This window comes from Natronotalea proteinilytica, from assembly GCF_055379935.1.
Window position 1 is genome coordinate 634,385 of record NZ_AP043947.1, and the last position, 57,671, is coordinate 692,055.

General features: G+C 57.8%; 41 protein-coding genes (2 of these 41 running past the window's edge). 21 read left to right on the forward strand and 20 right to left on the reverse strand.

The genetic code is table 11. The annotated features are described in order from the left end of the window. On the reverse strand, nucleotides 1-417 hold the 5' end (the start) of the coding sequence (locus ACZ5AL_RS02795) for a sigma-54-dependent transcriptional regulator (protein WP_464512034.1). It extends 948 nt beyond the left edge of the window; only the first 417 of its 1,365 coding nucleotides appear in the window; the start codon lies at nucleotides 415-417; its stop codon lies off the left edge, out of view. A 126-nt stretch (nucleotides 418-543) separates the two neighbouring features. On the opposite strand from ACZ5AL_RS02795, the gene ACZ5AL_RS02800 reads away from it, so the two are divergent. Beyond that, nucleotides 544-2,376, forward strand: a complete 1,833-nt coding sequence (locus ACZ5AL_RS02800; RefSeq protein WP_464512035.1) for a sensor histidine kinase — start codon at nucleotides 544-546, stop codon at nucleotides 2,374-2,376. A gap of 10 nt (nucleotides 2,377-2,386) precedes the next feature. Here ACZ5AL_RS02800 and ACZ5AL_RS02805 read toward each other — a convergent pair whose 3' ends face one another. Then, nucleotides 2,387-3,715, reverse strand: coding sequence for a response regulator (locus ACZ5AL_RS02805; protein ID WP_464512036.1), 1,329 nt, complete (start codon nucleotides 3,713-3,715; stop codon nucleotides 2,387-2,389). Nucleotides 3,716-4,162: 447 nt separating this feature from the next. On the opposite strand from ACZ5AL_RS02805, the gene ACZ5AL_RS02810 reads away from it, so the two are divergent. Further along, nucleotides 4,163-6,406 carry an amino acid permease gene (locus tag ACZ5AL_RS02810; RefSeq protein ID WP_464512038.1) on the forward strand — a complete coding sequence of 748 codons (2,244 nt, stop codon included), beginning with the start codon at nucleotides 4,163-4,165 and terminating at the stop codon, nucleotides 6,404-6,406. Between the two features lie 125 nt (nucleotides 6,407-6,531). After that, nucleotides 6,532-7,212, forward strand: coding sequence for a potassium channel family protein (locus ACZ5AL_RS02815; RefSeq protein ID WP_464512039.1), 681 nt, complete (start codon nucleotides 6,532-6,534; stop codon nucleotides 7,210-7,212). 418 nt (nucleotides 7,213-7,630) lie between these two features. On the opposite strand, the gene ACZ5AL_RS02820 is transcribed toward ACZ5AL_RS02815, so the two are convergent. Beyond that, complete coding sequence (locus ACZ5AL_RS02820; RefSeq protein ID WP_464512040.1) at nucleotides 7,631-9,418, reverse strand: S49 family peptidase; 1,788 nt, start codon at nucleotides 9,416-9,418, stop codon at nucleotides 7,631-7,633. A 223-nt stretch (nucleotides 9,419-9,641) separates the two neighbouring features. Here ACZ5AL_RS02820 and ACZ5AL_RS02825 point away from each other — a divergent pair, with 223 nt between their 5' ends. Beyond that, on the forward strand, nucleotides 9,642-10,574 hold the full coding sequence (locus ACZ5AL_RS02825; RefSeq protein WP_464512041.1) for an ATP-grasp domain-containing protein: 933 nt from the start codon (nucleotides 9,642-9,644) through the stop codon (nucleotides 10,572-10,574). An 18-nt stretch (nucleotides 10,575-10,592) separates the two neighbouring features. Then, on the forward strand, nucleotides 10,593-11,126 hold the full coding sequence (locus ACZ5AL_RS02830) for a hypothetical protein (RefSeq protein ID WP_464512042.1): 534 nt from the start codon (nucleotides 10,593-10,595) through the stop codon (nucleotides 11,124-11,126). Nucleotides 11,127-11,472: 346 nt separating this feature from the next. On the opposite strand, the gene ACZ5AL_RS02835 is transcribed toward ACZ5AL_RS02830, so the two are convergent. Further along, on the reverse strand, nucleotides 11,473-12,579 hold the full coding sequence (locus ACZ5AL_RS02835) for a PorV/PorQ family protein (RefSeq protein WP_464512043.1): 1,107 nt from the start codon (nucleotides 12,577-12,579) through the stop codon (nucleotides 11,473-11,475). A 209-nt stretch (nucleotides 12,580-12,788) separates the two neighbouring features. Between ACZ5AL_RS02835 and ACZ5AL_RS02840 the strand changes: the two genes are divergently transcribed. From ACZ5AL_RS02840 to dut, 6 genes are all read left to right on the forward strand, one after another. After that, nucleotides 12,789-15,242, forward strand: a complete 2,454-nt coding sequence (locus ACZ5AL_RS02840; RefSeq protein ID WP_464512044.1) for a zinc-dependent metalloprotease — start codon at nucleotides 12,789-12,791, stop codon at nucleotides 15,240-15,242. Nucleotides 15,243-15,788: 546 nt separating this feature from the next. Next, nucleotides 15,789-16,199 (forward strand): hypothetical protein, encoded by a 411-nt coding sequence (locus ACZ5AL_RS02845; protein WP_464512045.1) that lies wholly within the window; start codon nucleotides 15,789-15,791, stop codon nucleotides 16,197-16,199. 121 nt (nucleotides 16,200-16,320) lie between these two features. Beyond that, nucleotides 16,321-17,367, forward strand: coding sequence for an extracellular solute-binding protein (locus tag ACZ5AL_RS02850; protein ID WP_464512047.1), 1,047 nt, complete (start codon nucleotides 16,321-16,323; stop codon nucleotides 17,365-17,367). Between the two features lie 34 nt (nucleotides 17,368-17,401). Then, nucleotides 17,402-19,021: an ABC transporter permease gene (locus tag ACZ5AL_RS02855; RefSeq protein ID WP_464512048.1), complete on the forward strand. Its 1,620-nt coding sequence runs from the start codon at nucleotides 17,402-17,404 to the stop codon at nucleotides 19,019-19,021. 58 nt (nucleotides 19,022-19,079) lie between these two features. After that, nucleotides 19,080-20,165 carry an ABC transporter ATP-binding protein gene (locus tag ACZ5AL_RS02860; protein WP_464512049.1) on the forward strand — a complete coding sequence of 362 codons (1,086 nt, stop codon included), beginning with the start codon at nucleotides 19,080-19,082 and terminating at the stop codon, nucleotides 20,163-20,165. A gap of 29 nt (nucleotides 20,166-20,194) precedes the next feature. Further along, a complete protein-coding gene (dut, locus tag ACZ5AL_RS02865; protein ID WP_464512050.1) occupies nucleotides 20,195-20,650 on the forward strand; it encodes a dUTP diphosphatase in 456 nt (151 codons plus the stop codon). Between the two features lie 129 nt (nucleotides 20,651-20,779). Here dut and ACZ5AL_RS02870 read toward each other — a convergent pair whose 3' ends face one another. Continuing rightward, nucleotides 20,780-21,235, reverse strand: coding sequence for a hypothetical protein (locus ACZ5AL_RS02870; protein WP_464512051.1), 456 nt, complete (start codon nucleotides 21,233-21,235; stop codon nucleotides 20,780-20,782). A 639-nt stretch (nucleotides 21,236-21,874) separates the two neighbouring features. Continuing rightward, complete coding sequence (locus tag ACZ5AL_RS02875; protein WP_464512052.1) at nucleotides 21,875-24,538, reverse strand: S9 family peptidase; 2,664 nt, start codon at nucleotides 24,536-24,538, stop codon at nucleotides 21,875-21,877. Between the two features lie 102 nt (nucleotides 24,539-24,640). Between ACZ5AL_RS02875 and ACZ5AL_RS02880 the strand changes: the two genes are divergently transcribed. Further along, complete coding sequence (locus ACZ5AL_RS02880) at nucleotides 24,641-25,408, forward strand: alpha/beta fold hydrolase (protein WP_464512053.1); 768 nt, start codon at nucleotides 24,641-24,643, stop codon at nucleotides 25,406-25,408. Nucleotides 25,409-25,459: 51 nt separating this feature from the next. Continuing rightward, the gene (dusB, locus tag ACZ5AL_RS02885) at nucleotides 25,460-26,551 is read left to right on the forward strand and encodes a tRNA dihydrouridine synthase DusB (RefSeq protein ID WP_464512055.1); all 1,092 of its coding nucleotides are present in this window, start codon (nucleotides 25,460-25,462) and stop codon (nucleotides 26,549-26,551) included. 26 nt (nucleotides 26,552-26,577) lie between these two features. Here dusB and ACZ5AL_RS02890 read toward each other — a convergent pair whose 3' ends face one another. From ACZ5AL_RS02890 to ACZ5AL_RS02905, 4 genes are all read right to left on the reverse strand, one after another. Beyond that, the gene (locus ACZ5AL_RS02890; RefSeq protein WP_464512056.1) at nucleotides 26,578-27,081 is read right to left on the reverse strand and encodes a DUF2335 domain-containing protein; all 504 of its coding nucleotides are present in this window, start codon (nucleotides 27,079-27,081) and stop codon (nucleotides 26,578-26,580) included. A gap of 19 nt (nucleotides 27,082-27,100) precedes the next feature. After that, the gene (locus ACZ5AL_RS02895; RefSeq protein WP_464512057.1) at nucleotides 27,101-27,373 is read right to left on the reverse strand and encodes a hypothetical protein; all 273 of its coding nucleotides are present in this window, start codon (nucleotides 27,371-27,373) and stop codon (nucleotides 27,101-27,103) included. Between the two features lie 129 nt (nucleotides 27,374-27,502). Beyond that, a complete protein-coding gene (locus ACZ5AL_RS02900) occupies nucleotides 27,503-30,325 on the reverse strand; it encodes a TonB-dependent receptor (RefSeq protein WP_464512058.1) in 2,823 nt (940 codons plus the stop codon). Nucleotides 30,326-30,671: 346 nt separating this feature from the next. Further along, complete coding sequence (locus ACZ5AL_RS02905) at nucleotides 30,672-33,392, reverse strand: bifunctional acetate--CoA ligase family protein/GNAT family N-acetyltransferase (RefSeq protein ID WP_464512059.1); 2,721 nt, start codon at nucleotides 33,390-33,392, stop codon at nucleotides 30,672-30,674. A gap of 332 nt (nucleotides 33,393-33,724) precedes the next feature. Here ACZ5AL_RS02905 and ACZ5AL_RS02910 point away from each other — a divergent pair, with 332 nt between their 5' ends. Continuing rightward, nucleotides 33,725-34,897: a hypothetical protein gene (locus tag ACZ5AL_RS02910; RefSeq protein ID WP_464512061.1), complete on the forward strand. Its 1,173-nt coding sequence runs from the start codon at nucleotides 33,725-33,727 to the stop codon at nucleotides 34,895-34,897. A 493-nt stretch (nucleotides 34,898-35,390) separates the two neighbouring features. Here ACZ5AL_RS02910 and glmM read toward each other — a convergent pair whose 3' ends face one another. Beyond that, the gene (gene glmM, locus ACZ5AL_RS02915) at nucleotides 35,391-36,797 is read right to left on the reverse strand and encodes a phosphoglucosamine mutase (RefSeq protein ID WP_464512062.1); all 1,407 of its coding nucleotides are present in this window, start codon (nucleotides 36,795-36,797) and stop codon (nucleotides 35,391-35,393) included. A 276-nt stretch (nucleotides 36,798-37,073) separates the two neighbouring features. On the opposite strand from glmM, the gene ACZ5AL_RS02920 reads away from it, so the two are divergent. From ACZ5AL_RS02920 to rlmN, 5 genes are all read left to right on the forward strand, one after another. Continuing rightward, entirely contained in the window at nucleotides 37,074-38,087 is a 1,014-nt protein-coding gene (locus ACZ5AL_RS02920; protein ID WP_464512063.1) for a COX15/CtaA family protein, read from the forward strand. A 44-nt stretch (nucleotides 38,088-38,131) separates the two neighbouring features. Next, entirely contained in the window at nucleotides 38,132-39,091 is a 960-nt protein-coding gene (gene cyoE / locus ACZ5AL_RS02925; RefSeq protein ID WP_464512065.1) for a heme o synthase, read from the forward strand. 21 nt (nucleotides 39,092-39,112) lie between these two features. Next, complete coding sequence (locus ACZ5AL_RS02930) at nucleotides 39,113-40,069, forward strand: ABC transporter ATP-binding protein (protein WP_464512066.1); 957 nt, start codon at nucleotides 39,113-39,115, stop codon at nucleotides 40,067-40,069. Between the two features lie 28 nt (nucleotides 40,070-40,097). Next, complete coding sequence (locus ACZ5AL_RS02935; protein ID WP_464512068.1) at nucleotides 40,098-40,889, forward strand: ABC transporter permease; 792 nt, start codon at nucleotides 40,098-40,100, stop codon at nucleotides 40,887-40,889. A gap of 387 nt (nucleotides 40,890-41,276) precedes the next feature. Continuing rightward, complete coding sequence (gene rlmN / locus ACZ5AL_RS02940; protein WP_464512069.1) at nucleotides 41,277-42,344, forward strand: dual-specificity RNA methyltransferase RlmN; 1,068 nt, start codon at nucleotides 41,277-41,279, stop codon at nucleotides 42,342-42,344. Between the two features lie 533 nt (nucleotides 42,345-42,877). Here the strand turns inward: rlmN and ACZ5AL_RS02945 are convergent. Further along, on the reverse strand, nucleotides 42,878-45,754 hold the full coding sequence (locus ACZ5AL_RS02945; RefSeq protein WP_464512070.1) for a UPF0182 family membrane protein: 2,877 nt from the start codon (nucleotides 45,752-45,754) through the stop codon (nucleotides 42,878-42,880). A 512-nt stretch (nucleotides 45,755-46,266) separates the two neighbouring features. Then, complete coding sequence (locus ACZ5AL_RS02950; RefSeq protein WP_464512072.1) at nucleotides 46,267-46,650, reverse strand: 2Fe-2S iron-sulfur cluster-binding protein; 384 nt, start codon at nucleotides 46,648-46,650, stop codon at nucleotides 46,267-46,269. 193 nt (nucleotides 46,651-46,843) lie between these two features. Between ACZ5AL_RS02950 and idi the strand changes: the two genes are divergently transcribed. Beyond that, nucleotides 46,844-47,452, forward strand: a complete 609-nt coding sequence (gene idi, locus ACZ5AL_RS02955) for an isopentenyl-diphosphate Delta-isomerase (RefSeq protein WP_464512074.1) — start codon at nucleotides 46,844-46,846, stop codon at nucleotides 47,450-47,452. A gap of 165 nt (nucleotides 47,453-47,617) precedes the next feature. After that, entirely contained in the window at nucleotides 47,618-47,905 is a 288-nt protein-coding gene (locus ACZ5AL_RS02960; RefSeq protein ID WP_464512075.1) for an FmdB family zinc ribbon protein, read from the forward strand. Between the two features lie 349 nt (nucleotides 47,906-48,254). On the opposite strand, the gene ACZ5AL_RS02965 is transcribed toward ACZ5AL_RS02960, so the two are convergent. The 7 genes from ACZ5AL_RS02965 to ACZ5AL_RS02995 all read right to left on the reverse strand — a co-directional run. After that, on the reverse strand, nucleotides 48,255-49,298 hold the full coding sequence (locus ACZ5AL_RS02965; protein ID WP_464512076.1) for a beta-ketoacyl-ACP synthase III: 1,044 nt from the start codon (nucleotides 49,296-49,298) through the stop codon (nucleotides 48,255-48,257). A 132-nt stretch (nucleotides 49,299-49,430) separates the two neighbouring features. After that, on the reverse strand, nucleotides 49,431-50,192 hold the full coding sequence (gene tpiA / locus ACZ5AL_RS02970) for a triose-phosphate isomerase (protein WP_464512078.1): 762 nt from the start codon (nucleotides 50,190-50,192) through the stop codon (nucleotides 49,431-49,433). A gap of 46 nt (nucleotides 50,193-50,238) precedes the next feature. Then, entirely contained in the window at nucleotides 50,239-50,796 is a 558-nt protein-coding gene (locus tag ACZ5AL_RS02975) for a class I SAM-dependent methyltransferase (RefSeq protein WP_464512079.1), read from the reverse strand. 57 nt (nucleotides 50,797-50,853) lie between these two features. Further along, nucleotides 50,854-52,257, reverse strand: coding sequence for a peroxiredoxin family protein (locus ACZ5AL_RS02980; RefSeq protein WP_464512080.1), 1,404 nt, complete (start codon nucleotides 52,255-52,257; stop codon nucleotides 50,854-50,856). An 84-nt stretch (nucleotides 52,258-52,341) separates the two neighbouring features. Beyond that, the gene (gene gatB, locus ACZ5AL_RS02985) at nucleotides 52,342-53,856 is read right to left on the reverse strand and encodes an Asp-tRNA(Asn)/Glu-tRNA(Gln) amidotransferase subunit GatB (protein WP_464512082.1); all 1,515 of its coding nucleotides are present in this window, start codon (nucleotides 53,854-53,856) and stop codon (nucleotides 52,342-52,344) included. 155 nt (nucleotides 53,857-54,011) lie between these two features. Continuing rightward, the gene (gene bcp, locus ACZ5AL_RS02990) at nucleotides 54,012-54,497 is read right to left on the reverse strand and encodes a thioredoxin-dependent thiol peroxidase (RefSeq protein ID WP_464512083.1); all 486 of its coding nucleotides are present in this window, start codon (nucleotides 54,495-54,497) and stop codon (nucleotides 54,012-54,014) included. A 111-nt stretch (nucleotides 54,498-54,608) separates the two neighbouring features. Continuing rightward, a protein-coding gene (locus ACZ5AL_RS02995; RefSeq protein ID WP_464512084.1) for a sensor histidine kinase crosses the window boundary here: on the reverse strand, nucleotides 54,609-57,671 show its 3' portion. 1,047 nt of this gene lie beyond the right edge of the window; only the last 3,063 of its 4,110 coding nucleotides appear in the window; its start codon lies beyond the right edge, outside the window — the gene reads right to left on this strand; its stop codon occupies nucleotides 54,609-54,611.

Genomic DNA, 57,671 nt, shown 5'->3' on the forward strand with positions numbered 1-57,671 from the left:
GAGCAGCGCTACCCGATGATGCAACGCCTGCAAATCCACCACTTTCCGCAGGGCCAGACGCACCTGCTCGGGGGTAAACGGCTTCGGCAGATAATCGGATGCTCCACGCCGCATTGCTTCTACGGCGGTGCCAATCGACGCATGCGCCGTGATCACAATGATTTTCAAGTCGGGATGTGCTTCGAGCAGATCCGGGATCAGCTCCATCCCCGATTCCTCGCCCAACCGCAGGTCGAGAAACGCAACGTGGTAGGCGCCTTCACGAATTGCTTGGCGGGCTGCATCGGCGTCGGCAACGGGGGTTACCGTGTGGCTGTCGCGCTCCAGGCAACGCTGCAAGGCCTTGCGGATGCGCGCCTCGTCATCCACAGCCAGGATGCGGAGCGCGGAATCGATTGCGGTCGGATTGGTGGACATAGGCAGGGGGCAGGCGGTGTACGGAAGTTGTGTGCGTTGACCGAGTAGGGGCAAGGCGCAACGTAGAACCGATTATGTCGTACACCGCATTCATCGCCGTGTTACCAAATTTTGGATCATCGTCGCATGCGTTGGACGCTCCGCCGCAAAATTCTATCGGGATACGGCCTGGTGCTGATGCTGCTTATGGTGGTGCTGGGCTGGGCACTGCTTAATCTTACGCAGTTAGGGCAGGCGTCTGATGACATCCTAAGCGAAAACTACCGCAGTATTCTGGCTGCCAACACCATGCTTGGTGCGCTGGAGCGCCAAGACAGTGGCGTGTTGATCTACTTGCTGGGCGATGAGGCAGAAGGCATTGCGCAGTTTCAGACCAACCGGGCTCCCTTCGAACGCTGGCTGGCTCGTGCCGAAGACAACATCACGATTGAAGGCGAAGCCGACATCCTTAACCAGATCGGACAGGCGTACGAGGCGTACGTCGCCGCCTTTACGGCCACTATGCGTGCAGAAAACCCACCGCCTACTGCGCGTGAGGAACTTCAGGCTGCTTTTGTGGAGGTGCGTGCCGCCTGCGAATCGTTACGCACCCTTAACCAGGACACCATGGAAGCGGCCAGCGAGCGCACACAGACGGTGGCGCAGCAGGCCATCTGGTCGGTGGGTGGTATCGGGCTGGCCGCGCTGGGGATTGGACTGGTGTTTAGTCTGCTTCTCTCCAAACGCATCGTGCGTCCTGTTCAGGCCCTGCAGCAAGCCTCTCAATCGCTGGCAGAGGGGGACTACGAAGCGCGCGTATCCGAAAAGCGCGGTGATGAACTGGGCGCGCTGGCCAAACAGTTCAACGCGATGGCCGACCATCTGCAGGCGTTCCAGGATATGAACGTAGAGCGCTTGATTGCTGAGACGCGCAAAAACGAAGCCATTCTGCAGCACATGGCCGACGGGCTCGTTATTGTGGATGCGGAGGCACGTATCACGCATATCAATCCGGTGGCCGAGAAGGCGCTGGGGTGCCGGGACCGAAACGCTCACGGAAAGCCGCTTGCCAACCTCATAGATGCCCCCTCGCTTTGTGAAGCGCTTACCCCTCCGTATCCGCCCCCCAACGACAAAACCGGAGCCGAAGCCAACGATGAGCATGTACTCACTCGTACTGTTGATGATAAAACACGGTACTATGAGTACGTGATTACGCCCATTGAAGGCCCCGACACACAGGCGATGGTGCTATTGCGCGACGTTACCCATTTCAAGGAGGTGGATCGACTCAAAAGCGAGTTTGTCGCAACGGCCTCGCACGAACTCAAGACTCCGCTAACCTCCATCGCGATGAGTATCAACCTGTTGCTTGAAAGCACGGAAAGCGCGTTTAGCGAAGACGATCTGGAGCTGTTGGAGGCCGCCCGCGATGATACCGAGCGGCTGCGCACGCTAACTCAGGACCTGCTCAACCTGTCCACGTTGGAGGCCGGCGGCGCGCTGCAGGTCGATCGGCAGCCGGTGCCTGTTCGGCGGCTCATCGACAAGACCGTTCAGGTGATGCATCCTCAGGCCCGCGAGGCCTCTATTGAACTGGTCGATGCCGTGCCCGATGCGCTACCTGCTGTACAAGCTGACCCGACTAAAATTGCATGGGTGCTCACCAACCTGGTCTCAAACGCCCTGCGCTACACCGAAGAAGGCGGTACGGTTCGACTGCGTGCAGAGCAGATCGGCGACAAAGTGCACCTGTCGGTGGCCGACAACGGCGCCGGGATCCCGTATGAATACCAGGCACGTATCTTCGAGAAGTTTACGCAGGTTCCTAACGACCCCCAGACCGGTGGGAGCGGATTAGGGCTGGCTATTGGACGTGAGGTGGTGCGTGCCCATGGGGGCAGCATCTGGGTGGATTCGACGCCCGACGTGGGGAGCACGTTCACCTTCACCCTGCCCTGTGCCACTTCTGAGCAATAAATCCGCACGGTCAGATCAAATCGACCAACGCATCGATCAACGATGGCTCCTCGTAGCGCGGAGGATACACGGCCACCACGGTGCCATCGAAATACGTCTCAACCGGGTCCAGTGTAGCCCCAAACAGAAAGCGTGCCAGGTGCGGACGGCGCACAGCGTCTACGCATAGCGTATCGAACATTTGTACAGCCTCTGCCAATGCCGCATCAGGGTCCTCTGCCACCTCTATCACAGTGTGCACCTGCTCGGTTGGAATACCGGCCTCACGCAAAACGCGGGCTACGAGACGCTCCCCGGCGGCGTGGGCCTTGGGAGGCGAAATATCATCTTCTGTGGCACGCACATGCACCACGGTAAGATCAGCTACACCAGCATGTCGCACAAGCGACCAGCCCCGCCGCACCGCAGACGCTGCATCGGGTGTTTCTCGCACCACGACGCCCACATGCTCTGGTGAATATGTGGCACCCCGTTTTACCAGACTCACCTCGCTCTGGGTGTGCCGCGCAATGCGTTGTACATCAGTCGGCGAGAAGCCTGCATACTGGGTCTGCTCCCTGTCGCTCGCCCGTGGCCATTCAATCACGAGATGCTCGGCCTGCTGTTCTTCGAGAAATGACTGCATGGCCTCGTGTGCTGTGCGCGTCCACAGCGTTTTGATCGCGAGGTCCAGTCCCATTCTATCCGCAGAATCCTGGGCCCGCTTCATAATCTGGTCACGCTGGGTACGCGGCATGCTTTCAGATGCAGCGGCCTGCTTGAGTGCTGTTTGCATGGGCACCTCAATGGTGCATACCCCTATGATGGGAGCGCGATCGTACTCCATAGCCAGCGCGGTGGCGATCTGTAGCAGCGCGTCAACTGCGTCAGGCTGCGTGAGTGCGACCACAATCGGCCACACCTGATCGTCACGGCGCGGTGGACGCCCGCCCAGTGGCTGCATGTCGTGCTTCTGCGAGCAGGCCTGCGCCACAGCATGTCGTATCTGTTCCGGACGAAATGGCTTTTCAAGAAATGCAACAGCGCCCCGTCGCACCGCTTCGGCGGCGGTTTCAGCAGAAGCATGGGCCGAAAACGCAATGATGGGCACCTCGGGATGCGCCTCCTGCATCACCTCGATCAGGTCGATGCCATCCACGTCAGGAAGGCGGAGATCCAGCAGGACGGCATCGAACGCATGATCGTCAAGATAGCGCAGGGCATCCGTTCCATCTTCTGCAAGCAGTGGAATCGCGTCGGTGCGCGCCAGTGCCTGCTTGAGCGTACGGCGAATATTCGGCTCGTCGTCGACGATCAGCACGGAGTGCCCAGAAAGGGGCCCCTTTTTATCATCCTCCATAGCACAGGGTATGGTGCGTTATTAAAAATCGGCCTCTGACAAGAGGTAGGCCCCCTACATAATCGGAAAAATCATACCACGCACTCTTCCACTTGTAGCATAGTACCTTTTATGCCACCTGACCGCCAGCAAAACCCACATCCAGATCTCAAACCAGGTCAGGCCCTCTCTTCTCCATCTTGCATTTTACAATACGTGACGCATCGCAATCGTGCATTATGCATGATGCCGGTATTGGTCATCTATCCAACCATCACGGATGAGTGGCGCTGAATGGCGCATATCGGCGATGCAGGCCCATGTCTTCGTTTACGTTGATAGGACGCCTCGTACTGGAATTGAAGTTGCATATTCAGACGGGTGGCAAGCACGATCGAGCCCGACTTCATTAGCCGGGTCCGCTTGCTCGTTCTGTTTCTATCAAATTGGATGATCCCCCTTTAAAGCATGGCCAACGAATCGCAAGAACTGGCACGCGACCTCGGCTTTCTGGAAGCCTACACCATTGGGGTAGGCACCATGATCGGGGCTGGTATCTTTGTCTTGCCCGGCATTGTTGCGGGATCGGCAGGGCCTGCAAGCATGATCTCGTTTGCTATTGCAGGAGTCGTGTCTTTGCTAACCGCGCTCTCGCTCTCTGAACTGGCTACGGGGATGCCAAAAGCAGGCGGTAGCTACTACTACGTGAACCGTGCCATGGGCACATTCTTCGGCTCTATCGTGGGCTGGGCGATGTGGTCAGGGCTTATGTTTGCCACCGCATTCTACATGCTGGGCTTTGGGCAGTACCTCACATTTTTCTATGGCGAAGGTGGACGACTCTTTGTATCAGGAACCGCCCTCGTTATGGCAGCGCTCCTGGTCGCCCTGAACTACCGGGGAACGAAAGAAACAGGCAACTTCCAAAACGTCATCGTGATCGTGCTCATCGGGTTTATCCTGGTGTTTGTGACGTTCGGCGTATTTAACGTGCAGTGGGATGTGCTGCGCCCCTTCAATCCGCAGGGCTGGGGCGCGGTAGCGAGCACGGCGGCCACGGTGTACGTCACGTATATCGGATTCGAAGTAATTGCCACGAGCGCTGAAGAGATCAAAAACCCGGGGCGCAATTTGCCCCTGGCGATGATCGCTTCGGTGCTTACGCCTATGCTGTTCTACGTGCTGGTGATGCTTGTAAGCACCGGCGTCCTACCCGTCGATGAGTTGACGGCCTCCTTCGTGCCGGTCGCTGACGTGGCGCGCGAATATCTGGGCACTATTGGTGCCATCATGATGGTGCTCGGTGCCGTATTGGCCACGGTGTCCAGCGCCAATGCGTCGATTCTGTCGGCGGCGCGCGTGAACTTTGCCATGGGCCGCGATAAGATTCTATCGGACTGGCTGAACGTGGTGCATCCTAAATTTCGCACGCCCGGACGTGCTATCGTGGTGACGGGGGGCGTCATTCTCGTGCTCATTGCCGTGGGCGTGGGGATCGAAACACTGGCTGATGTCGCCAGCTTTTCCTACCTCATCACCTACGCGCTGGTACACGTGGCCGTTATCGTGATGCGCCGCGCCGGTCCCGCCGAGTATGATCCGGACTTCAAGCTCCCCAACTGGGCGTATCCCGCTATACCCATCATCGGAGCCGTGTCGTGCCTGGCGGTTGTTGCCTTCATGCGTCCCGTTGTGCTGATGATTGGCACAGGAGTCATCGGTGTGGGCATTGTCTGGTATCTGCTCTATGCCCGTTCGCACGCCCCTGATAAGAGCCTGGTGGGCGAAGCCATTGCAGGCGGCCCTGCGAGTCTCTCTTCCACGAACGGACGCTACCGGGTCGTGGTGCCGGTCTCTAATCCGAACACACAGCGCTACCTGCTGCGCCTGGCTGCTGCCACCGCTGCCGGACACGACAACGCGGAAATTGTAGCCGTCAATGTTATTGAAGTCCCGCAGCAAACGGCTCTTGCCCAGGGAGTGCAGTATGAGGAAGAGCGGCTCAAACGTCAGCAAGAGCTGCTGGCCAATGTGCGCGACTTTGCCGAAGAGCTGGACGTGGGCGTCCGCACCCGTGCAATTGTAGGCCGTGACGTGTGGCGCGTGGTGCTCAATGTGATTGAAGACGAGCGTGCGCAAGAGGTGATTCTGGGCTGGACCGGACAGCGCAAGCGCCTCGGCGCCGTGCTCGGGTCCAACATCGACCAGATTGTCCGCAAGGCAAGCTGCGAGGTTACGCTGGTGAAAACAGGCGATGATGCCGTGGGGAACGCGGTTGCTCTGGTCGGGGAAGGCCCCAACGCCCCGCTCGGCGCACGACGCGCCCATGATTTTGTGACCTATGCCGACGGTGATTCGCTCACGCTCCTTAACGTGCAACCGCCGGTGAAGGAAGACAACGAAAACGCCCCTGACCCTGAGACCGTCGGCCAGCAGCTTATCGACCGGGTGGCCCAGCAGACAGGCATCGAAACGTACGAGTCAGAGGTGATCGTTGCAGACGATGTGCGGACTGCGCTGTTTGAAGCCGTCGCTCCGTACGATACCATCTGTATTGGTTCGACACGGAGCACCTCAGTAACCCAAGCTCTTTTTGGTTCCATTCCTGAAAAGATTGGTGCCGAATCGGAGGGCACGGTTGCGATTGTCAGCGGACCGCAGTACCGCCCACGTACGGTCTCGGAGGCTATCGTCGAGCGCCTGTCTGCTTAACGGAGCATGCTTTTCAACAGAGCCCCACTTTTTGGGAGCCTGACACAAGAGTCCCAAGGCACTGCCCTGTATTTCCTCTACTCTCTGTATTTCCCATACTTCTCATCACCTGTTTTTAGTAGCGTATGTACATCATTATCGTAGGTGCAGGCAAAATTGGATCTAACCTGATCCGTCGTGCCGTCAACGATGGCAACGACGTTGTCGTTATTGAGCAAAAGCGGGAGGTTGCCGAGCACATATCGGCTGAACATGACTGCATGGTACTTAACGCCGATGCTATCCAGACTGATGTATTGCACGAGGCCCGTATCGACCGTGCCGATGCGATTATCAGCACGACCAACCTGGATGCGGTCAACATCATGGTGATGCTGCTCGCGCGCGAGCACGAGGTATCCTCGCTGGTCAGTGTTGTGCACGATGTCAATCACATACCGATCTTCAAAAAGATCGGAGTCCATATTATGGGCAATCCGCAGCAGCTCATTGCCGACCACCTGTACCACTCGGTGCGCTATCCGGGGGTGCTCAACTTCATGCGGCTCGATGATGAATCGGAGTTTATTGAGATTGAACCGGGATCCGATGCTCCGATCATTGGCCGTTCGCTCGAATCCGCCAAGTCGAGTGGCGTCCTTCCAGAAACAGCAATTGTTGCAGCAATCAAGCGAGGCGATCGTGTCGTTGCTCCCGCGGGCACAACCGCCATTCAAGAAGGCGACCTGGTTACGGTGCTGGTTACCAAGACATCGGCAGATGCTGTACTAAGGGCATTTGGACATACCGGGGAAAACGGAGGATAGTGCTTTTGGGCACGATCCTACTCCGTTCCGCATGCTTCCCTACGTGATTGTACCATGTCTTCTTTCCCGACTATTGCACGCGATCTTGGCCAGATTCTACGCGTCGTGTCGCTTACAATGGCCGCTTCGATGCTTATTACAGCCTTTGTTGGCGAGTGGTTTGCTCTACCTGCATTTGCGGCGTCTGCTACCCATACGTCCATCCCCCAACGGAGCATGAGGGCGGCCTATAATTTCTTCCTCGGGGAGGGCAGGTAGGATGAAGGGGAGCCACTCGCCTAACCCCGACCATTCAGGATTGACGGTGCAGTAGCAGACTACGGCGATGGAAACCAACGCTGTTGGAGTCCGCTATTTCCCGGCGCAAGTTCACGAAGAGGGGTGCAGACGCTGCCTAAACTGTGTCGGCGTACCCCCGTTATTGGCTCCATGTGCTGCGATGCGCTGGCATGTGAAGGGCGCGCGCTCCGGGCGACAAGTTCATCTGGTGCAAGGTTCGTAGCATAGGATGAATCGGTTCGGTAGCATTGTACACGGCGCGAACAGTCGCGGTGCGCTCGCTGCTTTCCAGCCCTTCGTCTATAAGTTGCTCGAAGAATGATTTCTTAGCGGGGTACAACTGCAGATTAACTGGCGCGTCCTCGTCCATTCCGGCGGCGTTGCGGGCCAGTTCAATCGCCGTATGGAAGCCGCCTAATTTGTCAACCAGTCCCAACTCTCGGGCATCGCGTCCGCTCCAGATCCGCCCGCGTGCCACTTCATCGAGCTCGTCCTGCGACATGCCTCGACCCTCGGCGGCTTTGGCTGTGAAGTCGTCGTACACCCGATCGAGCCATGCATCAAGGCGCTCGCCCGTATGATCGGTATAACCCTCTCGGCTCGACCACATCGTAGCGCTCTCAGTTGTTGTTAGCTCCCTCCAATTAATGCCGAGTTCGTCCCAGAAATCGTCTGTGAGAAACTTGCCACCAACCACGCCAATCGAGCCCGTCACGGTGGAGGGCTGCGCTACAATCTGGTCTGCTCCCATCGCAACGTAGTAGCCCCCCGATCCGGCGACATCCCCCATGGTAGCGATTACCGGAATGTCCGCATCACGGGCTCGCTGCACTTCACGCCAGATGGCATCGGAGGCGACGTACGACCCGCCGGGGCTATCGATGCGGAAGATGATGGCCTCCACCTCATCCTCAATCGCTGACCGGAAGGCGCGCGTTACAGTCTCCGCGCCCATACTGCTTCCCATGGTTAGCGGACTGAACCCGCTTTCGCCACGCACGACCAGACCACTGCCATAGATAAGCGCCATGTCGTCGCCATCATCAAAAGCACTGCCGGCCCGCTCCCGATATTTGCTCAGGTACAGCAAATCGGCGTCGTCGCCCAGGTCCTCTCGCATTTGTGCAAACACTTCGTCGCGGTAGCGGAGATCATCGACAAGCCCGGCATCTACCGCCTCTTGTCCATAGAACGGCCCCTCCTCAATGAGCGCCTGCACCGCATCAGGCTCCATATTGCGCCCATCGGCGATCCCTTGAATGATCGCCTCCTGGGTCGATTCCATCACACGCGCATCGGCTTCTCGGTGCGGCTCCGTGTAGCCGTCTTCGGTGAAGATATACTTCGCGCTTTTGTACTCGTGGCGATGATCGTATTCCGGCTCAATGCCCCACTTTTCCAGAGCGTTTTGCAAAAAGAACGACTGAGTGCTGAAGCCGACAAGCCCGAGATCGCCGGAGGGTTGCATGTAAATCTCGTCGAAGGCCGTTGCCAGATAGTAGCTGGTACGGCCCGGGCTTACTTCGCCAAACGTTTCGCTGAAAAGCACAGCGGGCTTGTCTGCTTCCCGAAATGACTTCACGGCCGCCCGCAACTCTTCAGCGGTAGCCGTGCCAAGCGTTTCATTGCCAACACGCACGAAGAGCCCACTCACCTGATCATCGGTCTTGGCCTTTTCGATGGCATCGACAATCTCCAACAACGTGAGTTCGCTGCCTAGCACAGCCTGCGCCCCCGGGTCGCTCGGTACGTACTCGACAATCTGACGTTCAAGATCGACCTCCACGATCGTGTTGTCCGATACGCCTTCAGGTCGGAGCCAGAAAAGGGCTACAATGGCTGAAATGCAAACGACCAATAGCGTCAGGGCGCCGATGATAGCCAGAATGCGCGTGACAAGGGAGCGAACTTTGGATGAGCCAGCCATAGCGTGCGTAGGTCGGGTGAATATACCGATTCTCCTCAAAGACGAGAGCCCCGACAGGTTTGTTACAGAAAAGGGTGGCCTTCCAAAAAAGGAGCGACCAACTCGGTTGCGAGTCGCTTCCCATTGAAACGTTTTTGGTGAAGTGAAGGGTGCTATTCAACTTCCACGTCAGCTACTGCGTATCGGCGTATATCTTGCGTATGTTCAACTTTTTGATTTTGCTATGCGGGCCTACGTCATTTACGAAAACGAAGATTGGATGCCCCCACTGCGCACCGCGCTCGATGAGGCGGGCATCTCCTACGAGGAGTGGTTCATCAACGAAGGCCACTTCGACGTGACCAGTGCGCCGCCGGAGGGGGTGTTCATCAACCGGATGAGCGCTTCGTCCCACACACGCGATCACACGCTGGGCGTAGAGCATACCCGTCAGATGCTGGCCTGGCTGGAGCGCCACGGTCGCCGCGTGATCAACGGGCTGCATCCGTTTGAACTGGAGATCAGCAAGGTGCAGCAGCATGCGGCGCTCGAACAGGCCGGTATCCGCACGCCTGCTACCCGTGCTGTGGCCGGGGGCCCTGATGCGTTACGCGCTGCCGCGGCGGACTTCCCTACGCCGTTTATCACCAAGCATAACCGGGGAGGGAAAGGGTTGGGCGTACAACTCTTTGAATCGCACGCTGAACTGGATACGGCCCTGGACACCGGACGCGTCACCTTTCCGCCCGATGGTATTATCTTGCTGCAGCAGTACATTCAGGCCGCCCGGCCGTTCATCACGCGCTGCGAGTTTGTAGATGGCGAGCTGCTGTATGCCATCACCTCCGACACCTCTGAAGGTTTTGAGCTCTGCCCCGCCGATGCGTGCCGCACCGAGCCGGACCCAGAGGCCGCTTCCGATTTGCTTTTTGCGCTGCGCGAAACGGTGCCACCTGCGCTTATCGAGCAGTACAAAACGTTCCTGGCGCGTGAGCAGATTGACATTGCGGGCATTGAGTTTATTGAGGATGCCGAGGGCCGCTGCTGGACGTACGACGTGAACGGCACCTCTAACTATTCGCCGGATGTGGAGGAGAAGCACGGTCTTAGTGGAATGGCTGCCGTGGCCGATCTGGTGAAGCGTTGCCTGCACGAATCCACCGCCTCTGTCGCGTAGCCGTGTATTGTTGGAGCCATGACGCTTTCCTCCACGCTGTTTCATGTTAAGAACACTGCGCTGCTAGTGCTGCTGTGGACTTGCAGCGGCTGGATGTATGTGACTCTCACGGATGACATGCCCCTTCACTTTAACCTGCTGGGCACGGTGTCGAGTTGGGGGGAGCCCACCTGGAGCCAGTGGTTTTTGCTTCCGACAGTGGGCACGAGCATCGCAGCGCTGATGTACCTTGTGGGGGTGCTCATTCCGCATTTCCCATCGTGGGTGGTGGTGCCGAATCCCAAGGCGTACAAAGCCCTCACGAAGCAGCGCCAGCGCATCGTGTTGCAGACAATGCAGCATATTCTGTATGGCATCGCCGCACTGCTCTTGGTGCTGTTTTTGGTCTTGCAATGGGGCACTTACGAGGTCGCCCTCACCGGCGCCGAGACGTTGCCCACCTACGCTCGCGTGGTGCTGTGGAGCAGCCTCCCCCTGCTGATTGCCCTGGGCCCGGTGGTCGTCTGGCTCCTGCACCGCACCATCACCCGCCTGCATGCCGAGCAGCGGTGAGATGCTTCACTTCGTTCAGCATGACTTGTTTAGCAGACAGCAATAAACCTGTGGATATCTCGGTTTGAGGACGCTGGAGCGTCCTGCCCTGCGTGGCGACGCCGAGCATCGCCACGAGAGACGTGGGTGTTGGATGCATGGGGCACGTTCGGATTCACCCGGGACGCGGCACCCGATGTAGAGACGCCTCGGGTATCTGTTTAGCGCAGTTCAATGGCCGTCTGGGATATCGGCACCCCAGGAGTACTCGGTCGCGGTGCTCCCAGCGCTCCGCTACTGATCCCGGGCTATGGAAACCCATCGTCGGGGCCCGCTTGCGTCTCCCACAGGCATGTCCCCATTTCTTCTACTCCCCCGGCGGCTCGAACCGGACACGGGCGGAGATGCGGTAAGAGTAGCCCAGGTCTTGCGCGGTGAGACCGGCGAAGTCACCGAAGCTGAAGTCGATAGCCACCTGGTTGAGCGTAAGCCCCGCCCCAACCGACGGCGTAATGTCGAGGCCAATGTCTTCGCCGGTCTGAACGCGACTGATACCGGCCCGCAATTCGGCTACCCCGGCGTACGAGAAGGCCCCACCCATCCGTGGATGAAACGACACATCGCCGATGTTGGGCGCGAAGGCTTGCTGTCCGTCAAACGCGACATCCACGTCGGCTCCCAGCGTGATGGCGTGCCTCCCTACTGGCCACACCGCGCCCGATCCCAGGCGTACCACCGGAAGCACAAGTGCCGTGCCTCCGGTAGGCAGATCCTGATCGAATACCTCACCGAACGACAAGTCATCGTCGCGGTCGTCCAGTTGAAACGCCGCCTCATTGATGCTCCAGCTCTGCAGCATCGTCGATAGGTCTTGCACCGTTACGCCGAGTCGGTAGCGGTCAGATCGCCACTGTGCGCCCACATCCACACTGTAGCCCCACGCATCCGCAAAATCACCAATGGTACGACGGATACCTTTGAAGTTGATGCCCACCGCCCACGACTCATTAAGCGTGCGGCTATAGCTGGCAAACAAGGCCCAGTCTGCCGCTGAAAAGGTGGTGATGAGACTTTCGTAGTTGGGCTTGGGCTGGTTTAGCACCGGATCCCACGCATTCAGCGTGTTTACAATGTCGTTGACCCCGCTGCGAAACACCGAAATCCCCAGCGATGAGCGATCGCTAATCGGCATGGCCCCGGCGCCATAGTCAAACGACACAGCCCCGGCAAACCGCTCTACATGCATATACGAAATTTCCGGATGCGTCAGATGGCTTAATCCAGCCGGGTTCCAGTATCCTGCGCTCACCTCATCGGCATGGGCTACATACGCGCCGCCCATACCGAGGGCACGCGCATCCACGCCCCCCGCTAAAAAGTCGGCCCCGTACTTGGCAATGCGCTGCGCATCGGCGACTTGCACCGGGCCCCATCCCACACATACGCAACAGAGAAGTGCGATAATTCGCTTCACAGTAGACCCCTTAGACAACGGTAGACAATATGCACATTCGTTAAATACCGTCTGCACGGTTTTGTTACAGTCGGATACAAAGTCAAACCGTTACACGCGGTTGTGCTACGAATTGCTTCCCCGCGTTATCAATCGATTGCGTTTTGTGTCTGCGAAGGCGTAGTTAAGAGACCCGCTACATCCAGGCATCTTCCCACCCCCACGCTTTTATGGCTGCACGGATACGTACGCTCTCCATCTTGCTCGCGCTAACGGCGTTCATGCTCGGCACTCCCTTGCTGGGCACAGCGCAAGACCTCACGCCTTCCGACCTCGACGCTGCATCGTCCGATGACGGCCTGTTTACCGTTCATGAGCTTGACGATCGCATCCTCTTCGAGATCCCCGACGATATGCTCGGGCGCGACATGGCTGTCATGAGCCGCTATGCGCAAGTACAAGAAGGGGTGTCCAACGGCGGGGCACGGCTCAATCAAAATATGGTGGTGCAGTGGGAGGAGCGCAACGGACACATCTACCTGCGCACGCAGTCGTACAGCAACACCGCCGATGAAGACGACAATGTGCATCTAGCCGTGCAAAACTCCAACTTCGCGCCAGTCATTGCCAGCTTCCCCGTCGAGTTTACGCAAGAGGGCACATCGGTGATTGATGTCACGGAGCTCTACATGGGCGATCATCCCTCGTTTTCGTTCCCCGAACAGCGGCGCTCGAACCTGGGCGTACGCGGATACGCTCCCGACCGCAGCTGGCTGGAGTGGACGCGCAGCTTTCCCGAGAACATCGAGATTCGCACTGTGCGGTCATACGACGCCACCAATCCGCCCTCCAATACGCGCGGTGGCACAATCTCGTTTGAGATCAACCACTCGATGATTCTGCTGCCCGAGGAGCCTATGATGCCGCGCCTCGCCGATGAGCGCGTCACGTATATCACGGTCACGCAAACCGACTACTCCCGCGATTTCCAGGGCGTGCGGCCCTATCAGTACCTGCGCCGGTATCGCCTGGAGCCCAAAGACATGGAGGCGTTTGAGCGTGGCGAGCTCGTGGAGCCCAAAGACCCGATCGTCTGGTACATCGACCCCGCGACCCCCGAGGAATGGATTCCATACTACAAAGAAGGCATTATGGAGTGGGAAGATGCCTTCGAAAAAGCCGGGTTCAAAAACGCGCTGGATGTGAAAGTAGCCCCCACCGAAGAGGAGGATCCGGAGTTTAGCCTGCTGGATGCGCGGTATAACGTCATCCGATACGTGGCCACACCCGTGCGCTCGGCCAATGCGGGCGGTGATGTGGTAGACCCGCGTTCCGGCGAGGTGCTGCGCGGGCATATGAACATGTACCACGGGTTGGATGAGCGGCTGCGGTGGTGGCTCATCAGTCAAGTGGCCACCGCCAATCCCGACTTTCAAACGAATGAGCTCTCTGAAGAAGACCTGGGCGAGGCCTTGCGCTATGTGATTTCGCATGAAATGGCCCATGCCATGGGGTTACCGCACAACCAACGCGCCAACTTCGTCTTTCCGGTGGATTCGCTCCGCACCCCCGAGTTTGTGGAGCGCATGGGGCACTCGGCCTCGTCGGTTGGACGTACGCGCTACAATTACGTAGCCCAGCCGGGCGACAACGTACCGCCCGAGCGCGAGATTGGCCTGTGGGATGAGTTTGCCATCATGTGGGGCTATCGGCCTATTCCCGAGGCCACTACGCCCGAAGAAGAGTTCGACACGCTTAACGAGTGGATTGTGGAGCGCGCCGACGAGCCCTGGTATCGCTCGGCCACAGCCCAGTTCGGAATGGATGTGGAATGGGATCCATATCGCATGACCGAAGGCATCTCCAACGATCCCATCCGGGCTGCCGAGTACGGCATGCGCAACCTACGCACCGCTACCGAAAGCCTGATGGATTGGGTGCTGGAGGAAGGTGATGATTACCACGAACTCGAAACACACTACCTGCAAAATCTGACACAGTGGAACCGGTACGCCGAACACGCGGCCTCTGCAATCGGCGGATCGTGGACGCACCACAAGCGCTACGGTGAAGAAGGCTGGGTGTACACGCCCATCGAGCGCGACTACCAGGAGCAGGCCATGAATTTCCTGGACGAACACGTGCTGAGCACCCCCGAGTGGGCGCTCGACATGGATCTGCTGCGTCGTATTGAGCATGCCGGAGCCGTAGAGCGCATCCGCGCCTATCAGGAGCTGGCGGTGCAGCGCCTCCTGAATCATGCGCGCCTGGCTCGTCTGATTGAGCACGAGGCGTTTCTGGGCGACGACACGTACCGCCCCGCCGACATGCTCGACGATGCCCGCATAGCGGTGTGGAACGAGGTGCAACAAGGTGAGTCGATCGACACGTACCGTCGTAACCTGCAGCGGGCGTTCCTGGAGCAGGCGCATTACCTGTTGCACGAAGCCGAATCGGAGCACTGGGAGCCCCCGGCTTCTGGTAACCTGCGCGTCGGCTCGAACGACGATCCGCCGTTGAACGCCGATTTGCACATCAGCCAGTCGGACATGCGTCCGCTCGTGCGTGATCAGTTGCGCCTGCTGCGCGAAGACATCACCAACGCCCTCGACGACGGAGTGGCCGATCGCATGACGCGCATCCACCTCGAAGATGCCCTGGAGCGCATCGATAAGGCGTTGTAGTACTGTGTCACAGCTCAATCTTCGGGTTGCAACACCTCCGTCTTAATGTTGTCATCTTGAGCGGAGCAACTGCGTCTAGCAGGTGCGGAGTCCTGACACGAGCGAAGCGACTGACGAACGCAGTGAGTAAAGATCTCCCACGAACTGGGCAGGGCCACTCGATCGATCAGAGCCTGCTGAGCGTCGAGGAGATGGTTCGACGTGCTCCGGGCTGGGCCCGTCGCGTGCACTCTAAAAGCACTTCTTCCCTGCGGTCAGGGCGCTCACCATGACAGGTTTTTTGGGAGGGGGCTGGGATACAGAGTTTCGGACGGTCTCCGTACCCTAACAATCAGGTGTGGCACAGTAGTAGCCAAGATCTAATGGCAGAAGACCTGGCAGGTCTTTTGAAACCTGTCAGGTCCAATCTGTCCAGCCATCTTCGAACGGGAGCGAACGGGTCAAGAATCGCGGATCGGTTACGTTAGCGCCTGCATATCCATTCGCAATTGGAGCCAATCCTTGCGTTGTTATGGGTGTGTATATCCCTCACGAACCTTACCGATCATGGTCAGCGCACGCAAAGCCGCTTTCGTATCTGGAGTCAGCATTGGAGCCCTTCTTGTCTTTGTTGAGCCTCTCTCCACACGCGTTCTTGGCGCCCTGCTTGTAGGAGCGTTTTTTGTGTGGCTCTGGCAACCAAGCACAGAAAAAGAACGCCGAGGCGAAAATGTGGCCCGGCTGGGCATCATTGCCGGGCTTGTCTTTGGCGTAGCGCGACAATTTTTGCTTCTTGTACTGATTATCGTGGGCGCTATGGAGCCCACCTCGCACGAAGAGTTGTACGCTTTCGAACAGGAGTGGGGATACAACTACTATACTTTCAATATCCTGTTTGACGTGTTTGGAGGGGCCGCGCTGGCAGCAGTAAGTGCCTTCTTCGCCGTTGGCTTTGTCGATCCAAACGACGCCGCTTAACGTTGGCGTATGGAAATTCCTCCAAATTGCCCCCTCAGCATCGATCAAACTGGTATTCTGGCACCTCACTCTTTAGAATGAGTCTAAACTAAGGCATATTCCCAGAATACCCGTTACCTTTATGCGTGCACGCCTTACTCTGCTCCTGGTATTAGCAGTAGGCCTCATGGGCCTGCTTGCTCTAACCGGCTGCAGCAGCGATACCGACGAAGAACTTGTTATCTATACCGGACGCAGCCAAGCGCTGGTTGAACCGCTCGTTGAGCAGTTCCGTGCCGAGCACGACGTACCCATTGAGGTGCGTTACGGATCGGATGCGCAAATGCTTGCAGCATTGGCTGAAGAGGGCGATCGCAGCCCTGCTGATGTGTTCTGGGCCAACACGACCGGCGCGCTCGGCAATGCTGCGCAAGACAACCGACTGCGCACGCTTCCTGATGATATCCTCGACCGGCCCGACTTCTTTGTGCCCAGCAGCGCCCAATGGGTGCCGCTCACCGCTCGTTTCCGCGTGCTCGCATACAACACCGACCAGGTTGACCCCGATGACCTTCCAGATTCTATTCTGGATCTGCCCGAGCACACCGAACTAGAGAGCCGTATCGGGTGGACGCCCACGTATTCCAGTTTCCAAGACTTCATTACCGCGTTGCGTCATACGCAAAGCGATGACGCCGCCGCCGACTGGATTCGCGACATGCGAGCCAACTTGTCGCCCAACAACTACAGCTCCAACACGCCTATCATTCAGGCGCTCGATGCCGAAGAAATTGATGTGGGCCTCACCAACCATTATTACGTATTGCGGTTGCGTTATGGCGACCATCGTGTAGATGATGACGAAGTCGAGCCCGACGCTCCCGTCGATATCTATCAGTTTGAGGAAGGGGATGTTGGAAACCTTGCCCTCGTTACCGGAGCAGGCCTCTTGAATACCGGAACGCAGCCCGAGGCAGCAGAGGACTTCCTTCGTCTTCTGCTCAATGAAGAAGCACAGTCCTTCGCTGCTGAAACGCTGAACGAATACCCCGTCATTGAAGGCATTGAGGTGCCTGACTATATGCTTCCCGTAAGCGAAGCATTGCGCAACAGTCCCGACTTCGATATGGAGCGGTTGCATGACATCGATGCTAGCCTCGACCTGCTCCGCGATCAGGGATTGCTGTAACAGCCGTCTCTTGTGTATGCATCCTTAGATATTTGTGAACACACCCCGCTGGCTTACGGTTTGGCGCGACCAACTGCGCGACCGGTGGTACTTGCTGCTACCGGTCGCGCTGGTTGTTATAGGTGTGGTTATTCCACTCGTCTATCTGCTCATTCGTGCCTTTCAGGCCGACCCCGATGAGCTTGCGCGCCTGGTCTTGCGGATGCGTAACCTGGAGTTGCTCTGGAACACGCTTACGCTTACCGTGGGTGTGCTCGGTGGCACTGCAATGTTGGCGTTTCCGCTTGCCTGGCTAACAACCCGTACCGATCTGCCCGGACGACGCTGGCTGACATGGCTTGGCGTACTTCCGCTAGCTATTCCTGGGTACGTGATGGCCTATGCTCTCCTCGGGGCCACGGGAAGTCAAGGGGTACTGGCCGAAGTCATCGGCATTGCGCCGGATCGGTTGAGTGGCTATACCGGGGCCTGGGTTGCGCTTAGCCTCGGGACCTTTCCATATCTGTTCTTGAACCTGCGTACCACCCTCCTGGATCTGGATCCTGCGCTCGAAGAGTCGGCCCAGGCGTTGGGCTATCCGCGCTGGCGCATCTTCTGGGAGGTGGTGCTGCCCCAACTACGGCCCGCTTTCTTAGCAGGTGGTCTGCTGGTGGGCTTGCATGTAATTGGCGACTTTGGGGTTGTCTCGCTGATGCGTTTCGAGACGTTCAGCTATGCGCTATATTTGCAATATACGGCCTCGTATGATCGCATCTACGCTGCATGGCTCGCCATCATGCTGCTGATTCTTACCATTGCGATCTTGTTTCTAGAGGCACGGCTGCTAAAAGGCTTGCTGTATCACCGCACCGGTACCGGGGCACGCAGGCAGGCTGCTGCGGTACGGCTTGGTCCGTGGCGGCTCCCTTCGTATTTGTTTGTGGGAAGCGTAGGGCTGGCCTCGGTCGTGCTGCCGGTAGCCACCATTGCGTACTGGATGGGCACGGCCACACAGGTAGGGGTGCCCTGGAGCGGGCTCGGATCGGCGTTGTGGGACTCGGTGTCGGCCTCGGCGCCTGCTGCTGTACTGGCAGCAATGTTGGCTCTTCCCGTAGCCTATCTGGGCGTACGTTTGCCGTCACGCATTACGAGCGGACTGGAGCGCATCGCGTACCTGGGATATGCAACTCCGCCACTCGCTTTTGCACTGGCGCTCATCGTGTTTTCGCTCCAAATTATGCCGTTCGCGTACCAGACTCTGGGGCTACTCATTGTGGCATACGCGCTTCACTTTATGGCCGAGGCTATTGGTCCCATTCGAAGTTCGTTGTATCAGGCTCCTCCAAACCTCGAAGAGGCCGCTCGCTCGCTGGGGCGCACCCCGCTGCAGGCATTTGTTAGTGTAACGCTCCCTCTGCTTAAAAACGGCATTGTGGTGAGCATTGCGTTTGTCTTTCTCTCGGCGATGAAAGAACTGCCCATTACGTTTTTGATCTCACCAATGGGATTCAACACATTGGCGGTACGGGTGTGGGGCTACGCCAACGAAGCCATGCTTGCCACCGCCGCTCCCTATGCGCTGGCTATCATGATCTTTTCCGGCGCCTTCGTTGGATTGTTGCTCGTTCGCGAAAAATCGAAACGTAACCAAACGCATGCCGAGTCAATGGCGTAACATCATGTGCGATTTTTCTACACGCTCCTGAATTGGTTGGCGCCTTGGCGTCCTTGCCATGCCTACCCCCATCCTTACGGTGAATGGTCTTACGAAGCACTACAATCCAGGGGCCCCTCCTGCCGTTAACGATGTGTCGTTTGCTGTTCGCCCAGGCGAGATTGTGGCGATTTTGGGGCCGAGCGGATGTGGCAAGACAACAATGCTCCGCTGCATTGCTGGCTTTGAGCGCTGCTCTGCAGGCCGTGTTCAGATGAAGGACCGCGTTCTCACCGATACCCACACCCACGTACCCGCCGAGCAACGCGAGATTGGGCTCGTCTTTCAAGATTATGCCCTGTTTCCACATCTGAATGTGCTCAAAAACGTGATGTTTGGGCTCCGTTATCATGACTTAGAAGACAAGGAAGGACGCGCCCGTAAAGCGCTCAAAATGGTAGGGTTGCAAGCCTTCGCCGACCGCAACCCCCACCAGCTTTCGGGTGGGCAACAGCAGCGGGTGGCGCTGGCACGCACGCTAGCTCCTAAACCGGAACTCATCCTACTCGATGAGCCGTTTTCCAACCTCGATGCCCTTTTGCGCCAAGGCACGCGACAAGAAGTGCGGGCGCTTCTGAAAGACAATGGGATGAGCGCGGTGCTCGTTACCCACGACCAGGAGGAGGCGCTCTCGTTTGCTGACCGTGTGGCTGTTATGCGTCAAGGGCGTATCGAGCAGATGGGGACCCCCGAGGAGGTGTACTATCAGCCACGCACACTCTTCGTTGCGCAGTTTTTAGGGCGCACCAACCTGCTGATGTCTACCGCCGAAGGCACTGAAGCGGACACCCCCATCGGGCGCCTTCCGCTGAATCGTCCGGCACGGGGCCGCGTGTTGGTATCACTGCGTCCGGAGCACCTCTCACTGGTGCATCCTGATGAGGTAGACGCGACGAACGACGATCGCACCACGCCGGGTACCGTGGTGGCGCGTGCCTTCAAGGGCCACGATATCACATACCGCGTCGAATGTGACGAAAGCGAGTATTTAGTGCACACCTCAAACCGATTTTCGTTTGAACCTGGCGACCCCGTATACATTCGTCCGCTTGAAGCCGGCGTGGTACTAGAAAGCCAAGGCCGTACCGTTCCATCTGATACATAGTCGTTGACCTGCATCTATAAAGCTCCCTTATGTCAATCGAGATCCCCGTCCGCCGACTGCCGCATGCTAACGATCTGCCGCTGCCCGAACACGCCACCCTCCACAGCGCCGGGGTCGACCTGCGTGCTGCGCTTCCCGATGACGAATCGATTACGCTTGCACCCGGCGCACGCAAGCTGATTCCCACCGGTCTTCAATTGGCGCTCCCAGCAGGATGTGAAGGGCAAGTGCGCCCTCGTAGCGGATGGGCTGTACGCACGGGCGTAACAGTACTCAACGCTCCCGGCACCATTGATGCCGATTACCGCGGCGAAGTGAAGGTGGCGCTCGTGAACCTGGGTTCAGAGCCGGTGGATGTTGAGCACGGCATGCGCATCGCCCAGTTAGTGGTCGCACGTTATCAGCGCCTAACCTGGACGGAAACAGACACGTTGGATGAGACCAAGCGCGGAGAAGGGGGATTTGGATCGACCGGCACTCAATAAAACTGGGTTGGTGGACATGATGGCAAAATGCCCCCATACGTCGTGTATGGAGGCATCTTGTCAAAAACGGAAAGGAGCGCTGAAGATTAAGTAGGGACGAGCCCAAAATGTACCGGAGATCGAAAACGGTTATTCCGCATTTCGCTCCATCTCCTCGCGCAGGAAATCGAAGTCATCTTCACCGGGCATGTCGCCGACTTCTACGACGTAGACGCCATCTTCATTAGGAGAGTCGGTCTCACCGAGCAATTGGCCATCGCTATACAAGCGGGCCACAAGAAACTCTGGGTTGCCGCCCATGACGCTGACCTGCAAGGAAATGCCCTCATAGTCGCCACTGGGAATGTTTCCGGTGAGTTCGCCCGACTCAGGAATCGACTGCGTGTTGCCGTCTCCCGAAAAGGTGTTACCATCCCAGGTTGAGGGAAACACAAAGACAGACGTTCCAGCAGTGGCTTCGACCTCCCAACTCAGATCGCCACTTAAGTCAGCATCGTCATCGCTGTCGCACCCGGTCAGGGGGAGAGCAACAAAAAACGCTAGCAGAAAAATTGTAAAGAGAGAGGAGGCAAAATTGCGACGCATGGGTGTAAGGTTGTTCTGTGAGCAAGAAACACAAAACGTCTCATGTTGGACGCATCATACCAAGCGCACAGAGCGTGTCTGTCCGGACATCCGGAGTTTGCATAGGGTCGTGTCGCTCCCTCAATGACAAGTTTGGACCCTAACAAACTCTGTGTCCCCCCTCCAAAAAACCTGTCATGGTGAGCGCAGCCGAACCATCTCCCCGAGGTTCAGCGGCTACTGGTGATTCAACGGCCCTGCTCATTTCGAGGGAGATCTTTACTCACTGCGTTCGTCAGTCGCTTCGCTCGTGTCAGGACTCCGCACCTGCTAGACGCAGTTGCTCTGCTCAAGATGACAACATTAAAACGGGGCGCGTTGCAACCCGAAGATTGACCTGTGACAGAGTAGTAGTACTGTGTCACACCTGAATGTTAGGGTCCAAAATTGTCATCGCGAGGAGGGAGCCCTGCGACTGACGCGGCGATCTCATGCCGTTGATTGAGCGGCTGCATCCGGTCTGACAGCAATGAGATTGCACCCCAGTACTTCCTCCCTGCGGTCGGGGCGCTTCGCTCCGCTCGCAATGACAAGGGGGTGAGTTGTTCTCGGTACGTTAGGCGCACATGCGTTACCCGAACATTGACCTGTGACACAGCACTATTCCATATTCGTAAACCGCGTCATGAACTCATAGATGCGCAGGGTGCGGTCGAGGCGTTGCAACGGATCGCCAGTGCGGGAGAGGTCGTGCCCGGCTCCGGGGTAGCGCACGTATTCAACCGGACGGTCTAGCAGCTTTAGACTGCGATATAGCATTTCGCTCTGAATGACGCCCGTACGCAAATCCTCACTAGCGTGCATAATGAGTAGCGGGGTGGTGATCTGATCCACGTAGGTGAGCGGCGAGTTGCGAATCAGGGTGCTGCGGGGGGAGTTGAGCGAATCGCTATACACGGCTAGCGTGTCTTCTGGCGCGTCGACAGGTGGGGGGGCCTCGCCTTCCCAGGGAAAGCCACCGAAGTGTGAGGGCACCAGTCGCCATGCATTGCCTTCTCCTAGGAACGTGGGGAGGTCATACACGCCGCGCTGGGCCACAGCGGCCTGAAATCGATCGGTTTGGCTGACCATCCAGGCGGTAAGGTAGCCCGCGTAGGATCCACCGGTGAGCACCTGTCGGTTGGCATCGAGCCAGGGATAGGTCTCAAGCGCAGCGTCGGTGGCGGCCAGCACATCGCGCATCGGACCGCTGCCCCAGTCCTGGTAGTTGGCGCGCTGAAAATCGTATCCGTATCCGCCCGAGCCGCGTGGATTGCTGTACATCACGCCAAATCCTTGCCCGGCCATGAACTGAAACTCATGCCACATCGTGGCTTCGCCAGGGCCCCACATGGCCGACGGACCGCCGTGCATTTCTACAAGCAGGGGATACTGTGCATCTGCATCGAACTCGGTAGGGGGCATCAGCCAGGCTTCTACCTCTAGCGTGTCGCCGGGCGTGGTGCTGAGGGTGTCGCCCTCGGCCGAGAGCGTATACCGATCGGGGTCTTCTACCGTAACCGTGTAGGGCTCGGGCTCGCTAATGAGGCGGTTTTGTAGCCAGGAAGCATTGTGCGATGACAACCGTCGCTCCTGCGCAAAGTCGGCGGTGGAGGCATACAGCTCGTAGGGGTTCTCGATTTCGGTGATGACGTACACCGCGGTGGCGTCGCTCACGTCAAATGAACGAACGCCGCGCTCAAACGAGGTGAGGCGCTCGGGCTCCACCGGAATGAGCAAGTCATCATCGATTTCAAACTCAACTGCCGAGTCGGTTACCGGAGGTGGGCCCTCGGGCACGTCGGCGACATCTGCGTCTTCATCGTCCTCCTCGTCGATTTGGGGTTGAGCGAACGGTGCAAACCGGTAGAGCGGAAACCCACCATCGGCGGGGGCGGTGGTGTACAGGTACCATCCATCGGGCGACCATGTGGGCGGCCCCACCGAGCGGTCGAAGTCGGTGGTAATCAGTTCGGGCTTGGTGCGGCCATCCATTCCAAAAAGGCCGATCTGCGGCTGGGCGTAGCCGGTGTCGGTTGTGTCGGTAGCGATGAATGCGACATCGTTGCCATCGGGAGACAGTTGGGGACTGGAGAGCGCGTACGGATGCAACTCCAGGAAGCGTTCGGTGGCGCGGGTGTCGGCGTCAACGAGCATGAGGTGGCGCGCCCGAATGGTATCGGGGTGGTCGTGTGGACGCAGCGGAGGGGCGCTGACGAGCAGTTGGCCGGTGCCATCCATCCATTGGGCGCCGCTGTAGCTGCGAAACCCTTCGGTGATGCGGCGCGGTTCGGGGCGCTCTGGGTCGCCGGTCAAGATGGTGCTTGGCACATCCACCATAAAATAGTGCTGGAATGAGATGGGGGCGCTCAGGGCCTGCTCATCCTGAAAGTCGAGCCGCGTTATCACGTCGGGGTTGCGCTGTTCGGCCTGCTCGTCGAGCCATTGGCGCTGCAGGGGGAGCGGCCCATCGGGCGAGGGCGACGCGGGGATTTCTACGGCAACGGTGTCTACGATGGCCTGCCGGGCGCTGCCAAAGGCGCGGAGCGAGTCGGCGTAGGTCGGATCGTCAATAGCCGCCAGGCGGTCGGTGTCGAGTTCGGCATCGGCCAGGGTGAGGGTGTCAGCATCCAATGTATCGACGGCCATGTGGCGTACCGTGTCACGCAGCACCAAGAGCGATCTTGTGTCGGGGGTGTAGTCGGTAGAGCGGTTGTCGGCGCCGGGGCGATCGCCAAACCAGTCAGGGATCGGATCGCCCGCCTCGGCCAGTTCTGTGCCTGGAATGGAGGACGCATAGATCAGCCGGTCGCCGTTGCCAATCCACTGCGGCTGGGTGGCGCCGTGCGGGGCATCGGTAAGCTGGTAGGGCTCGCCCCCGGTGCGTGTCATCACAAAGATCTGGGGCACGCCGTCTACCGGACGCACAAACGCGAGAATATCGCTGCTGGGGTGCCAGTCGGGCTGGGCAGCCGGAGCGGTGCGGGTGAGCGGCTCTGGGTCGATGCGCCCATCGGGACGAGCGACATACAGTTGTGAGCGATAGGTGTATTCGCCTTCGTTGTCTTCCACGATGCGATTTACCGTGTACACCATCTCGCGGCCATCCGGCGAGAGGGTTACATCGCCCAGTTCGCGAATTTGAAGCAGGTCAGAGGCTTGAATGGGAACGGGGTCGTTGTCGGGCTGCGCCTGTACAGGAGGCACGGCAAGCAGCAGCGCAAAGAAGAAAGCAGCGAAACGCATAAGCACAAAGTAAGGAATGAAGTCCAACCAAGAAGACACGAAACACCAAGGCGCAGTGCAGGGTGTGAAGCCGCGCCCCATTTTCGAATCGTTAGAGGCATGTGCATTTCCACACCCCTATACCGCAACAAGCAACCACGTATGCAGCTTTTTTACAAGCAATATGGCGAAAATAAGCCGCCACTCATCATTCTTCACGGACTGTTGGGCGCGCATGGCAACTGGCACACGCTAAGCCGCAACGTATTTAGTGAGGTGGCCACTGTGTATGCGGTTGATCAGCGCAATCATGGACGCTCGCCCCATACCGACCGGATCGATTACCCGAGCATGGCCCAGGATCTGCTGACGTTTATCAAGGAGCAGGGGCTGTCGGAGGTGACGGTGATGGGGCACTCCATGGGCGGCAAAACGGCGATGCAGGCCGCGCTTACGCATCCCGACCTCATCGAGCGTCTCATTGTGGTGGATATGGCGCCGCGTGCCTACACCCCCAACCACCGTGGACTTATTGAGGCGCTGCGTAATATCGACCCGACAGAGTACGACCGCCGTAGCCAAATCGATGACGCGCTGGCCGAAACGGTGCCGTCGTGGCCCATCCGGCAGTTCCTGCTTACGAACCTGCGCTACGAGGACGACGCGTACACCTGGCAGCCCAATTTAGACGTGATTGCGCGCGACTACGAGGCGCTTGTTGGAGCATTGCCCGCAGAGGGCACTTACGAGGGGCCTGCTACGTTTATTGGAGGGGCCCGGTCGAACTACATTAGCAATGGCGACTGGCCCACCATTCGAGATCGCTTTCCCGCAGCGCGCCGCGTTACGATTCCCGATGCCGGACACTGGGTGCACGCCGATGCGCCCGAGCCGTTTGCTGAGGCCGTCCTTCAGGCGCTGGATGCGTAAGCCTGAGGCCTCCCTTCGTGTTTTTGTTCTACGATATGCCCTGATTTCTCCATGACCATTGGTCCGCTTTCGTTTGGTGATCGCCCCCTCTTTCTGGCTCCCATGGAAGACGTGAGCGACCCGCCGTTTCGGATTCTGTGCAAACGCCTGGGGGCCGATATGCTCTACAGTGAGTTTGTGTCTTCGTCCGGGCTCATTCGCGATGTGGATGATGCCATTCAGAAGCTAGACATCTTTCCCGAAGAGCGCCCCATTGGCATTCAGGTGTGGGGCGGCGATATCGACGAAGTGCGCCGTGCTACACCACGCGTTGACGCCGCCGAGCCAGACCTCATCGACATCAACTTCGGGTGCCCCGTCCGCAAGATCGTTCGCAAAGACGGTGGAGCAGGCATCTTGCGTGATCTCGACAAGATGGAGCGCATCACCAAAGCCGTCATCGAAGAAAGCACGCGTCCGGTTACTGTCAAAACGCGGCTGGGGTGGGACGACGACTCCATCCGTATCATCGAGGTCGCCCAGCGGCTAGAGGCGGTTGGTATTGCCGCGCTGGCGGTGCACGCCCGCACCCGCTCGCAGCAGTACAGCGGCGAAGCGCGCTGGTCCTGGCTGCGGCGAATCAAAGAAGAGGGTGTGCGCGATATTCCCCTGATCGGCAACGGCGATGCCCTCGATCCTGAAGCCATCGACGCCATGTTCACCGAAACCGGGGTGGATGCGGTGATGATTGGGCGCGGTGCGATCGGCAACCCCTGGATTTTCCGCGACGCCAAGATCTACATGGAGACCGGTGAGGTGCCGCCGCGTCCGTCGTGGGAGGAGCGCGTGCAGGTCGTGGCCGAACACCTATCGCTCAAATGCGAATGGCTGGGCGAGCGCACCGGGGTCCTGGAGATGCGCAAGAACTACAGCGGTTACTTCAAAGGCTTTCGCAACGCCAGCAAGCTGCGCCATTTGCTTATGCAGGAGGAGACGAAGGAGGGCGTGCTAGAGGTGATGCTCAACTTCAACCCCGACGCGTCGGATATTCAGTTGCCCTCAGCGTCTCTTCCCACGCAAACCATTGCCGAGGCCTCCGCTGAAGAGCCCGCCGCCGCAAAGCCGGTAAACGTCAAAAAAGCCGAGTTGCCCAGCCCGGCGTAAGGGTATGGATGGGTATGTATCACACGCTAAACCGATTCCTCAGATGTGGCTTTATCGTACACAAAAACCCCCACTAATGCAGCCAGGCTACTGAAAAACGCGGCGAAGCCAACGAGTCCTTGCCCTAGCAATGCAAGTATCAATCCACCAACTACTCCCACCAGTCCGAGTACAAAACCAAACGTTTGTCCACGCGAGTAGTACTTGATCGTCGCGTTGTCCACTTCGAACCGATGCGACTGTTCGCGTTCGGTATATCCCATCACGCGCTCTGCTCCATTTTCAACTGTGCTGTTGTACGCGTCCAGGATACTCGGAGGCGGAAAAGGACCCGACATCGAAACCCGCTTGAAAGTAGCTTCGATCTGTCGCTGCTTTTCTGGATCATCTACATCTAGCGCCTCTGCCAACAACTCTGCAGGAACCTTTCCTTCTTGTCTTTCACCGCTATTTTCAGGCTTCCCCTTATCAGCATCTGAGGAAGAGCCTTTGTTTTCACTCTTTTCGCTGGATGGTTTTGCTTTTTCCATTGCAAAGAGGAAGGGCCAATTACATTACATTAGAGCGATGGACTGTCGCGCCTGACTCAATGATTTTATCCTCCAAGACAGCTTTCTGGTCTGGAGACAGTTCTTCCCGCAAAGCTACAGTTGCTCTTGCAAAGTCATGCCAAAACATTTCGGAATCGTGTTGGATAGCCTCCTGTAGCGTATATTTCTTAACGGGCAAATGCGACTTAATGCCAAGAACGCTGCCAGCACCTTTCAGAAAGGCTCTGCGCTTTTTTTTGGCAGATGCAAAAGCATTTTCAGACGACTTCATGGTACTATGAGTCACTTTTCAAGATCAAATAATTTTGAGTGACTGACAATAACCTACCAGCGTACTACTTTCCTCGTTCCGTCCTCACTCTACTGATGGCCATACTCGAAAGGGACTTTCAGCGTCCAATCAATACGAGACGGTCACACCCAGGTACAGCATGCGTCCCATGGGGGCGGATCCGTAAGCCGTGATGTTGTTGGCGTCGGTGAGGTTCGTGCCGCCCAGGTTGACGGTGGTGCGTAGCTCGGGGAAGTTGTATCCGACCTGCGCATTGATGACCGCAGAGCTCTCAATGGTCCCTTCCGCAAACGGCATCTGGTAGATGTAGTCGTCGTGCCAGCGCACATTGGTGTTGTAGGTCAGGCGGCCAAACAACTCGCCGCGTGCTCCCACATTGAACTTATGCTCGGGCGTGTTGAAGCCCAGATTTACCGCACCGCGCAGGCCATCGTCATCGTTAATTGAGGACCAGGTGTAATTGCTGCTAAGCGTAAGCTCCCGGTTGAACCGGTACTCCAGTCCGACTTGCAACCCCTGCGTGGTGACTTCTTGATCGGCGTTGAGCCACACCTGCATCAGGCGTGCCCGGCGGGGGTCGTCTCCGGCGCGTGCCAGATCGGCTAGAGTGATGTCGGTGCCGTCCTCTTTCCCGATGAAGCGCCGCGTACCGATGAAGTCGGTGTAGTTGCTGCGGTAGTAGCTGACATCGGCGAAGAACCCGCTAAAGGCTCCTTTGTAGCCCAGCTCAATGCTATTCATTTGCTCTACGCCAAGCGCATCGATCTGGAAGAGGTCGTCATTGGCAACCTGATCCTGGACTGGCGTTCCACTGAATGGATCGGCAGCCACGTATCCGTTTTCGGAGTTGCCCCGCAACAGAATCGGACCAATATCGAGGTAGATGTACTGGTCGAGTTGAGCCGGAGCACGGAACGCCTGGGCATAGCTGGCACGGATGTTATGACGGCGCTGCTCATCCACCGAATATACGCCCGAAATGCGGGGCGAAAACTGCGTGTCGAAGTTTCTAAACTCGTCAACGCGTCCGACAGCTGAGAGGCTCAGGCGGTCGTTGATGAGCCGACGCTGTAGGCGCAAAAACCCGCCGTATTCGTAGTTATCGATGCCATCGCGTACAGCCCGCGTGTCTCCTTCATTGCCCTGCAGTGGCGAAGCGTTGGGTCCATCGGTAAAGAGCGTGCCGTTGGAGGTGAGCCGAAACTGCCGGTAGTTCGCGCCCACCGTCACATCCGCAATGTCGGATTCGAGCGTGTATTGCCCCTCTACATGATACACCTGCGAGTCGATGTCGAACACCGGACTTACACCTGTTGCGGTGGGCTGGAAGGCACGCTCACGGGCGATATCAAACCGCTCTTCCCCAGCCTGGGGCAATACCGAGGCGGCTTGCTCTTGCGCATAAAGGAACGCCTCATCGCCAGAAAGTCCCATGTCTTCAGTGGCGCGTCGGTAGGCCGTTCCATAGATGTGCACATACGCGGCGGCGTACGGAATAGCAAGGCCCTGCAGTTGAGACGCAAACTCGGCCTCGGTTGCGGTCGGATTGCTGGACATGCGGTACGGCTGCTGATTCATGAACGTGCCCAGCAGGTTCATGTCGAAGGTATCGCCCGGTTTGTCTGCGGTACGATAGGCGCGCACGGTCCAGTCATTGCTTTCCAGCGACAGCGAGTGCGTGTTGATGCCGATGTCGTCGAAGAGAAAACGGTTCGAGCTCTGGTAGATGCCGCGCCCTTCGGCATATCGATACCAGTAGGTGGCTTTGATGTCGTCGCTAAGCAGCACGCTGACGGTGGGGCTGACCTGCCACATGCCTGCACGGAAGTTGTTGGGCACGAGCGAGGCCTCGGTGAAGCCCGGAGTGAAGATGTTGTTTTCCGAGAGATCGACGCCGTAATCGGTGTTGAAGCTGCCAGGTAGGGCATTTTGCGTTTGCTGCCACACGTTGTTAAACGGGCTGTTTAAGTGAACCACGCCATATCGGTTCACCGCATCGAATCCGCGTCCAGGGGCCGCATCGGGGTCGTTGTTCGAGGGGATGACCGTTGTGGGGTGGGGGTCGAAGTTGCTGCTGATGAACTCATCGGCGCGCATGAACCGTCCAACCAGCTTTACGGCGAACCGATCGCCAAACGTTTCGGCGTAGCGTCCTGATATGTCGTACATATCGCGGGTGCCCCCGCGCACATCCAGTTCAATGCCCTGATCTTCGAACGGGTCGCGGGTGTTCATGATAACCACGCCGTTAAACGCATTGGCCCCATAGAGGGCCGAGTTCGCCCCGTGAATCACATCCACACTCGCAATGTCGATTTCGGGCGGGCCTGATATGTTACCGGGGTATATCGACAGCGAGGGCGACAGGTAGTCGGTGTAATCGACCAGTTGAATGAGTCGCTCGGATTTGGCACTGTTGAACCCGCGTGTGGACAGGCTGCTGATGAGCATGCTCGACCGGCTTACGTCAATGCCTTTGAGCGTTTCCATGCTCGACATGAGTTCGATGGAGGGGCGAGTGGCCAGGTCCTGGGCCGAAAGTCGGTCTACCGTGACAGGCGTTTCTAAAATGCGCTCATCTACACGTGAGGCGGATACGATGATTTCGTCGCCTCGAAACACACTTTCCCGCATGTTGACCTGAAGGTCTGTTGTGGGGGCCTCAAGGGTTTGCTGGGTAGTTTCGTATCCAACAAACGTAAACCTGAGGGTAACCGGCCCGTCGTCAAATGATACGTTGAGGGCGAAGCGTCCCTGTGCGTCGGTCGTCGTGCCACGATAGGTGCCTACAATGGACACGTTCACGCCTGGAAGCGGCTCATCCGCTGAGTCAAAAACCGTTCCCTGTACGTTTTGAGCCTGGACATGGGAGCTCCAGCCGATCAGTAATACGAGTACGAGCGCACACGCTGTTGTAACAATGCGTTTCATGTCGTATGATATTTGGTGGTTAGTATACGCTTTCTTTTGCCACTAGCTTTACAGTGTTCACACAATGATTTACAGTATACTAACAAAAGCGCTTCCAGTCAATAGTTTGAGGGGAGAAGTTACATGGAGGTCAGTAGCCCAGGTCCGGCTTCAATGGGAAAGAGCCCCCTAAATAACTATGGGGGCTCGGTCTAATATCTGTTTAGCGTGGTTCGATAACCGCCCGGGATATCCGCTACGCTTTTGATCTCGGGCTAGAGAACGGTGCAATGTCAGTCAAATCCATAGCCGGGGACTGTTTGCATCCCCGGCCATCTTTGAGGCGAATGGCGTTGGCACTGCGTTACTACTCCAGTTCCAGCACGGCTTTCACCATCTCATCGTCAAAGTCGTCGGGGTAGACGATCTCAAAGTCCAGCTTTTCACAGACGCGCTGCATAGCTGTGTTTTGGCGCAAGATATCGGCCGTGATACGGTCGAGGCCCTCGTCGCGCCCGACTTGCACCAGGCGGCGCAACAATTCGGTGCCAATGCCTTCACGCTGCACCGAGTCGATCACCAACATCCCAAACTCGGCTTCGTTGTGGCCGGGGCGTTTGGTGATGCGTCCAACCCCTACAATCTCGGGGGTGCCGTCGGCATCGGGCCGTTCGGCGACCAGCGCCATCTCGCGGTCGTAGTCGATAAAGCACAGCCGCGAGAGCCGCTCGTGGGCCACCCGCTGGTCGATTTTCATGAGGTTGGCGTAGCGCAGGTACACACTACGCTCTGAAAGCGCCTTGTGAAAATCGACCAGTTTGGGTTCGTCTTCCGGACGAATGGGGCGAATTTTGACATCCGTATCGTTTTTTGTCGTCCAGGTGTATTCGTATTGGTGTGGATACGGGCGAATCGCCGGGTGGGGCAAATCGTCGTTTTTGGTATCGGCGGGATGCAGTACCACGCGTGCATCTAGTGCGACGAGGCGGTCGCCATCGGCCAGCAGTGGGTTGATGTCGATTTCCTTGATGCGGGGCTGTTCTACCACAAGCTGGCTGAAGCGTACTAAGAGTGCAGCAAGTTGATCGAGGTCTACCGGATCGCGTCCACGCACGCCTTGCAGGGCTTCGTAGATGCGAGTTTGCTCCATCATGCGGCGGGCCAGGGTCGTGTTCAGGGGGGGCAACCCCAGTGCGCGATCTTCGAATACCTCCACGAGCGATCCACCGGTACCAAACAGCAGTACGGGGCCAAACTGGTGGTCTACGCTGCTGCCAATGATGAGCTCATACCCGTCGGTATCCACCATGTCTTGTACGGTTACGCCGTCGAATCCATCAGCGGGCACGCCGGATTTGATGGCGTCGAAGGCTTGGCGCACGGCATCGGGGGTGTGCAGGTTGAGGCGCACACCGCCCACATCGGTTTTGTGGGTGATGGTGTGCGAGTGCAGCTTCAGCACCACCGGATAGCCAATCTGCTCGGCGGCCTCGACGGCTTCGTCAGGCGTGGTGGCAACGTGTGTTTCTACGGTTGGGATCTGGTAGGCATCCAGCAGCTTTTTGGATGCATACTCGGTCATCAGTGTGCGGCCTTCGTCATGAGCCGCTTCCACCAGAGCCGATGCGGTTTCGCGATCCGGGCCGTCGGTGCCGTTGGTGGGCAGTCGAGGCGTTTCGTAAAGCGCGCGCAGGTTGTAGCTGTACCGCCACATGTTGTTAAACACGCGGGCGGCGGTGTCGGGATAGGAGAAGGTGGGCAGGCCCGCTTGATTCAGGATGTTGTTGCCGCGCGCTACCGCGTCGCCGCCCATCCAACTGGCCAGAATCGGCTTGGTGTTGCCTCGCGCATACGGACGCAGCATCTCGGCGGTTTTAGTGGGTTCGGTCATGGCTTGCGGGGTCAGCACCACGAGCAAGCCGTCGCTGTTATCGTCGTTGGCGGCGATTTCGAGCGCATCGGCGTAGCGTTGCGGGCTGGCATCGCCAAGGATGTCGATGGGGTTGTTGCCGCTCCAGGCGGGGGGAAGGCGGTCGTCGAAGGCGTCGCGGGTGTCGTCGGAGAGCGGAGTGAGCTGCCCGCCTCCATCAATGAGGGCGTCGGTAGCGAGCACACCGGGACCGCCCGCGTTGGTTACGATGCTCAGGTTGGGACCATCAGGACGGGGCTGTTTAGCCAGCACTTCGGCCATGTAGAACAGGTTGTTGATGTCGTCGACGCGCAGGACGCCGGTGCGCCGAAAGGCCGCATCGAGCACAGCATCGCTACCCGCAAGGGTGCCGGTGTGCGACGCCGCGGCTTCGGCGGCCTCGTCGGTGCGTCCGGCTTTGATAACGATGATGGGCTTGCGTTGGGCCACGTCGCGTGCAGCCGAGAGGAACGACCGCGCATCTCCAATCGACTCCATGTACAGCACAATGCTTTCGGTGGCGGCATCGTCGCCCAGGTAGTAGAGGATGTCGCCCCAGTCCACATCCAGCATAGAGCCAATGGATACGAACGCGCTGAAGCCGACGTTGGCGCTAAAGCTCCAATCCAGAATAGAGGTGAGCAGCGCGCCGCTCTGACTCACGAAGGCGACGTTGCCTTCGTTGGCCATTGCACCGGCGAAAGTCGCGTTAAGCCCCGTTTTCGGACGCATCACGCCCAGGCAGTTGGGGCCTACGATGCGCATATCGTAGTTGGAGGCGTGTGCGGCTATTTCGTGTTCAAGGGCTGCTCCTTCTTCGCCCACCTCACGAAAGCCAGCTGAGATGACGATGATGCCATCAACGCCTGCTTCGCCGCAGTCGCGCACGATGCCGGGTACGGTGCGGGCCGGAGTGGCAATGACGGCAAGGTCTACCTGCTTGGGGATATCGGCAATGTCATCGTAGGCTTGAATGCCCAAAACGCTGCTGCGCTTCGGGTTGACGGGAAAGACGGTGCCGCCAAACGGATTGCTGATGAGATTCCACAGCAGGGTGCGCCCCACGCTTCCGGGCGTTTCGCTGGCGCCAATCACCGCTACGTTGGTGGGGTTAAATACCGCGTCGAGTGGTTGGCTTCGCGCGGCAAACACGTTGTACGACGGATCAGAGGTTGGCATATGAGCAAGACACAGTCAGGAAAAGAAAGATGGCAAGGCCAGGGTGGCAGTACGACACGGTATTGAAAAGTGACAATGTCTCGGGAAGATCCCCGTTTGTCGGTCGCCTGCAGCGGTTGGCTCTGACGTCAACACAACATTACGTGGATTGATGGGGTGTGAATGGCTGATTGCATGTCATGGAAACAGGAAAAGTGGGATTCAAGATGCCAGTTACAACCGGATGGCCTTCTGCTCTCCTTTGTCGTAATCGTCTACTCTAAAGTTGCACTTAGATACCAGTGCAAGTACCTTTACTCGTACCTCATGTGCTTTCATATTCTCCAATTGATATGAGTCGTTTCTTCTGGTGTGCAGTTTTTTGCGGACTTATAGCGATGTGGACGGGATGCAGTACAGACTCGGAAAACCAATCTGAGGGCGCTCAATCGGTGAACGAAGAAACGCATCCCATCCCTGATCAAATCCCTCATGCAGATACTTCCCCTCTTCAGGCCAAAGAAGCCGATGCCTGTGACCTGGCAGATATTCCAGAATCGCTGCGCGCTTTACAGCAGCATATCCACGAAGAGCAGACCGATCTGAAGCGCATACCTATCGATGTGAGCGAACACCAAATGGCTCGTGTTGTCTCTATCGATGCGGACCACATACTAGTGATGGATACAAAGCCTCCAACAGTTCAGGCCTTCGTCTATCATCGCGCAACGGATACGGCTTCGCTCATAGCCAAAGCTGGAGAGGGGCCCGGCGAAATCAATTTTCCAACGGATGTGGCTGTAGATGCCCGCAGGGCTTACATAGCAATGGGCACACAACGAATCGCGTCGTTTTTCTGTGCGTCGGGTGTCTGTGACCACGAGGAAGACATTCGGGTTGAGTTTCAACCGACGGCTTTGGCGATGGCAGACGATCACTTCGTCACAACAGGCATGTTGCCCTTGCGTGGTGAGACCGAGATCAGTTCACTCTCTGGAGCTATCCATCGCGTAGATATGTCTGGTGACCACATCGACTCGTTTGGCGAAGCGTATCAGACTGAAGCCTGGCTCGTGAATGAGTTCTTTACGCGAAACAGCAGTCTGGTGTCTTTCGATGACGGGTCATATGCGGTGCACTACGATATCATTCCACGGTTGTATGTGTATGGCGCTGATCATACACTCCGGAAGGTTTTAGAGATTGACAATTTTGAACAGCCTACATTCGAATACGAGGATGGGCGCCGCTCAATCTTACAAGAAGAGAACTACAGCCGAGTTACACAACTCAATGCGCTTGAAGGGAATCTCGCGTTTCTTACGGTTACCACCCGATCTAACACCTCCGCTGAGCTAACCGAATATGTCTATGACCATTATTTGATGGGAGTCGAATCGGGGTGTGTTTCGCACATCGGTACGGAGGAGGAAAAAGCAGAAGGAGGGGCACGATGGGTACCTACCGATCATCATTTGTTGCGCATCGAAGCAGGAAGTGTGTACATGGGGGAGACAGAGGGATGAGTTGGCCTGGGCATGTAAGAGGCAATCGCTCATGGGAACGCTCTGTATCTGACTCCGGGCTAAGGAATCCCATAGCCGGGGACCGCTTGCATCCCCGGCGGCCTAAAGGCAAATCGTTAATGGTTTCAGCCCCACCGTTTTCCCCTCGTGGCGATGCTCTGCGTCGCCACGAGATCATATCGTACTGCAAGTCATCCTGACGCCGCCAGGCGGAAGGATCTCAACGCCATGCCTAAAGGCTCGCCACGTCCGGTGCGCGCAGGGTGCACCTTCTGGACACCGAGCAGCAGGCCCCTTGGCCACATAGCGCTGAGATGCTTCACTGCGTTCAGCATGACATGTATAGAACGGCCCGGCGGTACGCCGTATCTTTTTAGCGGGCTCTATGGCCAGCGGGGAGATCCCGGCTCTGCGGCACTAGGGCGCCTTGGCCGGGATGACTGTGAGCCTTGACAGCTCTTGCTCTGCCCTAAGATTCAAGAGCGGGAAACCACTACCCCGCCAGGACCTGCAGTTCGTTTTTGAACCGATCGGCGAGCGCCTGTGCCTCGGCGGGGGTAGGGGCTTCGGTGTAGACCCGCAAGATGGGCTCGGTGTTGGAAGCGCGCAAGTGCACCCAGCCCTCGGGCAAATCGATCTTGAGGCCGTCGATGGTGGAGTGGGGCGTGTCGGCGTATTCGTGCTGCAAGCTGTCGAGGAGCGCATCCACGTCGAGGGTGCCGAGTGGCAGGCTGTCTTTGGCCATCGCGTACTGCGGCATATCGTCGTGCAGATCTGCGAGCGAGGCGCCCGTCTCGGCCAGATGCTGCAAAATCAGTGCGGTGCCCACCAACGCATCGCGCCCGTAGTGCAAGTCCGGAAGGATGACCCCGCCGTTGCCCTCACCACCGAGCACCGCATCGCGGGCTTTCATCTCGTGCACCACGTTGATCTCGCCCACGGCAGAGCGGTACACCGGCTCGTCATAGCGTGCAGCCACATCGTCGATAGCACGCGAGGACGAGAGATTCGTGACAAACGGTCCGCTACGATGGCGCCACATAAAGTCGGCCGCTAGCACCTGCGTAAGTTCTTCGAGGATGATGCGTCCTTCGTTGTCCACCAGCGCCAAACGGTCGGCATCCGGATCTACGGCTAGACCAAGATCCGCATTGTGGTTGGCAACGGCCTCGGCCAAGTCGGTGAGGTGATCAGGGCGCGGCTCTGGGGGGCGCCCAAACTGGCCGGTCGGATCGCAATGGATGCGTACAATATTCGCATCGTGTACGCCCAACTCGTTCAGCAGCAACGGCAGTGCCTGGCCTCCGACCGAGTTGCAGCCGTCCACCACAACAGTGAAGTCCTGCGCGGAAATCACCTCGGGGTCGATGTACGGAAGCGCACAAAGGGCTTCGATGTGGGCAGGCACCCGATCGGTCTTCGTGTAACGACCCATGGTATGATGGGGCACCGGGGTGTCGTTTTGGGCCTGTGCCCGTGCTTTGAGAGACGTACCCGCATCTCCATCTAAAAACTCCCCGTTATGGTCCAGCAGCTTTAGGGCGTTCCATTCCAGCGGGTTATGAGAAGCCGACAGCACCACTCCACCGACTGCGTTTTCTTGCAGCACACTCATCGCTATGGTGGGCGTGGGAGCCAGTCCGGTATCCAACACGTCGCAGCCCATACTTTGCAGCGTGCCCATGAGGATGCGCTGAAAGGCCGGGCCACTCGGACGCGCATCGCGCCCAACGACTACAAGAGCAGAGCGGTTGAGGGTCTTGGCTTGCTCACGGCACCAGGCGCCGTAGGCGGTGGCATAGCGCACGACCACGCCCGGATCAAACCCGTTGCCGATAATGCCCCGAATGCCGGAAACTGATTCGATGAGAACGCGCTCGTTGGATGTGGGAGAAGCCATATGGTATAGAAACTTAGCAGTGCGTGAAAATACGAAGCCGTTTGCAGCGTGCATACGGGATCTGTCACAACGTAGGCGCAAACCGAGGACTTGTTCACCGCAATTGTGGCTGCTCTGTGAAAGCTGCATGGGGCGACAGGTTTAGCGGTGAAAAAGTGGGTGGCAGCCCGTTCAAACAGGGCGTTCGACCGCTCTTAACGGAACGCCTAGACCGTTTATAAGGTACGCGAACCACCAATTTCTCCGTGTCCTTCGGGTCCGCTTTGAGAACGTGTTATGAGTTCATCTGCGGTGGATTGGCGCTGGACGTGGCGCCGCCGCTTTACGTATTTAACCATTTGTATTACAGCGGTCTTGATCTCGTGGGGCGGCTGGGTGACAAGCATTGAAGCCGGGTTGGCTGTGCCCGACTGGCCAGCAACGTTTGGGTCGTACGATCCCTTTCGAACGGGCATGGACGCCTGGTGGCTCAACGTGCCGGTATTGGCCGAGCATGGCCATCGCTTGATTGGGGCGTTCGCGGGCCTCTGTATGATCGTTTTGGCTGCCTGGACCTGGTGGGCCGATCCGCGTGCGTGGATGCGCAAGCTGGGCCTCGCAGCCCTAGCTCTCATCACGCTGCAGGGCATCTTAGGAGGCCTCCGCGTTACGGAGCTCTCCACGGTGCTTGCTGCCGTGCATGCTTGCACCGCGCAGATTTTCTTTGCGCTGTTGGTGGGTATGGCCGTGTTTACAACGGATACCTGGCGCGATCGCGATACGCTGTTGCCGGATCACTCCAAAAGCCGTACGATGCGCACGCTCGCATGGGCCGCGGCGCTCGGGGTGTATCTGCAAATCGTGGTAGGGGCTATGCTGCGTCACTCTACCCAAACGCTCTCGGGGAGTTTTGCGCTCTTGCATATTGCCGGCGCGTTCATTGTAACCGGCCTTATTTTCGCTGTGTTTGTGTATGTGCAAAAGCACTGGACCCACTACCGTCCGGTGCGCCGCACAGCATGGGTGGTGTTAGCCACTGTGGGGGTGCAGTTTGCGTTGGGCCTGGCCGCATACCTGGTGTTGATTCACGAATCCACGCTACAAATACGGAGTACCGCCCAGGTGGTACTTACGGTAAGCCACTTAGTGGTTGGCGCGGCGTTGTTTACTTCCACCGTTGTGCTGGCCCTGTGGGTGCACCGCCTGCACAATAAAGAGGCAGCCCCAGCGTCTGAATTGCATGGCGATGCTACGAATACCGAAAACGAACCGGTGCTTGCAGAGCCCACGGCCCCTTCATCGGTTGTGTAACACGTGCCCCCGCATCATACTGCTTCGACTTTTCCTCGTACTCCATGCCCGAACCGCCTGAGCGTTCTCCAACATCGTCAGCTGCATCGGCCCGTGCTGCCACCGCCTCGGTGCGAGCGGCAGCAGCCCAGTCGAACGACAGCTGGACCGATGTCCTGCGCGACTATCTGACGCTCACCAAGCCGGAGATCTCGTTCCTCGTCACCGTTTCGGCGTTTGCCGGCTTTCTACTGGGAAGCCCTGCCGGACTGGACGGAACCATCCTGCTCTTTACGCTGATTGGCACCGGGCTCTGTGCAGGCGGCGTCGGGATGCTCAACCACTGCCGCGAGCACGCCCTGGATGCGCAAATGAAACGCACCGCCGCTCGTCCTATTCCCACCGGACGCATCCCCCTAAAGCATGCCGAGTGGACCGGCACTGGCATGGTGTGTGCAGGGGTCGGGGTTTTGTGTCCGCTCGTGAATCCGCCCACGGCTGTACTGGCGGCGCTCACGGCCATTCTGTACCTGTACGTGTACACGCCGCTGAAGCGACACACCAAGTACAACACCCTCATCGGCACCATCCCCGGAGCGCTTCCTGCCCTGGGTGGATATGTGGCCGCCACCGGCACGTTTGGCCTGAGTGGATGGGTCATCTTCGCCATTCTGGTGTGCTGGCAGATGCCCCACTTTCTTTCGCTCGCCTGGATGTACCGCAACGACTATGCGCGCGGCAATTACGCTATGCTTCCGGTGCTTGAACCTTCCGGCGATTCCACAGCGTATCAAATCATTGCGTTTACGGTGCTTTTGCTGGGCATCAGCGTACTCCCGACCGTCACCGGTCCGATGGGCTGGATCTACCTTGTAGGCGTTATTCCGCTCGGACTCTGGTTTTTGCTGACGGCTCTGCAGTTTCACCTTGAGCGCACGGGAATTCGTGCGCGGCGGGTGCTCAAAGCATCCATTGTGTACGTCCCCGCCCTCGTGGTACTGCTCACGGTCGATTGGTTATTCTAAGTCTCCTGCTGTCCCCACCCGATGACCGCTCCTGCTGTTCAACTTCATGATGTATCGCTGCGCTACGCTACGCAGCAGGCGCTTCGCGGCGTGTCTATAGATGTGCCCACCGGGGCGCTATTTGGTCTTTTAGGGCCGAATGGAAGCGGAAAGACGTCGCTCTTTCGCGTGCTGGCTACCCTGGTGACGCCCACCGAAGGACACGCCACAGTATTCGGGGCCGACACGCAAACCGATCCTGCGTCCGTGCGGCAACGCCTCGGCGTCGTGTTTCAGTCGCCTGCCTTAGACGAAGCGCTCTCTGTTCGCGAAAACCTGGCGTTTCAAGGCGCTCTGTACGGTCTGCACGGGGCGCGCTTGCGTGACCGCATTACCACGGTGCTGCAGCACGTTGACCTGCTCGATCGCGCAAACGACCGCGTGGATACCCTCTCGGGCGGACTCACCCGCCGGGCCGATCTGGCACGAGGGCTGCTGCATCAACCCGACTTGCTGCTGCTCGATGAGCCTACCGCCGGTCTGGATCCCATGGCACGCCGCTCTTTCTGGGAAACGATCTCGGCACTGCAAGACGCCGAAGGCACCACCATGATCGTGGCCACCCATCTGATGGATGAAGCCGAACGCTGCGATGCGATCGGCATTCTGGCCGATGGCGAACTCGTGGTCGAAGGCGAGCCTGCCGCATTGCGCGCTGCCCTGGGCGATGAAATGCTGTGGCTCGTCGCCGAACGCCCTTCGGAGCTGGCGCGCAACATCAAAACCCAGTTTGGATGCACCGTGCACGCTTTTGATAAGGGCGTGCAAATCCTGCACGATAACGCCGCGCAACTGGTGGCGCCTATCTACGATTCGTTTGGCGACGTGGTGCAAAGCGCCACCGTGCGTCCGCCCACTCTAGAAGACGTATTCATGGCCCACGCTGGCATGCAGCTCGATGCTAACCAATCCACCCTTTCACCCGCTTACTCTGCGTAACGTGCGGCCAAACCGCACCTAATCTGCAATGCCCACTGCTGTACTCACTGTTGCGGCGCTGTGTCGTCGCGAAATCCTGAAGTTTGTCCGCGATCGGAGCCGTGTAGCGGGGGCGCTCGTGCAGCCGCTGGCGTTCTGGTTGCTCCTCGGACTCGGCTTTCAGGGAGCCTTTCAAATGCCTGATGCCCCGCTCGGCTCCGTAGGATACGTTGAGTTTCTGTTTCCCGGCATCCTGGCACTGGTGCTGCTCTTTACCGCCATCTTTTCGACCATCTCTATTGTCGAAGAACGTGGCTCGGGCTTTCTGCAAACCGTGCTTATTGCGCCCACCCCCCGCTCCGCCATCGTGTTCGGAAATGCGCTCGGCGGTACGCTCATCGCCACAGTGCAAGCGCTGCTGTTTGTCGTCGTTTGGCCATGGGTGGGACCGGGACTCACACTAAGCGGACTGGCATACGTGGTGCTCATCTGCTTAGGCATGGGCATTGGGTTTACGGCACTGGGATGCGCCATTGCGTGGCGCACCGACACAACACGCGGCTTTCATGCCATCATGAACCTGTTTCTGCTGCCGCTCTGGTTTTTGTCGAGCGCTATGTTTCCGCTCGATAGTGCTGCTACCGGCCTACGCGAACTGATGCTGGTTAATCCGGTGTCGTACGCCGTGAGTGGGTTGCGGCACGGCCTCTATGTGGATGCGCCTGCAACGCTTGCCGACCCGATCACGTGCTTGGTCGTCACCTGGGGCTTTGCGCTTGTTATGATTGCTGCCGCTGTGTGGAGCGTCCGCCAGTCGATTTTCCGGACGGACACGGCCTAGTACGTACGTGTTTAGCATTCCGTGTAGGGACGCGGCGCGCTGCGTCTCTACAACCAGACGGAAGCCACCACACACTCTCTCGTGGCGATGCACAACAGGCATGACCTTACGGCCCCTCTGCGTCGCCACGGCTGCTGGGACGCTCCAGCGTTCCAATAAACCGGAAACTCCGCCCCCAACTCCGTTGCTTTCGTACGAATGCATCGGGGATGACTGCCCCTCTGAGGACGCCGAACATCGTGACGAGTGCTTGATATCTGGCGAGTGGATACGTTGCTACCCCAAGACGCATCGGTGATAGTTCGTACGATACCGCTTGAAACGTATCTGTGTAGCCAGCCGTTCATATACGCTCTTGCTTTTGCTCCCAACCCCCTACGGTATCTTATGGCCACGCCCGTCGATCTGAAAACTATGGGACGTGCCGACCTCGAATCCTTTGTCGAGACCCTCGACGAGCCTGCATATCGGGGGCGGCAACTGTACAACTGGATGTATGCCCGGGGCGCATCCGACTTTGCGGAGATGACCAGTTTGCCGAAAGCACTGCGCAGCCGGTTGCCCGAAGTGGCTGAGGTGGCTACACTCAATGTGAAGCGCGTGCAGCAAAGCAGCGATGGCACGGTCAAGGCGCTGTTTGCTCTGCCTTCAGGACGTGAGGCCGAAACGGTACTCATCCCCAGCTTTGATGCGTTGGGCAATGCGCAGCGGCTCACCGTCTGCGTCTCCAGCCAGGTTGGCTGTGCCATGGGATGCCGCTTCTGTGCAACCGGACGCATGGGGTTTCAGGAGAATCTGACGCCGGGGGCCATCTATGATCAGGTCTGGCTGATGAATGAAGAGGCGCAGCAACGCTTCGGGCGGGGCGTAAGCAACGTCGTGTTCATGGGCATGGGCGAGCCGCTACTCAACTACGACGCGGTGAAGCAAAGCGTAGCGCTCATGACGGATGAGGATACGCTTAACCTGTCGCCACGGCGCATCACCATTTCAACCGTAGGACTGGCCCGGCGCATCCGTACGCTGGCCGATGACGCGTTGCGCACAAATCTGGCTGTGTCGCTGCATGCACCCACCGACGAACAACGGAGCGCCATCATGCCGATTAACCAGTCGGAAAAAACAAGTCTGGAGGCGCTCAAGGAAGCCATTCAGTACTACGCACACACCACGGGGCGCCCGCTCACGTATGAGTACTGCTTGTTTGCAGGCATGAATGATTCGGTCGAAGACGCCAAGCACCTTGCCGCAATTACGCGCTGGGCACCCTCGAAGGTTAACATCCTCATGTACAATCCGGTGCCCGGGCTGTCGTTTGAGCGAACGTCCGAAGCACAGCTTGACCGCTTTGTCCAGGCATTGGTCGAAGAAGGCGTTACGGTAACCGTGCGTCAAAGTCGCGGCCAGGACATCGATGCGGCCTGTGGACAGTTGGCCAATGAGGAGCCGGCGTAAGTGACCTCAACAATGGTTTTGGGGATTGCCGGTTGGTTTCCCCTCCATCCTACCCTTCCTCCCCGGTACCTGTTTAGCGTGGCTCAATGCCGCCCGGGATATCCGCTCCGCTCCTGATCCTGGGCTATAGAACGGCGCAATGTAAGCAAACCCATAGCCGGGGACCGCTTGCGTCCCCGGCGATCTGTGGCATATCGCTAAACTTGTACGTGCTGTGACGCCTCCAGAGCTTGTTCGGCGTTCAGCAGACGCTGGACGATTGAACGGCCCTGCTCATTTCGGCGGAGATCTTTACTCACTGCGTTCACCTGTCCCGGACGGGATCTTGCTTCGCTCGTGTCAGACTCCGCGTCTTCTAGACGGAGCCGCTCTGCTCAAGATGACAACATTAAAACGGGACGCATTGCAATCCGAAAATTGACGTGTGACACACCACTCGCTTGATCTTACCAAACAAAGAAGCGGGATGCCTCTCGAAAAGGCATCCCGCTTTTGTTATTGGCTACGACCAGTGTGCACGCATTGCCTATGCATCAGGGATCGGGCATCGGCTCCGGTTCGGGTTGTGGATCGGGCTGGGGTTGCTCGGGGACCGGTTCCGGAGCAGGCTGTCCTTCCATGCCGGTCGGTACGGCAGGAACGTCCGTTGTGTCGGGCTGCAACTCCACATCGAGCAGCTCTTCAAGCTCATCGAAGCGCGCTCCGAAAGAGGCAAAGTCTCCATCTTGCAGAGCCTGTCGCGCCTGGCGAACGAGGCGACGGGCCTCACCAATGTTCTCATCTGTGACGCCGGGGGCTTCGCCCAGATCCAGCGGCTGGTCGGGGGTGTCTTGCAACTGGGCTACAACCGACGCTTCCGGCTCAATCACATCTTCCCCGAAGATCGTGTTGATGCCCTGCGCAAGTGTTCGCTCCATGACGACAAACTCGTCGTACGAAACAATAACGCGTTGCAGTTGGGGAATGCGAATGTTGTCGGCGATTAGGAAAATGGGTTCCACATAGAGGAACGAGTCCTCGATGGGCACCACAATCAGATTGCCTCGCAATACGCGAGATCCCCGCTGATCCCAGAGTGCAATCTGTTGCGATATTTCAGGATCCTGATCAATGCGTGACTCAATTTGGTTTGGACCGTAAATCAGGCGATCGGGAGGCAGGTTGTAGGTTACAATTTCGCCGTAATTCGGCGGATCCGAACGGGCGGCAATCCACGCAATCATGTTGTCACGATTGTTGGGCGTAACCGGCGTCATGAGCATGAACTGCATCTGGTCCTCACCTGGCAGCCGCGTCATAATGTAGTACGGCTCCATTTCCACTTGGCGTCCATCGTAATTTTCAATAGGACGCGCCCACAGGTCTTCGTTCTGGTAGAAGGTCTGGGGCTCGGTCATATGATACCGGTTGTACACATCCACCTGTACATCAAAGAGGTCTTGCGGGTAACGGACGTGATTTTGGAGGCCCCGCCCCATATCGCTAAAGTCTTGAAACAGATCGGGAAATGCCGATCGATAGGTATTGATGATCGGGTCGTCGTCCTCCATCACGAAAAGCCCAACGCTGCCCTCGTAGGCATCCACGACAGCTTTCACCGAGTTTCGAATATACTGAATGCCGTTGTATTTGCCATGTCCGCTTGTGGGCTCGCTGTACGGAAACGAGTTACTTGTGGTGTAGGCGTCCTGAATCCAGAACTGGCGGCGATTGCTAATGACAAAATACGGATCTTGGTCGAGCTTCAGGAAGGGAACGACGCGCTGCACACGCTCTTGCACACGATTCCAGATCTGGATGCGGCTCTCTTCGTTCACATAGCCCGAGAGCACGATGTTGTAGTCGGCCATGAAATAGGCCATGAGGAGTTGCTTCCAGAACGAATCGAGCAAGATGCCGCCCTCGCCTCGGTACGACGTAAACACGTTGCCATCGCCCGAGGGGTAGGCCAGTTCGCGGGCATCCGAAGGAGCAATACGATACGTGGGGGTGTGACTGCCGTAGTAGATTCCGGGCTCATCGACATCGAGGGTTGAGTCGGCAGCTTGCGGGGGGAGGTCGCGAATGGTAAAGGCTGGAGACCCCTCCACGCCCTCGCGCGCAACCAGGTTCATGACGGCTCCATACCCATGCGTGTACTGCAAGTGGCGGTTGAACCAGGTATCGGCCCCGTCAGGTAGCGTTTGGGTGAGCTCGCGCGGAGCAAGCATGACCTGACGATATTCACCATCTACAATGTAGCGGTCTACATCTACGTCATAAAACTGATAGTAGAGGCGGATTTGCTGCAACTGTACGTAGGTATCCACCAACAGGCGTGGATCCCACAGACGTACATTTCGGATAACGTCTTCGTTCGCGCTTACCTCTTCGGGCTGCAACTCGGTTGTGGCAGCATGGCGGCGGTGCGTTACGTTCTGCACGTTGTACGCCTCGCGGGTGAAGTCAATGTTGTGCTCAATGTATTGCTGTTCGACCTGCAGTTCGTTCGGTTCAACGATGAGCTGATCGACCACGCGTGGGGCGATCACCATGCTCAAGATAAGCACGAGCACGTAAAACCCGGCTCCGTACGATACGAGGCGGAAGCGGAAGCGTTTGAGGTTCAGGGCTACGAGTGTGATAAGCAAAAATGTGGTGCCTATCATCACCCAGAGGGCGGGCAGGAAGACGTTGACATCAGTATAGTTAGCGCCGTGGACCACGCCATTACGCTCCAGGAGCAACTCGTACCGGTCGAGGTAGAAGCCCCAGGCCCATCCCAGAAGCAAAATGATGACATTGATGCCGATGTGTTGAATCGCCGATGGACGCAACTCCAGGCGTCCGTTTCGTACGCCGATAGCGCCAACAAGCACGTACCCCGTAACGATGATAAGCAGCCCGAGGAAGACCAGTCCAACCAAACCGCTTTGCAGCGACTGGATGAACGGCAGTTCAAGCATGTAAAAGCCTAGATCGTGGTTAAACAAAGGGTCTGTTCGGCCATGGGGTTCGGCATGCCACCATTGCAGCAACTCATTCCACCGGCCTGCAAATCCGGTTGCAAACAGCAATGTAAGCAATCCGGCAAGGCCCAAGCCAAGCGAGCGCAAGCGGCCTCGGGTAAGCGGCTTACCGCCCAGTTGAGGCCCCTCTTCGCCCTGACTAAGCTGGGTGGCCCAATACGGCGGCAAGCGTTTGATGAAGGCAAGAATGTTACCCCCGAAGTATAAGCCAGCCACCATGAAGACAAAGACAAACATGGAGACCTGAAACCCAAGCTTTGTCCAGAACACGCTGGCATAACCCAACTCCCCCAGCCACAGGTATTCGACAATCATGCCAGGGGCAACAAGAATGAATGTAAATACAAGACCTATAAGTAACAGAAGGCCTTGCACCCACCGATTGGATCGTATCAAAGACATAAGGAAACGGAAGCAATCAGCAGTAGAATGACCCTATCCCCGATCTCCGAAGGCGGAAACAAGGGGGTGGGGACCGTTCGGTATATGAACGGCACCGTATAAAATGCATACCGAGCCGGTGCGGTTCGCTACCCATCAATGAGAATCCGACATATCGAAGCAATTATGCGGGGACTTCGCACGCGGGCAGTCGGTTACTGGAGGGCTAAGTGACCGCAGGCCCCGCCGGCCCGGCCCTTACGTGTCTGCAGAGGACTCTACGGTAGAGGCACATGGGAACGCCACAACGCGCGGAACTATGCAGGGCATGAGCAGGCTGCGCTGAGATTCGTCCGTCTATCGGCGTCAGGATGACCTGCGGAGCCATCGTCCGCAAGACCGGAAACGATCACGTAGAAGTTAACCGCTACCGTCTTTGTGGAGATGGACGCTCTCAAGCCCAATCGCAGAGGGATGCAAAACCAGCCGACATTCTCGCCCTCAAAAGCATCGTTGAACGCACTTAGAATACGCTATGCGGGGGTATCCGATAACGAATCGATCGGGTAATGGGTGTCGTCGGGTTCGATGGTATCGGCAGGAGCAGGACCGGTATCGTCCCATGCTTCTTGATCTTCAAGACGCATCAGCGGGGTAACCGTCATGTCGTTTTCAACGCGGATCTGGCATGCCAGGCGCAGTGTGCCGAGTTGCCGAATCGTATCGAGCTTTTCGTGCTCAGCTTTGGTCATGGTACTGGGCTCGCCTTCGTGGATCTCGACGCGGCAGGTGGTGCACTGGGCATGACCGCCGCACCGATGGCCAATGTCAACACCGGCGTCACGGATGGCATTAACAAGACGGGTTCCACTGGGCACTTCGACAGAGCCTTCGCCTTGAATTGTGAGAGTCGGCATACGCGGTACGGGAATAATAAAACAGAAGTACGAACATTCACAGCATACAAAACGGAGACGCAATGTGCAGTGTGCTCGTCGTTCAAGTTGAAATAAATGCGTAATTGCTTGATGGAAGGAGGCCGTTGTGGGGCAACACATGGCATACTGCCTGCGTGTATGTTGTGCTTACTATCACACACCGTTCCCTGCTATGTCCAATCAAGTTGTACTGGTCGACACGCACGATGCGCCGGTCGGAGTCGCCGATAAACTCGAAGCCCATCAGGAAGGCTGGCTCCATCGAGCGTTTTCTGTGTTTGTGTTTGATGCCGATGGACGCTTGTTACTGCAACAGCGCAATTCAGAGAAATACCATTCCGGGGGACTGTGGTCAAACACGTGTTGCAGCCATCCTTTTCCTGAAGAGCCAGTGGCCGAGGCAGCGCAGCGCCGGTTGCGTGAGGAGATGGGGTTTCAATGTCCTTTAGACCCGGCCTTTCGATTTACGTATCGCGCCGTGCTTTCTGATACGATGACCGAGCATGAGTACGACCACGTGCTCATTGGACAGGCGGCGCCCACGGTTGTGCCCAATCCAGATGAGGTGCAAGACTGGACGTGGGTTGCTCCTGCAGCGCTGCGTCAGGATGTGCATGCGCATCCTGAGCAGTACACAGCATGGTTCAAAATTGTACTGGATCGTGTGCTGGAGCATGCGGGCACGGTATATCCAGACGCCCATCTGCTCCATGAAGATGCTACAGACCCCCCTCTTTCTACGGCTACGCCAATCCAAGTAGTGCAAGAGGAACGTGTCTAAAAAGAGCGTAGAATTGCGTAGTTGAGGCGCAGGCTTAGCTGTAACGATGGAACAAGCCTACGCGGGTATGGGTGGGGAGATGAGCGGCGAATCCCTGTGCTCAGACGCTTTGTCGCTTACAGCCGCTTAGTTAGTGTGTTCGATCTAATCCACGTTCTGCCTGTTATGCCCACTTACGTGTACCGTCGTGAAGACGGAACCAAGTTCGAGATCAAGCAATCGATTAAAGATGATCCGCTTACGGAGTGCCCTGAAACGGGACAGCCGGTAACTCGCATCATTAGCGGATCGGCCGGGCTCATCTTTAAGGGGAGTGGCTTCTACGAGACCGATTATAAGCGAAGCGGCGCCAACAACGGCAATAATGGATCTACCAGTAATGGATCTGAAAGTGACAGCGCCTCCGCGAGTAGCACATCGAAAGACACTAGCACAGAAAATAGTTCAGCGTAGTGCTGTGTCACAGGTCAATCTTCGGGTAACGCATGTGCCCGCTAACGTACCGAGAAAAACGCCTGCCCTTGAACCCTGGTCGCGATGCTCTGCGTCTTTCTGTTTCCGCGTGTTCGCTTTGTAGGAGGGCGGAGTGGTTTCTTGTGCGCGGTGTCAGGTGGGCTGACGGCGGGCGTTGAGATCCCTCCGCCGGGGACGTCGGGATGACAGCGAGATAGGGAAGGTTGCCCACTCGATCGTAGCTGTTGAACGTCGAGGGAGATAGTCCGGAATCGCCATCACGAGGAGGAAGCCTACGACCCATCGAGCACGTCCGCGATGTCGTCTGCGTCTCCAAGTCTGGTACTGCTCAGGCAGGCACGCGTGCAGCGTCAGTGTCTGAAGTATTCTGCAGAGCGGGGAGCGGGTCGGGCAAGTCCATTACGGTAGCACCCCAGGTAAGCCCGGCACCAAACGCGACAAACGCCAGGGTGTCGCCGGGTTCAGCACGGCCTTCGTTGAGCGCTTCCGAGAGGGCCAATGGAATGCTTGCTGCAGACGTATTGCCGTAGCGATCCAGGTTCATGACGACCTGATCATCTGCAAGTCCCAGTGCATCGGCGGCGTACTGAATGATGCGCGCGTTAGCCTGATGCGGTACGAGCAGATCAATGTCGGATACGGTGCAGTCGGCGGCATCTAAGGCTTCGGTGACGGCCTGATGCATGATGCGCGTTGCGAATTTGAAGACCTCTCGCCCATTCATCTCAAGCGTGGGCTCACCGCGCTCGATGCCCTCGTGGGTAACGGGTTCAGCCACACCGCCTGTGGGCACAATAATGTGCTCGGCTCCTGCGCCATCGGATCCCAAAATGTGGCCTCGCATTCCGGCAGAGGGGTCGTCAGTAGCTTGCATTACAACAGCTCCTGATCCATCTCCGAAGAGAACAGCCGTGCTCCGGTTATTCCAGCTCAACCATCGACTGGTAAGCTCCGTCCCAATAACGAGCACAGTGCGGCAGGTGCCGGCCTGAATGAACTGGTCGGCAGTAACAACCGCATACAAAAAGCCGGTGCATCCGACCGTAAGTTGCATCGCTCCTACAGAAGGAAGCCCCAGCCCCTCTTGCACCTGACTCGATACCGGGGGCGTAATGTGGTCGGGCGAGGAGGATGCGACAAGCAGTAGATCGACCTCGCTGGGAGCTACCCCGGCGGAGTGCAGCGCGCGGCGTCCACTTTCAACAGACATGGTGGCTGTCGTTTCGTCGTCAGCCGCAAAGCGACGTTCACGGATCCCGCTGCGTGAGCGAATCCACTCGTCGCTGGTGTCCATGTACGTTTCGAGTTCGTGGTTGGTAACGACGCGCTTGGGGGCGTAGTGCCCCCAGCCCGTGATGCTTCCGCTTGGCATGAGATCCAAAAACTAATTCGAGGGAGGAGAGATTATTGGAATCGCTTCCAACGCGGTCGTGTACCCATGCCCGGCTTGGAGCCAGGCATGGGGGGGAGCAGGTATGTTGGAAGCAGCGGGCTGCTTGTGCGCTTAGGACGTACCTTTTGCAGCTCCAATACGAGCGATTTCGAGGAACGAGTCGGCCTGAAGGCTTGCGCCGCCAATCAAACCGCCATCTACGTCGGGTTGGCCGAGTAGCGATTCTGCGTTATGAGGCTTCATGCTGCCACCGTACAGAATAGGGATGCCTGCAGCCGCATCGGGGGTGCTCAACTCGGCAAGCTCACTCCGCACAAAGGCGTGCATCGCTTGGGCTTGCTCAGGAGTGGCCGAGTCACCGGTTCCGATGGCCCACACGGGTTCGTATGCCACAACCAGCGTGTCAGCGGTCACAGAGGTGCCATCTAAGGCCGCATGCAGTTGGTTGCGAACGACGGATTTGGCATCTCCGGCATCACGTTGTGCTTTGGTTTCGCCAATGCACACCACCGGAATCAGGTCATGCGCTTGGGCTTGCTTTACCTGGGCATTGAGGGCATCGTCTGTCAGGCCAAAGAGCTTACGGCGCTCGGAGTGGCCCAGAATGACGTAGGTGCAGCCGGCTGCAGTAAGCATGGGCGCTGCCGTTTCTCCCGTAAACGCTCCATTTTCGGCCTCGTGCATGTGTTGGCCGCCTACCGCCACAGGGCTATTCGCAAGCGCCTGCACGACAGTCGGAATGTTAATAGCAGGGGGACACACCAACATGTCGATGGAGTCGAGCGCATCGGTGTAGCCGGAGGCAATGCCTTCAGCCAGTGCGTGGGCTTCGGGCACCGTGGTGTTCATTTTCCAGTTTCCAGCGATCAGCATAAAGGGGGCCGTTGATAATGGGGAAAGAGCGAGTCAAAAAGCCGCGTTATTGCTTGCGCGCTTCGTAGGCATACATGGGCGGAATGTTAAGGAGGATGTATTCCTTCTCAACATGCGGGAAGTGATGGCGCAGCGGGTCTTCCATGTGGTTATAATTCTGGTAGACCAAGAACTTGCCATCATCGTGGAGTGCGGCAAACGTTGTTTCGATTAGTTCGGTGCGCACGTCATCGTCGAGAAACGAGAACGGGATGCCTGAAATGATGTAGTCTGCCTCCTCGATATCTTGGGCCTCCATAATCGACGCCACATTTTCGGCGCGGTCATGCACCACGGTGACCTGGTCGTGGCGTTGCTCTAGCGAACGCAGATCGTTTACAAATCCATCGTTGCTTTCCACCAGCACGAGTGACGATTCGGGATGCATGTGTTCCACAATGTAGCGACTGAAAACGCCGTCACCGGGTCCATATTCGATGATGGTGCCGGGGGTGTCAAAGTCAATCCACCGGCATACTCGTTTGACCAGATGCGAAGACGAGGGGGTAATGGAGGCTACATCACGGTCTTTGATGAAGTTCTTGATATAGGAGAGCGTACCCATGCAAAAGCAAGCAGTTAGTGAGCAAAAAATGATTCAACGAAGGAAGCAGACGCTCCTTTATTCCTCGGTCGGATCGTCGGATGGGTCCAGTGCCGCAATGTCGTCTTGCAGGGCAACGATGGCCGTTCCAATGTATTTGTTGACAATCCGTCCTTCTGCATCAATTAACACACGTGTGGGGAGCGATGCAATGTTGTACGTATCAAGCAGAGGGCTTTCATCGCCTTCGGAAGCAATGACGTGGTAGCCGGGGAGGGTGCGCCCATCACGAAAGGCTTCATTGAGCAGGGTGTCGGGTTCGAGCGAAATTGACACAATCTGGAGGTCTTGCTCCTCGGTTGCATTGTAAATCGCATTGCGCGTAGGCACCTGCTCACGGTAGAGATCGCTCTGCGGCGTGTAAAACTCGATGAGCACCGGCTGATCAGCAAAGTTAGCAAGTGAGAGCGACTGCCCTTCGGTGGTGACCACGTCAAAGTCAGGGGCTTCATTTCCGGGAAGAAGATTTTCCGCTTCGTACTCTGCGCGAGCGGCCCAGTCGGCCCAGGGGCTGTCGGGGTAGCGGCTTTGCAGGTCGTTGGCAGCAGCGAGGGCCTTCTCAGAGTCGAGATCGTCAAGGTAGGTCTGCACGATCTCGGCGAAGAGACTGGCCTGCACCTCGGTGTCGATTTGGGCCTCCACCGCACGGTCAAGGGCAGTGTGAACAAAGTCGAGGGCCGCATCTACCCCTTCCGTGTTTACTTTGGCTTCGCGCGCAATGCGTACAGCGTCGGCGTAGCGGGGGTTGGTGGGACGAATGGTGGTAGCGCGGTCTACCGCCAGCGAGTCGTTCCAGCCTTGCAACATGGTAATAGACTCAACAGCGGCCAGGTCGCCGACGTAGGATCCGGGAAAACTGTCGCGCAGATCCCACAAGATGCTACTGGTTTGGCGAATCGTTTGGCCCATTCGGTTCTCATCGAAGTCGTTTTGGAGGCTTTCGATCATCGCCTCGCGGTGCAGGGCCATAGTGTTGCGGTAGGCGATCAGTGCATCGTTCTCGGGGGATCGGATGCGAGCCATGCCGCGCACAGGCAGTTCCATCTGCAGCGATGCCGAGTCGCCCTCGGCCACCACGAGTTCGCCCTGGTGAAGGGTGTTGCCACGACGCTGCACAACGTACGGATACGCGGCCCGTTCGGGGGCACGTACCATCATAGAAAAGGCGCCTGACGTGTCTGTTGTAGCAATGCCTAGCGTATCCACCTCACGTCCGGTAGACTGAATAACAAGCACGTCGATACCGCTGTAGTCCTGGGTCGGGTCAATCTCGGGGTTTACCGTAATGACGCCTTCGAAGAAGCTTTGTACAGGAGGGGGGTCTTGCGCTTGGCTGGAGCCGCAGGCGCTAATGAGCAAGAAGGCTCCAAGCATGCTAAAGAGCAACGCCGAGCGGGTCGATGCGTGAAAACAAGCAGTCACGGAAGGTAAGGTGCAGGTGGTGGAATAACAGAAACGGGGAGGGCAACGCGCTGTCTGCAGAGTCAACAACGGGCGCGGGCCACGTTAGGTGGCTTCTTTGCGTGCCTCAAGTTTTTCTTTCAGGATATCGCGTACCATCTGGGGGTTCGGCGATCCGTCGGCGCGTTGCATGACCTGGCCAATAAAGAAGCCCAGGAGCCCATCTTTGCCATCGAGGTACGTTTCGACGTTATCCGGATTCTCGTCGAGCACAGCCTCGGCAAGCGGTTCAATGGCGCCGCGGTCGGACACTTGAATGAGGTTGTGGTCGTCGGCCACTTTGCCAGCGGACGCGTTGGTGTGCTCCAGCATCAGTTCGAACACCTCTTGAGCGCCGCTGGAGCTTACTTTGTCCTCAATGCGCAGGTACACCAGTTGCGCCAACCGGCGTGGTGTAACCGGAAGCGTTTCGGGGGTATAGTCGGTTTCGTTGAGGGTGCGCATCACGTCGCTCATTACGAAGTTGGCGACTTCCTTGGCCTGTGCGTTGGTATCGCCTCCTTTGGTGCGTTTGAAGAGCGCCGAGAGCGTTTCTTCAAAATAGTCCGACACCCCGCGTTCTTCGGTAAGGACCTCAGCGTCGTATGCTGGAAGGCCCAGACTGCTCATGAAACGCTTGCACCGTGTATCTGGCATTTCGGGAAGGCTCTTGCGCCACGCCTCCACCTGCTCGGGCTTTACGACGATGGGCGGCAGGTCGGGGTCAGGCATGTAGCGATAATCGTGGGCGGCCTCTTTGGTGCGCATTGGGCGCGTTTTCTGCGCATCGGCATCCCACAGCAGGGTCGATTGGCTGATGGAGTCGCCGCGTTCGCGAGCTACCATCTGGCGGTTGATCTCGTACTCCAGAGCCCGCTCGACATTGCGGATGGAATTGAGGTTCTTCAGTTCGGTACGGGTGCCAAACCCGGTCTGGCCGCGCGGACGAATGGATACGTTGGCATCGCAGCGGAGCGAGCCTTCTTCCATGTTGCCGTCACTGATGCCCAGCCAGCGTACAATCTGGCGCACCTTGCGCAGGTACTGGTAGGCCTCGTGGGGTGAGCGCAGGTCGGGCTCGGAAACCATTTCAATCAGCGGGGTGCCACAACGGTTGTAATCGAGCAGTGTGTGGGTGCTCTCCCGGTCATGAATTGACTTGCCTGCGTCTTCCTCCAGGTGGATGCGCGTAATGCCAATGCGCTTGCGGGGAGGCGCCTCGGCATCTTTATCGTCGGGTGCTTCTGTTTCAATTTCGAGGTACCCGCCGTAGCACAGCGGGGTGTCGTATTGCGAGATTTGGTAGCCTTTCGGCAAGTCCGGGTAGAAGTAATGCTTGCGAGCGAGCACCGAACGCGGGGCAATGTTGCAATGCGTAGCCAGCCCCATACGTACGGTGTGAGCAATGGCCGCTTCGTTGAGTACGGGCAAGGTGCCAGGGTGCCCCAGACTTACGGGATCAACTTGGGTATTGGGGGACTGCCCGTATGTAGCGGCCTCGGGGCTAAACGCTTTAGAGTGCGTTTGGAGTTGGCAATGCACTTCTAACCCAATGACAGGCTCGTACAACTCGTGCAGCATAGAAATAGACAGGGCGTGGAGATAACGAAGTCAGCAAAAAAGAAACCGCGTGTAGGCGGCAGGGCCCGATGCGGTCGTACTCGGCTATTTACTTTCCAAAGGGGCAAATTGTTCAAGCCGAGGTCGTAGCAGTCGGTGCGTGGAAGGCCATGTGCCTACGCTTGCAGGGGCTCCCACTTGGAAAGGATCTCGTCAACGTGCGCATCGGTTTTTGGGCGCTTAAATACGTGTCGGACGATGCCCTCGGGGTCAATGAGGTACGTGGTGCGCTTTGTGCCCACAACGGTATTGCCGTAGAGGTTGCGTTCGCCATAGACGCCATATTCCAGCAAGATATTGTGGTCGGGATCAGCCACGAGGGGGAACGGCAGGTTGTACTCATCGGCGAAATCGGCATGCGAATCCACGCCATCTTCCGACACGCCAATCACGGCAATTCCCTTATCTTGAAGCGTGGTGTACCCGTCTCTGAGTGAGCAGGCTTGCTTGGTGCAGCCGGGGGTGTTGTCCTTGGGGTAGAAGTAGAGGGCCACCCACTGCCCGCGGTAGTCGGAAAGCTGGATCGTTTCGCCGGTCTGGGTAGGAGCGGTAAAGTCGGGGGCTGTGGTGCCTACGTCAAGACGGTTGATAGTGGGGGGCATAGCAATGGGCGTCGTAGATCAACAGGAATAGAGCAGCCGGCACGGAGCACCGTGAAGGTAGCATCGCTTGCACCCTATACCTGGCGTGGCGTTCCAACAAGAGCGGTAGGGTTATGCGTTTACGGGCTCAGATAGCGGAAGTCGAACGCGGAAGGTAGTGCCTTCGTCTTCGGTGGTGGTAAACGTAATAGTGCCGTCTAACTCCTTGATCGTTTTGTAGGCGATGGCCAGCCCTAGACCGGTGCCACTGGTTTTGGTAGAGAAGTTAGGCTGGAAGATCTTCTCATGCATCTCTGGAGGGATGCCCACACCGTTGTCGCGCACAATCACCTCGGCGGTGCCATGCGGGTGGCTCTCATTGGAGGGATGCTGTGCTGTAATCACTCGAATGTCGGGGGCGCGCTCTTCGGGGATGGCCTGCAAGGCGTTCTTGAGCAGATTGATGATCACGCGTCGTAGTTCTTCGCGGTCAGCCTCAACCACTAGAGATTGCGGGTGCCAGGCTGCGGTTACGGAGTCGGGAGGCGCCTCTTCACGCATCAATTCGACGCCCTCGCGAGTGACCTCGTTCAGGTCAAGCGGTTCAAGAACGCGGGTCGGAAGCCGGGCGAATGAGGAAAACTCATTGGCAATGCGCGAGAGTGTGTTGATCTGGTCGATGAGCGTGCTTGTGATGCGCTCGAAGAGATCGGTAAAGGCGGTATCCTGTTCGCTGATGGTAGACTGGTGTCGTTGAAATGCACGCTGCAGGTGCTGAATAGAGAGCTTCATGGGGGTGAGCGGATTTTTGATTTCGTGGGCCACCTGGCGTGCCATTTCACGCCAGGCAAGCTCTCGTTCTTGCTGGGCCAGCTTGCGGCGCTGCTCGGCAAGCTGGTCGCGCATTTCATTGAATGTGTGCACCAATTCTCCAATCTCGTCGCGCGTGTCTACCGGGAGAATGCGTGCAAAACGACCCTCGCCCACAGCTTCGAGTCCTTCGCGCAACTGTCCAATGGGCTTAGCAATGGCGTTGGCCAGTAGCGAAGCGGTGATCATGACCACAATAACCAGCATGAGGAGCGCTCCAAACAGATAGGCAAGGGTGCGCGACTGTTCCTCTTCTAGCTGGTCTTGTTGAGCCAACGTCGGCACAGCGATGACAAAGCGGGTGCGTCCCTGTTCATCAGTCAACGCCTGGTAGCCCACGCGGTAGCTGAACGTCCCGATCGTTGTTTCGGCGGTGGCAAAGCGGCGTCCTTCGGTGTGCAGGGCATGATACACCGAGATGGGCAGCCGCGGCTCAACCAAGCCATCGCGGACCAGGCGGGGCCGGCTTGTGTCGGTGAGCAATCCGTTCTCGTACACATCCAGATCGGTGCCTACGCGGATAGCCAGGGTGTTCATGTCCGTACGTTCCACGGCGCGGAAGATGCGTTCATCGCTCTGTGCTTCCAGGGCGAGCGTTTCTTCAACGCGTGTGAGAGCGTCGCTGAGGCGTCGGTCGGCTGTGCGTTCGGTTTCATCTTTGACGACCTGCACGCCTACAATGCCAACTGCCACAGCGGCGGCCACGCCCACACCTAAAAATGCATTTAGCACTTTATCACGAAACCGAGTGCGGGAGGCCGGAACCAGCCCCATCAGGTAACGCGCCCCAAGGCCAAGCAGATAGAGGAGGCCGCCAATTCCAAAGGCGGCAATTGTCATGCGAAAGAGGTAGTACAGGTGGTCGAATGCCATCAGGGTGGGAAGGCGAACGGCCACCACGGTATTCGCATCGGCATCGACCGTGCGATAGTGCGTGATATGGCTAGGGTGATGGTCGTGGTTGCGGACCCAGAACGACGTTTCGTTCTGCAGCCGCTGAAGCAGGGGAGCTGCAAGCCGACCTTCGCCTACGTGGGGGCCCTGGCTGCGTTGCAGAATGCCGTCCTCGAAAACGGCTAACGAGAGTTCGGCATAGAGGTCGCTGTATGAGCCATCGGGAAGGAGCACACGGGGAATGTTGCCGCTGGTGCCCAGAAGGCCATCACGTGGTTCTACACGTACGAGCACCCAGTGGAGGGGGGAGGGGCCGCCCAGGCGTTGTAAGCCGGCATACTGCACGGCTGCTGTTCCTGGTCGATGACTTGGACGCAGGTCATCGGGGAGTGGCGTTGCAATGGGGTCGGTGCCGCCCTGCATGGTGTAAAGCACTCGCATCCGTTGAAAGATGCGCTCGTCCTCGCTTGTGATGCGCACACGGCGGGGTTGGGCATCGGGGGCCGCATATTGTGCTTGTGGGGTGCCGGTAGAGTCGAAAAGAATGAGCCGCGATTCGTAGGGGCTCATGGAAGTAAGCAGAGAGCTACGCAGTGCATCGGTAGCTACGGCATCCAAGCTATCGGCAAAGACAGGGGCTGTCTCCCAGCGTTGGAGGTCGGTGCTTACGCCTTCAACAATTTGCTGTAAGGCAAACAGAAGGTGCGGGTTGCGTCCCTCGGCAAATGATTGCCCGGCTTCGACCATGCGGCTTTTGCGTTGCTCGTCTAGCCCAACGTATAGCAGGGCATAGACCAGCGTGGCCAGGATGATAAGCGCAGGCAGCAAGCGTTGAAGGGTGAGCTGGTTGAGTCCATAGTGAGGCCACCGCATGCCTTGCCATGCCAAGATGCCGGTTCCTGCAGCAATGACGAACGCAACGACAATGGTGATGAAGCTAGACGGCTCGCCCCAAAACAGCACGGCACCAGCCACCAGGATGGCCCAGGTGAAGAGACCGGCATAGATCGTTCGTGAGGCCGATCGGGGCCATACATGAGCCAGGAGGCGAATGGTAATCCACGAGAAGGCAATGGCCCCCAGCAGCCCTCCAATGGCAAGCAAGGTGAGTCCGCTGAACACGGTCAGCGTAAGCGGTTCGGGAAGGATGCCTGTTCGAGAGAAGAAGTCGATGGTACTATCGAGTACGGTCCGTTCCACAATGTACCCGAGCAGCAACCCGCCTCCCAGAACAATGACAACGTAGCCAGCAATCAGTCCAAGGCTGGCGATCCAAGAGCGTTGATGCGGAGCTATTGAGGTAAATCCGGAAAAGGGGGGGTCCGAAAGCGAGGACGGAAGCCGAAACTTGGTTGCAAGGTGGAAGAGCCCGCCCCCGATGAAAAGAGCTACACATCCCGTAATCAGGAGATCTCCAACCGATTGCATGAG

What these genes read in the sequence shown, in the direction of transcription:
- ACZ5AL_RS02800 (WP_464512035.1), top strand. Translation starts at nt 544, where the DNA reads ATGCGTTGGACGCTCCGCCGCAAAATTCTATCGGGATACGGCCTGGTG.
- ACZ5AL_RS02805 (WP_464512036.1), bottom strand. Translation starts at nt 3,715, where the DNA reads ATGGAGGATGATAAAAAGGGGCCCCTTTCTGGGCACTCCGTGCTGATC.
- ACZ5AL_RS02810 (WP_464512038.1), top strand. Translation starts at nt 4,163, where the DNA reads ATGGCCAACGAATCGCAAGAACTGGCACGCGACCTCGGCTTTCTGGAA.
- ACZ5AL_RS02815 (WP_464512039.1), top strand. Translation starts at nt 6,532, where the DNA reads ATGTACATCATTATCGTAGGTGCAGGCAAAATTGGATCTAACCTGATC.
- ACZ5AL_RS02820 (WP_464512040.1), bottom strand. Translation starts at nt 9,418, where the DNA reads ATGGCTGGCTCATCCAAAGTTCGCTCCCTTGTCACGCGCATTCTGGCT.
- ACZ5AL_RS02825 (WP_464512041.1), top strand. Translation starts at nt 9,642, where the DNA reads ATGCGGGCCTACGTCATTTACGAAAACGAAGATTGGATGCCCCCACTG.
- ACZ5AL_RS02830 (WP_464512042.1), top strand. Translation starts at nt 10,593, where the DNA reads ATGACGCTTTCCTCCACGCTGTTTCATGTTAAGAACACTGCGCTGCTA.
- ACZ5AL_RS02840 (WP_464512044.1), top strand. Translation starts at nt 12,789, where the DNA reads ATGGCTGCACGGATACGTACGCTCTCCATCTTGCTCGCGCTAACGGCG.
- ACZ5AL_RS02845 (WP_464512045.1), top strand. Translation starts at nt 15,789, where the DNA reads ATGGTCAGCGCACGCAAAGCCGCTTTCGTATCTGGAGTCAGCATTGGA.
- ACZ5AL_RS02850 (WP_464512047.1), top strand. Translation starts at nt 16,321, where the DNA reads ATGCGTGCACGCCTTACTCTGCTCCTGGTATTAGCAGTAGGCCTCATG.
- ACZ5AL_RS02860 (WP_464512049.1), top strand. Translation starts at nt 19,080, where the DNA reads ATGCCTACCCCCATCCTTACGGTGAATGGTCTTACGAAGCACTACAAT.
- dut (WP_464512050.1), top strand. Translation starts at nt 20,195, where the DNA reads ATGTCAATCGAGATCCCCGTCCGCCGACTGCCGCATGCTAACGATCTG.
- ACZ5AL_RS02870 (WP_464512051.1), bottom strand. Translation starts at nt 21,235, where the DNA reads ATGCGTCGCAATTTTGCCTCCTCTCTCTTTACAATTTTTCTGCTAGCG.
- ACZ5AL_RS02880 (WP_464512053.1), top strand. Translation starts at nt 24,641, where the DNA reads ATGCAGCTTTTTTACAAGCAATATGGCGAAAATAAGCCGCCACTCATC.
- dusB (WP_464512055.1), top strand. Translation starts at nt 25,460, where the DNA reads ATGACCATTGGTCCGCTTTCGTTTGGTGATCGCCCCCTCTTTCTGGCT.
- ACZ5AL_RS02890 (WP_464512056.1), bottom strand. Translation starts at nt 27,081, where the DNA reads ATGGAAAAAGCAAAACCATCCAGCGAAAAGAGTGAAAACAAAGGCTCT.
- ACZ5AL_RS02895 (WP_464512057.1), bottom strand. Translation starts at nt 27,373, where the DNA reads ATGAAGTCGTCTGAAAATGCTTTTGCATCTGCCAAAAAAAAGCGCAGA.
- ACZ5AL_RS02900 (WP_464512058.1), bottom strand. Translation starts at nt 30,325, where the DNA reads ATGAAACGCATTGTTACAACAGCGTGTGCGCTCGTACTCGTATTACTG.
- ACZ5AL_RS02905 (WP_464512059.1), bottom strand. Translation starts at nt 33,392, where the DNA reads ATGCCAACCTCTGATCCGTCGTACAACGTGTTTGCCGCGCGAAGCCAA.
- ACZ5AL_RS02910 (WP_464512061.1), top strand. Translation starts at nt 33,725, where the DNA reads ATGAGTCGTTTCTTCTGGTGTGCAGTTTTTTGCGGACTTATAGCGATG.
- glmM (WP_464512062.1), bottom strand. Translation starts at nt 36,797, where the DNA reads ATGGCTTCTCCCACATCCAACGAGCGCGTTCTCATCGAATCAGTTTCC.
- ACZ5AL_RS02920 (WP_464512063.1), top strand. Translation starts at nt 37,074, where the DNA reads ATGAGTTCATCTGCGGTGGATTGGCGCTGGACGTGGCGCCGCCGCTTT.
- cyoE (WP_464512065.1), top strand. Translation starts at nt 38,132, where the DNA reads ATGCCCGAACCGCCTGAGCGTTCTCCAACATCGTCAGCTGCATCGGCC.
- ACZ5AL_RS02930 (WP_464512066.1), top strand. Translation starts at nt 39,113, where the DNA reads ATGACCGCTCCTGCTGTTCAACTTCATGATGTATCGCTGCGCTACGCT.
- ACZ5AL_RS02935 (WP_464512068.1), top strand. Translation starts at nt 40,098, where the DNA reads ATGCCCACTGCTGTACTCACTGTTGCGGCGCTGTGTCGTCGCGAAATC.
- rlmN (WP_464512069.1), top strand. Translation starts at nt 41,277, where the DNA reads ATGGCCACGCCCGTCGATCTGAAAACTATGGGACGTGCCGACCTCGAA.
- ACZ5AL_RS02945 (WP_464512070.1), bottom strand. Translation starts at nt 45,754, where the DNA reads ATGTCTTTGATACGATCCAATCGGTGGGTGCAAGGCCTTCTGTTACTT.
- ACZ5AL_RS02950 (WP_464512072.1), bottom strand. Translation starts at nt 46,650, where the DNA reads ATGCCGACTCTCACAATTCAAGGCGAAGGCTCTGTCGAAGTGCCCAGT.
- idi (WP_464512074.1), top strand. Translation starts at nt 46,844, where the DNA reads ATGTCCAATCAAGTTGTACTGGTCGACACGCACGATGCGCCGGTCGGA.
- ACZ5AL_RS02960 (WP_464512075.1), top strand. Translation starts at nt 47,618, where the DNA reads ATGCCCACTTACGTGTACCGTCGTGAAGACGGAACCAAGTTCGAGATC.
- ACZ5AL_RS02965 (WP_464512076.1), bottom strand. Translation starts at nt 49,298, where the DNA reads ATGCCAAGCGGAAGCATCACGGGCTGGGGGCACTACGCCCCCAAGCGC.
- tpiA (WP_464512078.1), bottom strand. Translation starts at nt 50,192, where the DNA reads ATGCTGATCGCTGGAAACTGGAAAATGAACACCACGGTGCCCGAAGCC.
- ACZ5AL_RS02975 (WP_464512079.1), bottom strand. Translation starts at nt 50,796, where the DNA reads ATGGGTACGCTCTCCTATATCAAGAACTTCATCAAAGACCGTGATGTA.
- gatB (WP_464512082.1), bottom strand. Translation starts at nt 53,856, where the DNA reads ATGCTGCACGAGTTGTACGAGCCTGTCATTGGGTTAGAAGTGCATTGC.
- bcp (WP_464512083.1), bottom strand. Translation starts at nt 54,497, where the DNA reads ATGCCCCCCACTATCAACCGTCTTGACGTAGGCACCACAGCCCCCGAC.